We start from the raw sequence: 57,467 nt of genomic DNA, 5'->3' as shown, positions 1-57,467 counted from the left end.
CGGCGACGACCGGCTTCTCGCAATTGATCATGTTGTAGACCAGGTCGCTCATCTCCTGCAGCATGTTCGCCACCCGCTCGTGGTTGCCGGCCATGCGCTCGACCATCGCCAGGTCTCCGCCTGCGGAGAACGCCTTTCCGGCGCCGGTGATCACCGCGACCCGGGTTTCGGGATCGGCGGAGACGTCTGTCCACACCCGGGCCAGCTCGGCGTGCATCTGCTCGTCGGCGGCGTTGTATTTCTCCGGTCGGTCGATGGTGATCAGCAGGATGCCGTCGTCCAGGCGTTTGAACGTGAGCTGGGAGTAGGTCGAGAAATCCATTGCGCTTCCTTCTGCTCCGACGAGTCGGCGAGCGGATCGCCGCCGCGATGAGTGAACTGGCATTTGTTATGAATGAACGTACATTCAACGCATGGGTGTGTCAAGGGCCACAGCCGCCGCCCGGTCCTGGCCGAGGCAGTCCGACGTGCGGATTCACCGGTTACCTGACAGGCCGGGCGCCGGATGCGACGATGATCGGCATGGGCGATTCCGACGATCAGTGGTACTACTGCCTCAAACATCACCGCGCCGAACAGGGCAAGCGGTGCTGGTTCGCCGATCGGATGGGGCCGTATCCGGACCGCGCCACCGCCGAGCGGGCGCTCGAGATCGTGCGCGAGCGCAATGCCCGCGAGGATGCCCGCGACGGGAGAGACTGAGCCGCTCGTGTGCTCTCAGGTGGGTGGGCTACGGTTCTCCAGAGCACGTCGTGCCCGGATCCGGGGGCGCGCAGTCAGGTCGAATCGAGTGGAGGGCGACTTGTGAAGGTGACCGTGGTGGTGCCGACCTACAACGAGCGGGAGAACCTGCCGGTGGCGGTGGAGCGGCTGACCGCACTACCGGTCGCCGATCTGCATGTTCTCGTCGTCGACGACAACTCCCCGGACGGCACCGGCGAGGTCGCCGACAAACTGGCCGCCGAACTACCGTCGGTGGTGGGTGTGCTGCACCGCACCGAGAAGGACGGCCTCGGCCGCGCCTACATCGCAGGCATCACCGCGGCCCTCGACCAGGGCGCCGACGTGGTCATCCAGATGGACGCCGACCTCTCCCACCCGGCCGAGGTGATTCCGGCGATGCTGGAGAAGCTCGAGACCTCCGATGCCGGTGTGGTCCTGGGATCACGCTACGTCGAGGGCGGCTCGACCGCGGCGGAGTGGAAGTGGTACCGCAAGGCGCTGTCGGCGTGGGCGAACTTCTACGTCAACGCCATCCTGCGGCTCGGCGTCAAGGACGCGACCGCGGGATTCAAGGCGTGGAAGGCGGACACGCTGCGCGCCATCGATGTGGCCTCCATCCACAGCAACGGCTACTCGTTCCAGGTCGAGATGAACTACCGCACGATCAAGCAGGGCATCTCGATCGCCGAGGTGCCGATCCGCTTCGAGGAGCGCACCAAGGGCGCGTCGAAGATGAGCCTCAAGGTGCAGCTGGAATCGGCGCTGATGCCGTGGAAGCTGCTGTTCGGCCGCCGCGTCTGACGGCTGAGGCGTCGGAGGCCGGGGCGTCGGGAGGCTGGGCGTCCGAGGTTCAGGGCACCGCCTCCACCGCCGCGTCGACCGGCCAGTCCAGCAGCGTATCGACGAACAGCTGCCGCACGCGCGCGATGTCGGCATCCATGTCCTGCGGATCCCAGCCGCTCACATCGATCGGTGCCAGCACCGCCACGTCCACCGTGCCCTTGCGCACGATCGCCGAATTCCGCCAGGCGATTTCGCCCGCGTTGCGGATGACGAGCGGAATGATCGGCACTCCGGCCTCGATCGCGATGTGGAAGGCGCCCTTCTTGAAGGGGCCGATCCGCGGCGTCATCGAGCGCGTGCCCTCCGGCGCCACCACGAGCGAGAGTCCGCCGCGCAGGGTGTCGACGACCGGTTCCAGCGCCGCCTTCGCGCCGGTGGTGTCGGAGCGATCGATGAAGGTCGCCTCGGCGAACCGCAGCAGCGGGCCGAAAACCGGGTTGGTGGTGACCTCCTTCTTCACCACCGCGGTGAATCCCGAGCGCAGCACCGCGGCCAGCACCACCATGTCGAACTGGCTCTGGTGATTGAACAGGAAGACCGCGGGACGCGGCTGCCGGGCGTGCTCGGCGCCCACCACCCGCACCCGCACGCCGGTGGTGCGCAGGGTGGCGTCGGCGGCGGTGGCGATCATGGCGTCGGCCATCGCGCGGTGACGGCGGGTGGCCGCGCGGGAGGCGACCCCGAAGGCGGCGCCGCTCAGCAATCCGGTGAAACCCACTGCGGTACGGGCGAAGTCGGTGACGCCCGCCGGGTCCCGCGGTTTGAAGGTCAGGGTCGGCCAGTCGCGTTCTCCGGCGGTCATCGACATCCGCGGACCCGGATTCACCGCGACCGGATGGCCGACCGTCTCCAGCAGCGGAACGTCCGGGGCCGCATCGGCATAGGCGTAACTGTCACCGGGATCGATATCGTGTTCGGCGGCGAAGCGGCGCACCGCCGCGGCCTTCTCGGTGCGCCACAGCGGTTTTCCCTCGGTGAAGCCGGTGAGCACACCGTCGGAGGTGGCCATCGCGGTGTAGAGCACATGGTCCACGCCGAGTTCCCGGGCGACGGGCAGCACCTGGAAACGGGTGAGGCTGGTGACGATCACCACCGTGTGCCCGGCCGCCTCGTGCTCCCGGATCAGGTGCCACGCTTCGGGATACACGTGCCCGTGCACGGTGCTGCGGAACAGCTGTTCGCCGAGTTCGGTCAGCTCCTGCTCGGAACGGCCCGCCCATACCCGGGCGACGCGCTGCAGGAAGCGCTCGTACTCGCCCTCGGTCCGCGAACCGCGAATGCTGTACAGCAGCGTGTCGGTCAGCGCCCGGCGCGAATCGCGTCCGCGCAGCAGGCGCAGCGGTGCGGCGGCGGGCGCGAAGCCCGCGACCACCGTTCCGCCGAAGTCGAAGACGGCCGCCACTCGCGGGCCCTGTGGCCCGGTCCGGATGGCGGAAATCGCTTCGGAAAGGTTCACACTGTCCCCTGCGGTGCGCGATTGGACGGGTCGAGGGCGGCGGCGCGGGAGATGCGGGCGCCGATGGTGCGCAGTTCATCGGCCAGCTCGCGGCGACGCCGCGCGAGATCCGGGGTGCCGGGATCGAGCAGGCCGTAGTTCTCCGCGAGTTTCAATGCGCTGGAGAATAATTCCGACGATACCGACTCGGTGCTGTGCAGCCGCTGCTGCAGCAGCATCTGGCGTCCGACGGCCAGGCATTCGTCGATGAACTGTTTGCGGTCCAGCGGTTGGGCCGGATCGGCGGCGGCCAGGCGCTCGGCCACCACGAGCTGCGCGTCGAAGAACGAGCGCACCACGCGGTGCGCCATGATGAATCCCGAATCGGCCAGCGCGCAAACGAGTTCCGCGGCACTTTCGCGCTGCTCCCAATCGCGGTCCAGCAGAAGCATTTCCGCGCTCATCGCGGCCGCGAACTCGATCCGGTCGGGGAAGAAGAACTCGAATTTGAGCAGATCGCGCAGCCGGTAGGCGGCATCCCAGATGACCTCGATCCCGGGTGCGGCGCCGGCCTGCTGGTCGGCGACCTCCAGAATCGCCAATTCCAGAATCGCGCGGTTCACGAACCAGTGCACGGCGCTGTTGCGATAGAACGCGGCTTCCAGATGGGCGCCCGCCTCGATCGAATACACCGGTTCCAGCCCGCCCCGGTACACCGTCACCACCTTGGCCAGCGACAGCTGTTCCAGAACCACCGCCAGACCCTGATCGTCGCTCAGCGTATCCAGCTCGCCGGTCGGCAGCGCGCGGCGTGAGATGTACCCGCAGACCGGCTCCAGCGTCCGACGCACCTCGCCGAGGGTGAGCGCGCGCTCGTGCACACCGAGCAGGGTCAGCGTCACCAGCGCGTTGACCGTGACCGGCGTGACCGCGTTGATACCGACCGCCACCTCGAAGGCCAAGCGCTGCACGGCTTTGCGCTGGCGGTCCGACACTTCCTCCGGGTCCGGGGCCAGGGATTCCGCGATCGGCTGCATCGGATCGCCGTGGGCGGCCAGCCGGTCGCGCGCCGACAGCGGTGCCCCGAAGCGGACGTAGACCCGCCCGGCGGAATGCTGCTGGCTGCGGATGTAGCGGGCCAGCCAGGTCAGCCCCTCGGGTTTCTTGGCACCGCCGACCTGTTCGGTGGCAATGGATCCCAGTTCGTTGAGCCGCTCGTAGGTGATCGACACCGGCACCAGCATCACATCGTCGATCCGCCGCGCACGGATGGCCGAGGCCAGATAGTTCAGCAGTCCGAACCGGGGCGGCCGCAACTTCCCGGTACGGGTGCGCCCACCCTCGAAATACCACTCCAGATTGAAGCGTTTGGCGAGCAGATAGGCGAAGTACTCCTCGACCACGGCCTTGTAGATCTCGTCGTCGCCGAAGCTGCGGCGAATGAAGACGGTGCCGGTGCGGCGCGCGATCGGCCCCATCGGCCAGAAGCTGAGATTGGCGCCGCCGATCACGTGGTTGGGTGGAAAGTCGTTGCGCGCCAACGCGTCGCCGAGGACGAAGGCGTCCACGTAGGAGCGGTGCGAGGGCAGGAACACCAGCGGGTAGTTGCGATTGAGCCGCCGCAGCGCGGCCAGCCCGGACCGGTCGCAGTCGATCTTCCAGGCCGAGGCGTGCACCGGCCGCATCGCCTGGGTGAACAGATCCGAGATCAACCGGCTCTGCGCGGCCACGAGTTCTCGCAGCGCCTTCTCGGCCCGCCGGTACACCTCCCGGGGTTCGGTGCCGGTTTCGGTGGCGATGGCGTCGAGGCGGCGCAGGAAGTCGGGAGAGTCGAGAATCTCCTCGACCACCATCCGGGGGACCTTGTAGCGGTCGCCGATCACCGATCGTTCGGCGCGTTCGAGCGCCACCGTGCCCGCGCGGACGATCGCCCGCGCGAACGGTTCCGAACTCTCCGCGGCCCCGGGGTTGTTCGCGCGCAGATCGCTGAGCCGCGCGGGCTGTCCGGTGAGGATGAGATGCCGGTCGGGCGCCTTGTTCACCAGCCGGCGCTGCAGCAGCCGATGTGGCCGGCGTGGATTGCTCAGCAGCGCCAGATCGGCGAAGGTGGTGCGCCGCACGCCGTCTCGTTCCGGCGGCAGCCACAGCACCCGGATCGGGATCACGATCGGGTCGTCGCGGCGGCCGACGAGCCGGGCGGCAATGGCGGTGGCGTCCAGGTCGATCTGCGTGACGGGCGCGTCGATGCCGAGTTCGGCGGCGATCCCGCCCTCGGCGAGCCAGCCGCCGATCAGCTCGCGTTCCACCGGCGACACCGCGTCGACCAGGGCGACCGCCGAGCGCGGCAGATCCTTCGCGGTACTCGGAGCCGGATTGCCGGCGGCGTGATCGATCATGGCGGGCCCCTCCTCGACGGCGCTCCACCATTCAAGCTCGCGGAAGCGGATTCGCGCAGGAAGTTGGCCACGACGCTCGCAAAGCGAGTCCGATGTGTGCTCCGGCACAATACCGAGAAGGGCAGGTAATGCTAACCTCACCTCTGATAGTTAGGTAAGCATAACCTTGGAGGAACGGTGTCGACCACGGACGAGCGGGTGCGAAACGGTTACGGGGACGGTCCGGGGGCGACGGGGCAGCCGGCACCGGGGACGGAGGTGACGGGCACGGCGTCGGCGATCGCACCCGCCGACGCCATGGCGGCGCTCGCCGCGGCCGACCGCTTCGGCGAGTACGTCGGGTACGAGGGTCCTGACGGCTGGGTGTTCGCCGCCGATCCGATCGGCAGCATCGAATTGGACTCCGGCGAACTGCGTGTCGAGTGGGAGGGCCGGGCCACCGTCGAGCCGTGGCAGGGGCGTCCGGCCGCGGTGATCGACGCGGCGCTGGCCGCGCTCCCGCTGCAGGGGCGCAACGCCTACGGCTGGATCGGGTTCGAATTCTGCGCCTGGGCGCTGGGCGCCGACGCGCACGTACCGGCCCGAACCACCCTGGCGCATCTGATGATTCCGCGCATCGAGGTGCGCATCGACACCTCCGGTGTGCGGGTGTCCGGTGCGACGCCCCGTGAGACCGCGGAGATCCACGAACTGATCGCACAGGCGAGTGCGCGACCTCCGGCCTCGCCGCGGCCGGTGGATGTCACCATCGACCCCACCGACTACCGCGGCCGGGTCGCCGAGGCGGTCGACGAGATCCGGGCCGGGCGGTATCAGAAGGTGATCCTGTCGCGGAAGGTGGATCTGCCCTTCCCCGTGGACGTTCCGCAGACCTATCGGCTCGGGCGTGCCAACAACACGCCCGCCCGCTCGTTCCTGTTGCGGCTGGGCGGCCTGGAGGCGGCCGGATTCAGCCCCGAACTGGTGGCCTCGGTCGACCGGCACCGGGTGGTGACCACCGAACCGCTGGCCGGCACCCGCGCCTTCGGCCGTGGCGAGACGGCCGACGCCGCCGCCCGCGAAGAGCTGGTCGGTGATCCGAAGGAAATCGTCGAGCACGCCATATCGGTGCAGACCTCGTTCGGCGAGATCGCCGCGGTGGCCGCGCCGGGCAGCACCGCCGTCTCCGATTTCATGGCGGTACGTGAACGCGGCAGCGTGCAACATCTGGCCTCCACCGTGCGGGGCACCCTCGCCGAGGACAAGAGTGCCTGGGATGCGCTGGAGATGCTGTTCCCCTCGGTGACCGCCTCCGGCATCCCCAAGCGCACCGGCGTGGACGCGGTCTTCCGCCTCGATCACGACGCCCGCGGCCTGTATTCCGGTGCGGTGGTGACCGTTTCGGCCGGCGGCGCGCTGGAGGCCACGCTGGTGCTGCGGGCGATCTACCAGACCACGGAGGGCGCCTGGCTGCGCGCCGGGGCCGGCATCGTCTCCCAGTCGCGCCCGGAGCGCGAATTCACCGAGACCTGCGAAAAGCTGGGCAGCGTAGCGCCTTACGTCGTCGAAGCCTGAACGTACGGAACGCGGATCGAGCCCGGCGGGAGTTCCCGCCGGGCTTCTTCGTACCGGCCCGTGCGCCGAGTTCGGCTCGGCGGCAAGGCTGTTCGGCGACGAGGCTCAGCGCGATGCGGTCGCGGACTCGGTGTCGTAGCGGGACCGCAGGACCTTCTTGTCGATCTTGCCGACGGCCGTGAACGGCAGCGCGTCGGCCTGCTCGAGGATGTCGGGCAGTTTGTAGGTCGCCAGGCCACGAGCGGTGAGGAACTCCTTGACCTCGACCAGGCTCGGCATCTCGCCGTCGATCACCAGTACGGCACAGACCTTTTCGCCGAGGGCCGCGTCCGGCAGGCCGACCGCGGCCGCATGACGGACCGCGGGGTGGGCCAGCAGGTGTTCCTCGAGTTCGTCGCAGGAGATGTTCTCGCCGCCGCGGTTGATCACATCCTTGATCCGGCCGGAGACGATCAGGTGCCCGCTCGGCAGTCGCCGCACCAGATCGCCGCTGCGGTAGTAGCCGTCGGGGGTGATGGCGCGGGAATTGTGTTCCGGCGCACGGTAATAGCCGCGGATGGTGTAGGGGCCGCGGGTGAGGAGTTCGCCCTCCTCCTCGGGTGCGACGTCGTTGCCTTCGCCGTCGACCACGCGGACCTCGTCGGCGGGGGAGAGCGGGCGCCCTTGGGAGACCGCGATCGTTTCCTCGGGATCGTCGAGGCGGGTGTAGTTGATCAGCCCCTCGGCCATGCCGAACACCTGCTGCAGTGTCGCGCCCAGCGCCGGAGTCACCTCGCGGGCATTGACCTCGGCCAATTTCGCGCCGCCGACCTGCAGCAGCCGCAGGCTGGACAGGTCTGCCTCCTCCCATTCCACTGCCGCACACCACAATTGGGCCAGCGGCGGTACCACCGCCGTCACCGTGACGCCGTGGCGTTCGATGGTCGCGAACGCGTTCTCCGGACTCGGGTCGGCCAGCATGACGATCGACGCGCCGGCCGCGACCGTGCCCAGAATGCCCGGGCACGACAGCGGGAAGTTGTGCGCGGCCGGCAGCGTCGCCATGTACACGTCGTCGGCGGTCAGCGCGCAGACCTCGGCGCTGGCGCGGGCGTTGTAGTGGTAGTCGTCGTGGGTGCGGGCGATGAGTTTCGGCAGGCCGGTGGTGCCGCCGGAAACGAGCATCACCGCGATACCGGACGCGTCGACGTCCGGCAGCGAACCACCGTCGCGCGCAATCGTTCTCAGATCGATGTAGGCGCCGGGATCGCCGAGGACGAAGATCGTGCGCAGCGACGGCACCCGCTCGGCCACCGCGGCCGCCAGTTCGCGGTAGTCGAAGTCGCCGACCTTGTCGGCCACGATGTAGCCGGCCGCGCCCGCGAGCCGGGTCAGATGTTCGATCTCGGCCTGCCGATGCGCCGGCAGTGCCAGCACCGGCACGATTCCGGCGCGCAGCAGCCCGAACAACACCTCCACGAATTCGATCACGTTGGGCAGTTGGACCACGACGCGGTCGCCGGGCTCGAGTCCGGCGGCGAGCAATCCGTAGGCCGTGCGGTCGGCGCGGCGATCGAGTTCGCCGTAGTCGATCGGTCCGGCGTCGGTGTGCAGGGCGGGACGCCCGGGCCGGGTGCGGGCGGCGTCGCGCAGCAGGTCGCCCAGCGGTTCGCCGCGCCAGTAGCCCGCGGCTCGGTAGCGCTCGGCGAGTTCGGCCGGAAACGGTACGAAACCGTCGAGCAGGTCCTGCTGGGCGGGGGATATCGAAGTCACGGGTATCGCCTCACGGGTCGAGCTGCGCAGTATCGACGCTGCATTAGATAGGTTAGGCAACCCTATATTAGAAGGGGTGGCCTCGCGTCCCGGGTGGCCCGAAACGCCGCGGCGCGGCTCCGCGACAACAGCGCGCACCGGCCCGTGCCCGCCTAGACTCGTGCGGGTGAGCGGTTGGAACATCTCCGATATTCCGGACCAGAGTGGGCGCACGATCGTCGTGACCGGCGCGAACAGCGGACTGGGCGCGGCCACCACCAGGGCGTTGGCGCAGGCCGGTGCGCAGGTGATCATGGCCTGCCGCGACGAGGTGAAGGCCCGCGCGGTCGCCGACACCATCGGCGAACGGGTGCAGGTGCGCCGGCTCGACCTGGCCGACCTGTCCTCGATCCGCGAATTCGCGCGCACGATCGAGGGCGCCGACGTGCTGATCAACAACGCCGGCGTGATGGCCCTGCCGCTGCGCCGCACCGCCGACGGCTTCGAAATGCAGTTCGGGACCAACCATCTCGGCCATTTCGCGCTGACCGGGCTGCTGCTCGACAAGATCTCCGATCGCGTCGTCACGGTATCCAGCGGCGCCCATATGATCGGCCGCGTCGATCTCGCCGATCCGAACTACCAGCACCGGCGCTACGAGCGCTGGCGCGCGTACGGGCAGTCGAAACTGGCGAATCTGATGTTCGCCTACGAACTTCAGCGCCGCCTCACCGCGGCCGGTTCGCCGAAGGTCTCGGTGGCGGCCCACCCCGGCTACGCCAGCACCGAACTGCAATCGCACACCGAGTCGTTCCTGGACGCGATCATGGCCCTGGGCAACCGCATTCTCGCCCAGTCGGCCGAAATGGGCGCCCTGCCAAGCCTTTACGCCGCCACCGCGACGGTCGAACCCGGCGCGTTCTACGGCCCGACCCGCCTCGGCGGCCTGCGCGGCTATCCCGAGCGCTGCGGCTCCTCGGCCGCCTCCCGCGACGAGGTCACCGCCCGCCGCCTCTGGGACCTGTCCGAACAACTCACCGACGTGAACTACTCGTTCGCCCGCCGCTGAGCCGAACCAATCGGGTGTGACCGGCATCACTTCCGGTGATGTCACACCCGGTGGGGCCGTTCCGTCATCTCTGTGTAGCGACGCCGCGCAGCGCGGCTCACTTTCCACAGGAGGATGGTCATGGAACCCCGTTTCGCTCTGTTCAACAACGAGATCGCCGCCAAGTTCGTCAAGCGGATCGGTAACGCCGGCCAGGTCGTGGACAACTCGCCGCTGCCCGAGGCCACCCAGGAGTTGGTCAAGCTGCGCGCCAGCCAGATCAACGGGTGTGGCTTCTGCACCGATATGCACTCCAAGGACGCGGCCGCGGCGGGGGAGACCTCGGTGCGGCTCAACCTGGTCGCCGCGTGGCGCGAGGCGATCGTCTTCACCGAGGCCGAGCGGGCCGCGCTCGCGCTGACCGAGGAAGGCACTCGCATCGCCGATGTCCACCGCGGCATCAGCGAGGAGACCTGGCAGCAGGTGCGCAAGCACTACGACGACGAGCAGATCGGCGCGCTGATCTCGCTCATCGCGCTGATCAACGCCTACAACCGCCTCAACGTCATCGCCGGCACCCCGGCCGGCACCTACGAGCCCGGCATGTTCTGACCGCCGCACGCGAATTCGGGCCCGGCGCAGGATCGTCGGATCCCGGCCGGGCCCCGTCGCATCCACGGTGGCTGTGGGAGCCGTCACGTCCGCCCACCCGGCCGGACCCACCCGCCGCCGCGCCCCTGGTACAGTCGCCCTCGTGCAGCGCGCGTATTTCTGGTTTACCAAGCCGGCCCCGGGTGGGTCGGTCGGTGACCCGCGCTGACCTTCTCCCACCCCGAGCCGGACTGCAGACCGGCTCCACGGGATTTCGCTCGGTGGGTCGGCCTGAGAAAAGGAACCCATCATGACCACCGCAGCCGATGTCGATGCCTCACACAGTGACCTCGACGATCAGCGCACGCTGAGTATCAGCCCGCTACTCTCGCCCGCCGAGGTTCGCCGCGAACATCCGATCGACGATGCGCTCGCCGACACCGTGCGGGCCGGTCGCGCCGCCACCGTCGACGTCCTCGACGGCGCCGACGACCGCCTGATGGTCGTCGTCGGCCCGTGTTCGGTGCACGACCCCGAGGCCGCCCTCGACTACGCGCGCCGCCTGGCCGCCAAGAGCGCCGAACTCTCCGACCGGCTGCACATCGTGATGCGCGTCTACTTCGAGAAGCCGCGCACCACGCTCGGGTGGAAGGGCCTGATCAACGATCCGCATCTGGACGGTTCGTTCGACGTCAACACCGGTCTCGGACTGGGGCGGCGGCTGCTGGTCGACATCACGGGCCTCGGCCTGCCGGTGGCCTGCGAATTCCTCGATCCGATCACCCCGCAGTACATCGCGGATCTGGTGTCCTACGGCGCGATCGGCGCGCGCACCGCGGCCAGCCAGGTGCACCGGCAGCTCTCCAGCGCGCTGTCGATGCCGGTCGGGATCAAGAACGGCACCGACGGCGATGTGCAGGTGGCCGTGGACGGGGTGCGGGCGGCCGGTGCCAGCCACGTCTTCCCCGGCACCGATCTCGACGGCCGCTCGGCGCTCATCCGCACCAGCGGCAACCCGGACTGCCACGTGATCCTGCGCGGCGGTAGTGCCGGCACGAACTACGACGCCGCCTCCGTCGCCGAGGCCTGCCTGCGCCTGGAGAAGTCGGGGCTGCCGCAGCGGGTTGTCGTCGACGCCAGCCACGGCAACAGCAACAAGGACCACAACAAGCAGGTCGACGTGGTCACCGATATCGCCGAGCGCATCGCGGCCGGCGACCGCGCGGTGGTGGGTGTGATGATGGAGAGCTTCCTGGTCGCCGGCCGCCAGGACCTCACCCTCGGCCACGCCGACGATCTGACCTACGGCCAGTCCATCACCGACGCCTGCCTGGACTGGGAGACCACGGCGGCGCAGCTGGACCGCCTGGCCGACGCGGTGGCCCGGCGCCGGGGCTGAGACACGGTAGCGGTCACCTTCGGTCGCGGCTCGGGACGAAGGTGACCGCGCGGTCACACATGGGCCGCGTGCAGACGGCGGACCGCCTCGTCGAGTGTGTCGTCCCGCTTGCAGAATGCGAAGCGCACCAAGCGATTCCACGAGTCGCGGTCGTCGGCGAAGACTTCGATCGGGACCGCGACGACACCGAGCCGCTGCGGCAGCTCCCGGCAGAAGACCAGCGCGTCGGCGGAGCTCAGCGGGCTGATATCGGCGCAGACGAAGTAGGTCGCATCGCTGCGCTTGACCAGGAATCCGGCGTCGGCCAATGCCTCGGACAGGCGAATGCGCTTGTCGGACAGGCTGTCGCGAAGATCGGCGACCCACTGCTGCTCGTTCTCGAGGGCGTAGGCGACCGCCGGTTGGAACGGCCCGCCGCCGACGAAGCTCATGAACTGCTTGGCGGCCAGCAATCCGTCGATCAGCGGCGCCGGACCGCACGCCCAGCCGATCTTCCAGCCGGTGACGCTGAAAGTCTTCGCGGCACTGGAGATCACGACGGTGCGCTCGAACATGCCGGGCAGCGTCGAGATGCTGATATGGGTGTTGCCGTCGTAGACGAGATGTTCGTAGACCTCGTCGGAGACCACGATCAGATCGTGCTCGCGGGCCAGCTCCGCGATCGCCTCGAGGTCGGCGCGCGACAGGATCGCCCCGGTGGGGTTGTGCGGCGAATTCAGCAGCAGCATACGAGTTTTCGAAGTGATCGCCGCGCGCAGGCTGTCCAGGTCGAGGACGAATCCGTTGCCGTCGGGCACCAGCCGCGCGGTGCGGCGGGTGGCGCCGGCCAGGGCGACCACCGCGGCGTAGGAGTCGTAGTACGGCTCGATCAGCACCACTTCCTCGTCGGCCTCCACCAGGCCGAGTACCGCCGCCGCGATCGCCTCCGTGGCGCCGACGGTGACCACCACCTGCGAGTCGACGTCGTAGTCCACGCCGTAGCGGCGTTTCCGGTCCGCCGCGATCGCCCGGCGCAGAACCGGCATGCCACGCCCCGGCGGGTACTGATTCAGCCCGTCGGCGATGGCGGTGCGGGCCACCTCCAGCATCGTGGCCGGGCCGTCCGTATCGGGGAATCCCTGACCGAGGTTGACCGCGTCGTGGCGCACGGCCAGTTCGGTCATCTCCGCGAAGATCGTGGCGCGGAACGGGCGCAGGCGGGCGACGGTGGGGATGGCTGACATGGTCCCAACGTAGCGATATCGCCGCCGTGGCCGCGGCGCGCACCCCGGACCGGGGACCGGGCCGATGCTTGCCGTCCGTTCGCTATGGTTGCGGCGCGATAGCGAAAGGCTATGTTTCACATTTCATTCGGGCGTGTGACCTGCATGGTTGTGCGGTTTCCTGGTGGCAGCTAGCCTCCCCGTGTTCTATCTCACAACCACTTCGGTGGTGGCTCGAAAGGGGCGGTGTATGGCCTCCTATCTCGACCTTCTGCTGCATCCGGCGGCGGGAACGGTTCTCGGATACATCAACGACACCCTGCACAACATCTTCAGCAACGACTGGGGCTGGGGTTCCTCGACGCCGAACTGGGGTACCGGATCGTCCACGGGCAACTGGGGACTCGGTTCGAGCACCCCGGACATGTGGACCGGTTCGTCCACTCCGTAGTCCGTCGATACCGCGGTCGAGCCGCCGGGACGCTCGTTGCGTTCCGGCGGCTACGCCGGATCCCGGGGCAGGCGAATGCCACCGAGCTTCGCGGGATTGGCGATATCGTAAGTGCCCCAGATCAATCCGTCGCGGACGGCGAAGCCGACCACGCGCGGTGGTGATCCCGGCGCACCGTTGCGCGGGGCGCGCTCGTGCAGCAGCAGCCCGAGTTGGCCGTTGACGCCGACGAATTCGAATCGATCGGAGTCGGTGGGCGACAGTTCGGCCCGGTCCACCTGATACATCCGGATGAGCCCCAGGACGAACCGCGCGATCTTGTCCGCGCCGACGATCGCCCGCGCGGCCGTCTTCGCGGTGCCACCGGTATCGCCGATGAAGACCGAATCCGGATGCAGGGCCGCGACGACCGCGTCCACATCGCCGGAATACAGTGCCTCGAGCAGTCGCTGCACGGCAGCGAGATGTTCGGTGTCCGCCACCGGTTCCGGGGCCGCGGCCAGTGCTTTCCGGGCCCGGACCGCGAGTTGCCGGGCCGCCTCCGGTGTCACCTCGAGCAGCTGGGCGATCTCGTCGAACGGCACCGAGAACCCGTCGCGCAGGACGAAGGCCACCCGCTGCGCCGGCGTCAGCGTGTCGAGGACCACCAGCGCGGCGAAACGGCAATCCTGTTTGCGCACTACCGTTTCCAGCGGATCCGGCAGATTCGACGGGGTCACTCCGGTGACGATCGGCTCCGGAAGCCATTGCCCCACATAGCTTTCCCGGCGAACGGCGGCGCTGCGCAGCCGATCCAGGCAGATCCGGCTGACCACGGTCGTCAGCCAGGCGCGCAGGTCCTCGATCTCGGACTGATGGGTGGTGGCCAGTCGCAGCCAGCTCTCCTGCACCGCGTCCTCGGCGTCGGCCACGCTGCCGGTCAGCCGGTAACCCACCGACAGCAGATGCGCCCGATGGGACTCGAACAGATCGGCGAGCAACGCGGCAACCATTGGCCCGATTCTACGGTCGCCGGAAATCCGCTGGGCCACCGCAGGGTTGCGTGCCAGCATGAAGCGGTGGAGGACTGTGTACTGACCGACGAGACGGTGTGGTTGTCGCGCCCGGCCGAGGCCGATATCGACGCGATCGTCGCCTGCTGCCGGCAGCCGTCGATTCCGGAGTGGACGACGGTGCCGGTGCCGTACCGGCGGGCCGACGCCGTGGGATTCCTGACCGATATCGTCGCGCCCGGATGGGCCGCCCACAGCCCGGTCTGGGCCGTGCGCACGGCGGCGGACGGGCCGGTGGCCGGCATGGTCGGCCTCGAGGCCGGCCCGCAGCCCGGCGCCGCCGAGATCGGCTTCTGGCTCAGCGACGCGGTGCGCTGTCGCGGGTTGATGACCCGCAGCGTCCGGTTGGTCTGTGATTTCGGTTTCGCCGCCGACGGGCTCGGCCTGAGCCGCATCGAGTGGCGGGCGTTCGTCGGCAACCTCGCCTCCGCCGCGGTGGTGCGGCGGACCGGCTTCCATTACGAAGGTCTGCTGCGCTGGGCCGGTGTGCAGCGCGGCGTGCGCAGGGATTCCTGGATCGCCGGGCGGCTGGCCGGCGACCCGCCGGGGCCGGCCACCGACTGGCCGCCCCTGCGCGGGCCCGGATCGGCGCACTGAGCCGCGTCCGGGTGCGAGTGCGCTCACAGCGAACATCTGCCCAGCTCGCGTAGGGTTGATGAAGGTTTGTCGGGGGGTCCGGCAACAATGTGGGACGTATTCCCCGAGCGCAGGGGGCCGACCCGAGAATCTGGAGGAGGTGCCGTGACGGACGGACCGCTCATCGTGCAGAGCGACAAAACCCTGCTGCTCGAGGTGGACCACGAGCAGGCCGATGCGGCCCGGCAGGCGATCGCGCCGTTCGCCGAACTCGAACGCGCACCCGAGCACGTGCACACCTACCGGGTGACACCGCTGGCGCTGTGGAACGCGCGGGCGGCGGGGCACGACGCCGAACAGGTCGTCGACGCGCTGGTCAACTATTCGCGCTATGCGGTGCCGCAGCCGCTGCTGGTCGACGTGGTCGAGACCATGGCCCGCTACGGCCGGTTGCAGCTGGTCAAACATCCCGCCCATGGCCTGGTGCTGGTCAGCCTGGATCGTGCGGTGCTCGAAGAGGTATTGCGGCACAAGAAGATTCAGCCGATGCTCGGCGCCCGTATCGACGACGACACGGTCGTCGTGCACCCGTCCGAGCGCGGTCGGATCAAACAGATGCTGCTGAAGGTCGGGTGGCCGGCCGAGGACCTCGCCGGGTACGTCGACGGCGAGGCCCATCGCATCGATCTGGACTTCGGCACCCACGAATGGCATCTGCGCGACTATCAGGAACTGGCGGCCGACTCGTTCTGGGCCGGCGGATCCGGGGTGGTGGTGCTGCCCTGTGGCGCGGGCAAGACGATGGTCGGCGCCGCCGCGATGGCCAAGGCCCAGGCGACGACGCTGATCCTGGTCACCAACACCGTGGCCGGCAGGCAGTGGAAGCGGGAACTGCTCGCACGCACCTCGCTGACCGAGGACGAGATCGGGGAGTACTCCGGCGAGCGCAAGGAGATCCGCCCGGTCACCATCGCCACCTATCAGGTGATCACCCGCAAGACCAAGGGCGAATACAAACACCTGGAACTGTTCGACAGCCGCGACTGGGGCCTGGTCATCTACGACGAGGTCCACCTGCTGCCCGCCCCGGTGTTCCGGATGACCGCGGATCTGCAGTCCCGGCGCCGGCTCGGGCTCACCGCGACGCTGGTGCGCGAGGACGGCCGCGAGGGCGACGTGTTCTCGCTGATCGGCCCGAAACGCTACGACGCGCCGTGGAAGGACATCGAGGCGCAGGGCTGGATCGCGCCGGCCGAGTGCATCGAGGTGCGGGTCACGCTCACCGAAGCCGAACGCATGGCCTACGCCACCGCCGAGCCCGAGGAGCGCTACAAGCTCTGCTCCACCGCGCGCACCAAACTCCCCGTCGTCGAATCCATCCTGGCCCGGCACCGCGACGCGCCCAGCCTGGTCATCGGGGCCTATCTCGATCAGCTCGACGAACTCGGCGAACATCTCAACGCGCCGGTCATTCAGGGCTCGACCCGCACCAAGGAGCGCGAGGCGCTGTTCGACGCGTTCCGCAACGGCGAAATTCCGGTTCTCGTGGTCAGCAAGGTGGCGAACTTCTCCATCGACCTGCCGGAAGCGTCCGTGGCCGTGCAGGTTTCGGGCACCTTCGGTTCCCGTCAGGAGGAGGCCCAGCGCCTGGGCCGGCTGCTGCGACCGAAATCCGACGGCGGTCAGGCGCACTTCTACTCGGTGGTGGCACGTGACACGCTGGATGCCGAATACGCGGCCCACCGCCAGCGTTTCCTTGCCGAACAGGGGTATGCCTATCGCATCACCGATGCGGACGACCTGCTGGGCCCGGCGATCGGGTAGGCGCTCCCGATCGGCGGCGGTGGGCGTGCCGTTGGGTTACCGCTGCCGGACAGATGTGAGGATTTGAGACGTGCGACGCTTCGAATTCGCGGTCGACCGCGAACATGCCCGGGCGGTGAACGAAGTCGTCCGCGATATCCGGCGGCTGCGGATACTGGCGTTCACCGCGGCCATCGTGCTCGGCCTCGGCACGGCCGGGCTGATCTGGCTGAATCACCCGTACTCGTTCCTGCTGGCGGTGGCCTTCGCGTTGGCGACCATCAGCGCGCTGTTCGTCGCGCTGTGGACGCCGTACCGCTCGCGCATCGAGAAGTTGTACGCCGAGGGCGAGCTGGTTCCGGCCGTCGTGTCGGGGCAGCATCCGAAAGGGATCACCCTGCTCGCGCTGGTGAACCTCGCCAAACCCGGCGCGGTGCCGCGCTACGCGCTGATCACCCGGGTGGTGCGCGCCCTGCCCGGACACGACACCGACGCCGGGGAACAGGTGCCGGCGGTGACCGTGCGAGCCGATCGCGCGCCGCGATCGGTCGGCGACCTGCGCCAGCCGGTGAGCGCCATGCCGATCGCCTGGGGCACCCGCGACCTCGGCGTGATCGAGCGCGCCCGCGCCGCGATCAGCGATGTGGAATGGAAGTTGCTGGCCGACAACCTCGGCCTCGCCGAGAAGGTGGGCCGGGTCGACTCGCAACGGCTGCTGCTGGATCCGCAACAGCTGCCCGAGGAACTGCGCGGTTGACGCGTGTGGCGGCTCCCGCGCGCAGCGAGGCCGACTAGCATCGTCGGTTGGTCGGCACGCCGTGCCGCGAAAGGGGTGGAGGGTCGATGAAGTCGCATGCCTGGGCACGGTGTCTCACGGCGGGAGCGTTGTGCGGGGTGGCGCTGGTGCTCCCCGCCCAGGTGCAACCGGTGCCGGCGCAGGCCCAGCCCGCCGCCGATCCGTTCACCGGATCGCCCGGCCTCGGCGACCCCTACTATCCCGATGACGGCAACGGCGGCTACGACGTGCAGCACTACGACGTCGCCATCGATTACGACCCGCCGAGCAGGCATCTCACCGGTAGGGCGCGGATCGACGCGGTGTCGACGCAGCCGCTGCGCGCGTTCAACCTCGACTACGCCGGACCCGCGGTGGCGAAGGTGTCGGTGAACAATCTGCCGGCGGGCTTCACCACCGGCGGTGAACACGAACTGACCGTCACCCCGGCGCTGCCGGTGCTGCCCGGGCTGCCGTTCACGGTGACGGTCGACTACGCGGGCACCGAATCCGACGATCCCGATTCCGGCTGGACCATCTCGCCGAGCGGTGGCGCCTTCGCGGCCGGCGAACCGCATTCGGCGACCACCTGGTACCCCCTCAACGACACCCCGGTGGACAAGGCGACGTTCGATCTGCAGGTGACGATTCCGCAAGAGTGGCAAGCGGTGTCGAACGGCCTGCGGGTCGGCGATACCGTCGCCGGGGACAAGCGCACGGTGAAGTGGAGTTCGAGCCATCCGTCGATCGGCTATCTCACCACCGTCGCGATCGACCACTTCGATTTCCTCGAACAGCGCCGCGCGAACGGCACTCCGCTGATCAGCGCCTTCGCGCCGGGTGCGGACAAGGGCCGGGCGCTCGAGCAGCGGCTGCCGGAGGTGCTCGACTTTCTCGAATCCCTCTACGGCCCCTATCCCTTCGAGAGCGGCGGCGGAATCTACGTCGATACCGACCTGCATTTCTCGCTGGAGACCCAGACCCGGCCGATCTACGCGCCGTGGACCGATCTCGACACCGTCGTCCACGAGAACACCCATCAGTGGTGGGGTGATTCGATGTCGGTGCGGAACTGGTCGGATATCTGCCTGAACGAATGCTTCGCCAGCTATACCGCCGATTATCTGTGGCCGGAGCGGAAAGAGGGCAAGGATGTGGACGCCCTCTACCGCAGCACCATCGCCAAAACCCACGACAATCCGGGGTATTGGGACATTCCGCTGCAAAATCCCGGGGCCGGAAACGAATTCACCACGGTGTATTCCCGGGGGCCGCTGTTCCTGCACGCCCTGCGCCACGAACTCGGTGACGACGTGTTCTTTCCCGCCGTGGCGCAATTCGTGCGGTCACATGCCTACGGCAACGCATCCATGCCGGAATTCCGCAGCTTCATCCAAACGAAGACCGCGACGGATCTGAGCGGATTCTTCACCGCCTGGCTCGATACCACCACGCCGCCGCCGGACCAGTACCTGTACCCGGGTTCGCTGCGCGGCTGAACGCTCTCGGCGCCAACACTTTTCGTGGTTATCAGCGCAACTCGTCCACGCGCCGCTGCGTCTGCTCGAGGTCCGCGTCGGCTCGTCGCAACGCCGCTTCGGCGGATTGAACCCCCGCCGCGGCGAATCGGCGGGATTCCTCGGCCTGCGCGAGTTCGTCGCGTAACGCGGTGATCCGCTCGTCCAGCGCGGCCACGTCGGAGCGTTGCCGCTCGAGGTCTGCCGCCGCCGAATCTCGTTCTGCACGAGCGGCTTCCAGCGCCTCCCGGGCGGTGGCCGCCTCGTCGGCGCCGGTGTCGGCAGGTTTCTCGGTCTCCTCGTCGGGGACGGCCGCCAAGGCGGGCCCGGCCGGGCCGAAACCGGCGTAGTCGACCGCGGCGGCCAGCACGCCGGCACGGACCTGGTCGGCCACCTCCGGATCCGCCAGTGCCGCATTGAGAGTCTGCGCGACCGCGCGCAACGCCGGTTCGGTGAGATTCTTCCCGGCGTCGGAGGCGAGACGAGCGGCCTTGTCCGTCAACGCGTTCACCGCTTTGCGGCGTTGTTCGGCGAGGGTGCGCATCCGGTCGGCCGACAGGGTGCGCTGCGCCTCGCGCAACGCCTCGCCGAGATCCAGCAGTGCCCCCAATTCCTGGGTTGCCTTGTGCGCCAGCAGATTCACCGCCCACGCCGCGACGGTCGGGCGTCGCAGCCGCGATATCGCCGTGGCCAGCTGTTTAGAGCCGTCGGCGCGCGCGGTGCGGGCCGCTTCGTCGCGAGCGGCGACGAATTCGGTGGGGTCGAGGGCGTAGAGCTCTGCGGTTGTCTGCTCGAGCTTCATGCTGCAGAGCGTAACGATTCGGGCGAGGATATCGACTACAGATCGCGCGTGTGCGGCTGCACCCGCGGATTGTCGAAAGGTGTATCGGATCGTGAATTCCTTCGGGCTTCTGCTACTCAACCACCTGCTGCCCAGCATCGTGAACTATTCGCTGATGGGTTTGTACGGCCTGCACTCGCTGCACATGTGAGGCAGGACCCGCCCGGCAGGGCGGGCGGGTATCCTCCCCACCACGTTCGCCATAGGTGAGCGGCTCGGCGAGAAAGGTTTTCGTAGGTGAAGTTCGCAGGACCGAGACCGATCAAGGGTCTCGTGCTGGCGCTCATGGCGGTCGCCGCCCTGACTGTGACCGGCTGTTCGATGTTTTCCGATGCGGCAAAATCCGATACCGCCCGCGCGAAGGTCGGTGACTGCATCAATGTGCTGGAGGGATCGCCCGCAGATTCCAGGACCGAGCCGGTGGATTGCTCCTCGGCCAAGGCCGTCTACACGGTGAAATCGACCTCCGACAAGAAGCAGGACTGCGGGACCGAATACTCCTCGTACGAGGAGACCTTCAACGGCGGTACCACCGCGTTCCTGTGCCTGGCGCCCAATCTCAAACAGGGCAACTGCTATCACGAGGACAAGACGACCGGATACTCCTATGCCGAATGCGACTCGGCGGAGGCGACGGTCAAGGTCGTGAAGCGGGTCGACGGTCAGAACGACGAATTCCTGTGCGACGCGAATTCGACCTTCCTGACGCTCTCGGAGCCCAAGACCACGTTCTGTCTGGCCAACCCCAAGAGCTGAGCCCGCGGTCGGAGGCGCGCCCGCTTTCAGCCGCGGGTCACGACTCGACCAGGGCCACCGACGCGATCCGGTGCAAAGTGAAGTGCCGGATCGCGCCGGTGTCCGGATCGGTCGCATCCAGCTGACCGCCGGCCACCCGCACCGGTTCCACGATGCGCTGGGTGGCCACGCCCTGGGCGTCCACGTAGCCGATGTGCACCGGGCGGCGCACCCGCGCCGCCAGTTGCAGCAGCGCCAGCGTGGCCGCGGTACTCGTGCGGGTGCCGTCGCTGCGGACGCGCTGCCCGGACCGGCTGCGGGCGGCCTTCTCCCCGGCGCGTAGTTCGCCCACCAGCAGCCGCAGCTGTTCGGCACTGGGCGGAGTGGGGCGCCAGGCGTGGCGTTCGTTCGGCCGGGTGGACAGCCGCGCCCCGCGCGGGCGCAGATCCACGATCGCCCCCGACGAATCCTCGCCGGCCGGGCTGAAACCAGCCGCACGCAGCCGCTCCAGCACCTCGCCCAGCGGCGCCTGCGAAATCGCCACCGTCGGCGCGACGGCCCGCAGCGCCAGCTGCGCTGCCACGGGAGCGGCCAGCACCTCGGCCAGCAGCGCCGGATCCTCACTGCGCACGAACGATTGCGCCATCCCGGCACGCAAGCGCCCGTGCCGGCGTGCCACATCGTCGATCAGGTACGTCAGCGATTGCGGGACCGGGGTGCGCGAATGGGCGGTGAACAGCTGATGCAGTTCGGCGGCGGTCATGCCGGCGTCGAGCGCGCGCCGCACCGATCCTTCGCCGATGCGGTAGACGGTGGCCGCGCCCGCGGATTCGATATCGGCGACCAGGGCGATGCGCTCACGCAGTTCCGGTACGAGCGGTCCCGGGGCGACCACGGTCAGATCGGCTTGGACGAGTACGTGATCGACCGGTTCCGGCAGTGCCGCGTCCATTTCGGCCTCGGCGTCGGCGACGGTACCGTGCAGCAGCGCCCGGCCCGCGGAGGTCAGCGCGCCGCGGCCGACGACGCCCAGCGCCGCCGCCTCCGACAGCGTGCGCTCGACCGCCTCGATGCGGAAATGTCTGCGCCGCCGCGGCATTCGCCAGCTCAGCACGCGCGCCACATCGGCGGCCGTGATCGCCGTACCCGGGGGAAACTCCGCGGTCACCGCCAGAATCGCACGTCGATCGGGGACGGCGTGTGCGGTGCGCAGCTCCGCCGAGAGGGCGGCCAGCGGTTTGTCGTTCACATCGCGCAGGCCGATCATCCAGGGGAATCGGTCCAGCTCCAGCCAGGCGTGGGCGAGCACCGCCCATCGGCGCGCCGCCGGGGCCTCCAGCCAGCCGTCCGAGGCGATGGTGGGCGCCCAGTAGTCCTCACCGGCGTCGTTGTCCGGGGGAGGTTCGGGAATTCCCTTGTCCAGCAACCGGGCCGCCGCCAGCACCTCCACGAGCAGCCCTACCCGGGCCTCGTCGAGTCCGGTCTGTTTGGCGATGCGCCGCAGTTCCCGCACCCCCAGGCCGCCCGCGCGCAGCACCGGCGCCGGCAACTGGGAGAGAACCTCGAGGATGTCGCCGGCGTGGCGCAGCAACTCGCCGACCTCACCGGCGGCCGCGGCGTTGACATCGGCGGCGGAGTGCTCGCGAGTCTGCGGCTGCGGGGGTTCGAGTACATGGGGATCGGTGACCGGCTCGCGCCGCAGCACCTGGCCGACGGCAGACGGGAGTTCGACCGTCTCGTCGTCGATCCAGATCAGGAGCCGGCGGGCCAGCAGCCGTTGGATGGGCCGCTCCGGATCGGTGCCGGGCGCGGCGTCTCGGGTGCGGCCGCGGGGGCCGGTGGTCGCCAGTTTGTCGAGCAGCGCGCGTTCCGCGCCGCCGATCTCGCGCAGCGCCGCCTCGATCTCGGGTTCGGTCAGTGCGTCGGGGAGTTCCGTGGTGGCGCCCATCTGCCACGGCAGCGCCTCGGGCGCGGCGGCCACGACGAACAGATCGTCGGTGCCCCACACCAGCGCGCGCTCGATCAGGCGCGCGAGCGCGGTGTCGACGGCCGCGGCGGATACCCGATCGGCGAGCAGTTCGTGCAGGCGTCCGCGGGGCAGCGGTCGCTCCTGGCGGCCGCTGCCGAATGCGTTGTGCGCGGCGAGGGTTTCGATCACGGCGAACTCGAGTGTGTTCAGATCGTCGGCGGCGCGCAGTACCGACGCCCGCTGTTCCGCGCGAGCGGCCAGCACGGTCATCGAACCGGGCAACGGCACGGCGAGATCGGGGCGCAAACCCAGCAGCCGGACGAGATCGTCGTCGCTGCGGGAGCTCAGCCAGTCGGTGAGTGTGCCGAGCTCGGCGGGTCCGGCGTCGGCCCCGGAATGCGTCCCGGCGCCGTCGTCGGAGGCTCGGGCATCGGTCGTGGTCATCCAATCCAGACTACGGCGAGCGAACATGCCAGAATGAGGCCGTGGTGAACAAATCGAAGAAACCCTACGTCGACAACGGCTGGCCCCAGGTGGACCACGGTGACCATGCGGTCACCGAATTGTCGTCGACCCGTTCCGGTGGCCTGTCGCCCTACGGTGAGGACACCGAGTTTCCGGTGCCGGCTGACACCCTGCCCTACGTGCATCCGCACACGGTGGTCAACCGCTGACGCGAACACGAAGAAGGCCCGCGTTCCGGTAGGAGTGCGGGCCTTCTTCGTATCCGGGGTCGCATCGGGAACGTGGAGTTCGCCGCCCGGGTACGCAGAGAAGGCCCGCATCGCGAGATGCGGGCCTTCTCTGCAGGGGGAAACTATGTGAGTGGTCTAGTTGGGCAGCAGGCCCTTGTTCGCCTCGTAGAAGTTCACGATCGACGGATCCAGCTTGGCGCCACTGGCTTTGAAGGCGTTGTACGCGTCGAGCGCCGGCTGCGGCAGCTGCACGCCCTGCGCCTGTGCGACGGTGACGGCCTTGTCGACGGCGGAGAACACCTGCTGGTTGCCGTCGGCCGGGGCCTGGGTCGAGGCCTCGCTCTCGGGGGCAACCGGCTGCCAGCGCGGAGTCTGGGCGGGAGAGGCGGGCAGATCGCGCTGAGTCGCGCTGCCGTGCAGGCCGAGGCTGGAGGAGCAGGAAGGCCACGCGCCCCAACCCTGGGTCGCGAGCACCTTCTCGGCGACCGCGATCTGCTGGTCGCGGCTGGCCTGGTTGGCCGACGGAGCGTACTGCGTGCCGCCGTGAGCGGCCCACGTCGACTGCGAGAACTGCAAACCGCCCTGGTAGCCGTTGCCGGTGTTGATGCCCCAGTTACCACCGGATTCACACTGTGCGAGGCGGTCCCACTCCGAATCGGGAGCCGCGGCGGCGTGTCCAGCGAGAGCCACACCCGCGCCACCCATGATCGCGGTGGAAACAGCGACCTTGGCGACGGTGCGACCGGTGTTGGTCTGCTTACGATGGCGTCCACTCATGTCGGGTCGTCTTCCTCTCGTACGCGCCTGCGAGGTGAGCTGTCGGGTTCGGACTGAGAGGCCGTCCGGTCCCGGCTCGCCGGGACTTCACCCCAAGGGAGCGGTCGTTGCCGGCCGTTCCCGCTTCCCTGCGGAGGCTTCGAAACCCGGTTGAGCTCCGAAAACCTCTGTGGGAACGTGGGTTCCCCGCCCTCGCCCCTGCTTCCGTCGGGGTCCGTACCCGCGGGGCGAGGCTCGGTGCGGCGGGCCGGTGGTGCCGGGATGTCCCGGCTGCGATAGACGGTACGACGATCCGGCGGAAAAATCACTATTTGGTAACCGGCGTGTATGACCGGTCGTGCTGTGCCGCAAGACCTTCCGAATCCGCGTCTGTGCAGGTGAGTGCGGCGTGTCACCTCCGAGTGCGGGTTGTGACCGTGGCGTTACCGCGCCGTTATGTGACGAAGGTCACACGTGTAATTGCCCGGCGTGTTGGGGATACGGTCAACGAGCGCGTCGGCCCGACCAGAGCGCGAACGCGATCGCGAGCAGCAGGCCGAGCGGAGTCGCCGCCATCGCCACCAGATACAGCCACAGCGGCGGGTCCCCGTCGGTCAGGATCGGCGTGAGGAAAATGGCGACGATCGCGAGCAGGCCGATCGCGAACAGGCCCACGGCCACCCGCAACAGCACGTCACTGTAGCCCCGGGGTGCGCGGGGCGAGGAGGAGTCCGGCATGGGTGCACGGTAAAACGGATGTGCTTGCCCTATCCCCACCGGGGTAGACTCGAACCAATCGCGTCCTGCATAGCTGTGTGGGGCGCGTTCTTTTCGCACAGAGATAGGTTCCGGCGTTCTGCCGGGACCTACGTCCGTGTCCGGGGTCGTTCGCCGTCCCGCGGGATTCGGACGGACCGGACAACGATGACGAACGGGTGAGCGCAGTGCCGACCGGCAAGGTGAAGTGGTACGACGTCGACAAGGGCTTCGGCTTCCTTTCCCAGGATGAGGGCGAGGACGTCTATGTTCGGTCGTCCGCCTTGCCCAAGGGTGTCGACGCGCTCAAGCCCGGCCAGCGCGTGGAGTTCGGGATGGCCGCCGGTCGCCGCGGCCCGCAGGCGCTGAGCCTGAAGCTGCTGGACCCGCTGCCCTCGGTGCGCAACGCGCAGGGCCGCAACGACCGCGTCCGCAAGGAAGCTCCGGCCCATCCGCGCAAGGCGCCCGACGACCTGCACGGCATGATCGAGGACATGATCACCCTGCTGGAGGCGACGGTGCAGCCGGAGCTCCGCAAGGGCAAGTACCCCGATCGCAAGACCGCGCAGCGCATCGCCGAAGTGGTGCGCGGGGTGGCCCGCGAACTCGATCACTGAGTTCGCGAGCACCGCATTCGCGAGCGGGCCGCGCTCACGCGGCCTTGATCGACCACGCCTGATACGGCGAGAAGGCCTCGTTGCCGGCCTCGTCGCGCACGAGCAGCAGCAGCTGCACCTCGACGCCGATCAGGCGCAGGTTCGGTTCGGGATGGCTGTCCACCGTCACGGCCAGGGTGCCCTGCGGGTAGTCCCGGTACGACGCCAGGTGCTGCACGGTCTTACCCGGATTGTCGATCTGCTGGTACTCCAGCACCATGACCCAGGGCGCGTCGGCGATGTGCCGGGGTAGCGACAGCTGCACCGGGTAGCCCAGCGGCGGATTCAGTTCCGCGGTGATCTCGGTGCGCTTGCAGTCGGGCGAGACGCGGCCGTGCGGATCCGGTTCGCCGATCGTGCAGTACAGATAGGGCGGAACCGTGACGGTTCTGCCGTGCGCGTAGGCGGTGACCGTGGGATCGGCCTCGTGCGCGTTGTGCACCGCCACCGCCACGATGCCGGCGACGGCCGCGGCGACGACCAGAACTGCCGCCAGGGCCAGCGCGAGGATCGTGCGGGTGCTGGGCTTGGTCACTGTGGCTGTTTTCCTGTCGCTAGGGGGACTTCCTGTTTGACGTGCTGCGGACGGTTACCGCCCAATCCGGGGAGCAGCGAATGCCCACGGTAGCTCACGAAGGTTTGCGCCAAACCGAGCGCCAGGACCGCCGTGACCACCGCGAAACCCTCCCAGTACACGGTCGGCAGCAGTACGCCGCCGGCGCCGCCGACCACCCAGGACAACTGCAGCACCGTTTCCGAGCGCCCGAATCCGGAGGCGATCGATTCCGGCGGCAGATCGTCCTGGATCGAGGCGTCCAGCGAGACCTTGGCCAGTGCGCTGGCACAGGCCGCCACCAGCGCGGCGACCGCTGCGCCGATCAGATTGTCGAGCAGCATCGCGACGACGGCGACGGCGGTGCACGCCGCGGTGCACTCCACCACGATCAGCGACGGCCGGCCCAGTTTCAGCCGGGCGCCGGTCGCGTTGCCGGCGAAGTTGCCGATCGCCGCGGCCGCGCCGACCAGTCCGAGCATCGCGGCCTGCTGCACCGGGCGGTGTTCGGTCGATTTCGCGACGAAGGCCACGTAGAAGGTGAGAAAGCCGGTCAGCACCCGGATCGCGCTGTTGCCCCACAGTCCGGTGACCACCGACCGGCCCAGCGGCTGCCGGCGCCGGCTCGGTTTCACCGTCGATTTCTCGCCGCGGTCCAGCACTTCGGTGCCGCCGTCGCGGCTGTGGTAGCCGAGGGTCGCCGGCACCTCGCCCTCGGTGACCTCGACCCAGGACGGAATGCGCAGGCTCAGATAGGCCCCGGCCGCCGCGATCAGCGCCGCGAACACCAGGGCGCCGACGGACCCGGCCACCGCGGCGACCGCTCCGGCCACCGCGCCCGCACCGAGCGTCCCGCCGACCAGGCCGAATACGGTGAGCCGGGAATTGGTGCGGACCAGATCGATCCCGGGCGGCAGCACCCGTGGCGTCACCGCGCTCTTGAGGACCGCGAACGATTTGCTCGAGATCATCATGCACAGCGCCAGCGGGTACAGCGCCCAGCTGTCGAAATTGAAGATCAGCAGGATCGCGAAGACCACCCGGATCGCGAACGAGGCCGACAGCGCGAGTCTGCGCCCGCGTTGCAGCCGGTCCAGCAGCGGGCCGATCAGCGGCGCGATCACCGCGAACGGCGCGATGGTGATCAGCAGATACAGCGCCACCTTGGTCTTGGATTCGGCGGTGGCACTGGCGAAGAACAGCGTATTGGCCAGCGCCACCGCGATCGCGGCGTCGAGGGCGAAGTTGGCCATCGTCGCGTAAACGAGTGCGGTGAGCCCGGATTCGCCCGCGCCGTCGGCCCGCGCCGCGCGCTGGAAGGTGTGGAAACCCTTCTCGGTGAGGTGCCTGGTGCGCATCGCCATCACCCGCGTCACCGTCATCTTGCGAGGGACGCGTTGGCGTTCGGCGATTTTCGCGTCCTTGGGCCGGGGCCGATCGGCCGCGTTCGAGGTCTGGGAGCTCGGCGCCTCGGACGACTCGCCGGCACGGTCGTCGCCGTGCGAGCCGCGCGGAGGGAGCGCTCGCGGCGGTTCGCCCGACGCCATCCGCCGGGTCACGAATTCGGGCACGTCCGGTTCACCGTTGCGGCGCGGGAGCGGAGGCAGTGGTGCGGACGACGGGGCGTTCGGCGGCGGGTACCGGTCGTAGCCGGGATGCCGCCGGGTAGCGGGATACTCCTCGCCGTCCCACGGACCGGGTTCGGTGCCGGAGGGTTCGCGGGAGGCAGTCACGATTCGATTCTCTCGCACTCGGCCGACGCGTGGACATCGGCCGGGCTGTGATCCGATGCGTGTCGGCCGCCGTCGGGGCGACCGTCGCGCTCACATCGGGACGAATCGGACCTCGAACATGGTGGGCCAGTACTTTCCGGTGATCAGGAAGCGGTCGGTGCCGGGGATCTGGGCGATGCCGTTGAGGACGTCGGCTCCCGTGCGCTCGGTGGGGCGCAGCAGGCCGCCGGCCTCGATCTCGGCCAGTACCGCGCCGCTGACGGGATCGATGTGCAGGATCTGATCGGTCGGCCACACGTTGGCGTAGATCGAACCGTCTGCGGCGCAATCGAGTTCGTTGAGCCGGGCGTCGTGATGGCTGGTGAGCCGGATCGTTCCGGTCGTCGCGAAGGTGGCGGGGTCGCGGAAGGTGAGGGTGTCGCTGCCGTTGCTCATCACCACGCGGTCGCCCCGGGTGCACAGGCCCCAGCCTTCGCCGTCGTAGTGGACACGGCGGCGTTCGGCGAGTGTGCGCGGATCGCGGGCGAAGGCGGTCTCGTCCTTCCAGGTGAGTTGCCAGACGGTGTCCCCGGCGCGGGTGACGCCTTCGCCGAAGTAGTCGCCGGAGAGTGTGGCGGCGGCGATCGGCGCGCCGGTGGCGAGATCGGTGGCCCGCACTCCGGAGTCGCCTTCCATCCCGGTGCTCTCGTAGAGAACCGGGCCGTCGACCTCGAGTCCCTCGGTGAATGCGGCCCGGTCGTGCGGCCGGGTGGCGACCACCTCGACCCGCAGGCGCGGGGTGTTGTCGTCGCGCTCACAGGCCGTGGCGGACAGCATTGTGGCCGCCGCGATCAGCACTGCTGCGGCCGCCGCACGGCGTTGGCATTTCATACGGCAAAATGTAGGGCGTGAGCGCAGTGTCTGTTTCGGAGTCCGGCGTGCGACCGATCCTGGCGGAGGCGGTCGACCTGGCTCGCCGTGCGCTCCTGGAGTTGCAGCCCACGGGTGTGGGCGAACATCTGGGCGTCACCGGCGAGAACGAGTGTGCGGCCACCCATCACTTCGCCGCGACCCTGCCGGGGTACCGCGGCTGGCAGTGGGAGGTCGTGGTCGCGGCCGCGCCCGATGCCGAGTACGCGACGGTCAGCGAGTCCGCCCTGCTGCCCGGGCCCGACGCGCTGGTGGCGCCGGACTTCGTGCCGTGGGATCAGCGCATCCGCCCCGGCGATCTGGCCCCTGGCGATCTGCTCGCCCCGCGCGTCGACGATCCGCGCCTGGTGCCCGGATATCTGGAGACCGGCGACCCGGTGGTCGACGAGGTCTGTGAGGAGATCGGTCTCGGCCGCCGCCAGGTCCTCAGCCGCGAGGGCCGCGTGGAGGCCGCCGAGCGCTGGTACTCCGAATTCGGTCCCGACACCGAGATGGCGCGTTCGGCCCCCGGCACGTGCGGAGTCTGCGGCTTCTTCGTGCCTCTCGCCGGCGCCCTGCGCGCCGCCTTCGGCGTCTGCGCCAACGCGATGGGCGCCGACGGCCGGGTGGTCCACGTCGAATACGGCTGCGGCGCCCACTCCGACACCGAAATGCCCACCGGAGCCGGCTCCCCGCTCTACGAGGCCTACGACGATGCGGCGATCGAGGTCGTCCCGGCGGAGGAATTGACCGCGCGGGACGGATCCGCCGATGCGGAACAGTCTCCCGCCGCCACCGAGGGAGCGAGTGCGGAGGACACACCCGCCGGCGACAACACAGCCGCAGCGTCGACCGCGGCCGTGGCACCCGGCGGCGAAGGTGCTGCCGAGGCCGAATCGCCGTCGACCACCGTGGACGACGTCTCCGCGACCGGTGGCAGCGGAGCCGACGCGACAGCTGCGCGCGAGCCGTCCGATTCGGCTGCTGCTTCGCCCGAAATCGCCTCGAACCCTTCGGCTTCTGTCGTCGAGCCGCAGGAACCGAGCGCCGCGGCAGCCGGTGGCGATGCCGATGGAGCTGCGGCGCGTGTCGAAGCCCCCTCTGCCACCGCGGGTGCCGCAGCCGCCGATGCGGACGACGAGCCCCCTGCGGCTGCCGAGCCCGCCGCGGCCGAGGCGGATCACTCCACCGCCGAGCGCGCGGCCGGGGTCGAACCGGTTCGCTACAGCGATGCCTGGGCGGTATCCGCGGTGCGGGTGCAGCCGGGTGAATCCGGGGCGGCGGAGGAGAACTGACGAGCGCGAGCGGGGGAGCCGTAAGGGTGACACAGGATCCGTTCGGCACCGCGGACTTGCGTGCGGGAGTACTCACCGCATGGCGGAATTCGCCGACTCGCCTGCGCGAGGACGCCGCCACCGAGGCGGATCTGGTCCGGGCCGGGTACCGCGATCGGTTGCTCACCGAGCTGGCGCAGAACGCCGCCGACGCCGCGGTCAAGGCGGGGGTCTCCGGCCGGGTCTCCGTGTGGCTGCGGGGCCGGGCTCTGCATATCGCCAATACGGGTGCGCCGCTGGATCTTTCCGGCGTGCACGCACTGACGGCGTTGCGCGCGTCGGGCAAGACGGGCACGGCGGTCGGCCGGTTCGGTGTCGGGTTCACGGCGGTGCTCTCCGCCGGTGACGAAGTGGAATTTCGTTCCACCACAGGATCTTTGCGCTTCTCCCGGGCACAGACTCTGACCGAACTGCGCGACAACGGCATCGACCTCCCCGTCGGCGCGGACGGCCCCGCCGTCCCGGTGCTGCGCTTGGCCTGGTCGGTGGCGGTCGCCCCGGAGCCCGGTTTCGACAGCGAGATCGTGGTCTGGCTGCGCGAGGACGTCGACGCCGCGGACCTGCTCGCGACCATGCGGGCCGAGGCGGTGGATCTGCTACTGGAACTGCCGGGCCTGCATACGATCCGGATCGGGGACGACGAATCCTGGCGCGCGGTCGAGGATCTCGGCAACGGCCTGCAGCGGGTCTGCATCACCGCACCCTCCGGTGAGGACTTCCGGTGGTGGCAGTACACCACCGAGCGGGCGCGCTGGCTGCTCCTGGTGCGTGACGGCCGGGCCGTGGCGGCGTGCGCCGATGTGCTGCGCGCACCGACCCGCACCGACGAGGAATTGTCCCTGCCCGCCCTGCTGATCGCCGATATCGCCCTGCAACCGGATCGGCGCCGACTGATGCCCGGCGCCCGGGTGGCCGAATTGGCCGAGGGCTATGCGGATTTCGCCCGTGCCCTGCCGCCGGGGGATCGGCTGGTCCTCGTTCCGGCGCCCGGCTTCGCGCGCAGCGAGGCCGACGGCCTGTTGCGTGAGGCATTGGTGAAGCAACTGCGCGAAAATCCGTGGTTGCCGGTACTGGCCCCGGCTGCCGGTGCGAGCGACGGCCCGGCCGATGCCGGGTTCGCGCTGCCCGATTTCGGCGGCACCGCGAGTACGTCCGGAGACGACGTGGCGGCCCCGGTGCGGACCGATGCGGCGCCGTCGCGTGCGAGTGTATTTCCGGGCGTCACCACCGAACTCGCCGATCTGCTGGCGACTCTGCTGGGGCCGCTGGTGGTTCCGGAGTTGTCGGGCCGAGCCACCGCCGAACTGCTGGGCGTGCTCGACGTCCACCGCATCGGCCTGGCCCGCGTCGCCGAACTGACCGGAAGTGTGCAGCGCCCGCCGCAATGGTGGTATTCGCTCTACGACGCGCTGGAACCGTTCGTCACCGACCCGCTCGCCGCCGAGGAGTTGGGGGCGCTGGCCGTTCTGCTCTCCGACGGCCGCCTGGTCACCGGCCCCCGCACGGTGGTGCTCGACGATCAGCTCGAGGACGCCGTGGCGGTGCCGTGGGCGCGGCTGGCCCACCCGGAGGCCGCGCACGAGCTGCTCGGCCGCCTCGGCGCACAACAGGCCGGTGTGGAGGATCTGCTGACCGACACCGCGCTGCGCGCCGAACTGGATTACCGCCCCGACGACGAGGATCTGCGCGAGGCCGTGCTCGGTCTCGCCGCCCACCTGCCGGCCGGCGTCACGTTGCCGACGTGGCTCGGCGCGCTCGAATTGCCCGACAGCACCGGCGAATTGCGCCCCGCCGACGAACTGCTGCTCCCGGGGGCCCCGCTGGCCGGGGTGCTGGTCGGCGATTCCCCGTTCGGCACCCTCGACCCGGAGGTCGCGCAACACCATCCGGCCACGGCGTTGCGTGCGATCGGCGTCGGCTGGGGGTTCACCGTCGTCACCGAAACCGATCCCACCGGCCCCGACCACGACCTCGACGACGAGGACCGCTGGTGGCAGGGTTTGCCGGAAGATCCGCCGGAGTTCGCGGCGGTGCGGGATCTGGATCTGGTCGCCGACGACGCGTGGCCGCAGGCGCTGCGGCTGCTGTTGTCCGAACCGGCCACCCGCGGCCTGCTCGCCGACCGCGACGGCTACACCGCGTGGTGGTTGCGCCGGCACGCACGGGTCGACGGCCGCCCGCTCGGCGTGTATCGGGCCGGCGCGGATCCGGTGTTCATCGATCTGCTGCCCGAGCTGCCGGGTTTCTCCACGGCCGATCTGGCGGCGCTCGACGCGGTGCTCGCCGACCCGGCGAACATCACCGCGGACCTGGCCGTGGCTCTGCTCGAGGCACTGGCCGATCCGGCGAAAAGGCCCACACCGGAAGCGGTTTCGCAGACCCACCGCCGACTCGCCGCCGCCGTGCCGCAGCTGGATCTCGACGCGATCGGCGTGCCGGAGCGGGTGCGTGCCTTGTCGGGAGCGGTGATCGATCCCGATCGGGCGCTGGTCCTGGACCGGCCATGGCTCGGCTTGGCGTTGCCGCCGGATCGCCTGGTGGCCGGCGATATCGAGCATGCGGGCGAGCTGGCGACGCTGCTCGACGTGGCCGCCGCCTCGGAGGCCGTCCACGCCGAGGTGCTCGGCGCCGGAAAACGCACGACCTGGGCGGACGAGCCGCTGGGCGTGCTGTTGCGACTGCAGTTCGGATTGCCGGCACCGGCCGGTGAGCTGGTGCTGCACGATCGTCTGGAGGTCCGGCTCACCGGCGCCTACGAGGCGACGGTGGCCGTGCCGTGGTGGCGTTCGGGCGACACCACCCACGTGCAGCGGCAGCCGAGTTCGTGATACGCGACGCGGCTATTTCGCGTAGGTGGTGATCATTTCCGCCAGCACGTCGAGCTGGGTGCGCACCGCCGCGCTGTCGTCGTCGACGAGCCAGCGCAAAACGATTCCGTCGATGACATTCAGGGTGAATCGGCTCAACGTCTGAACCGGAATTCGCCATTCGGTTCCGGTGGCCACGCGCCCGTGCTCGAGGACGTCGGCGACGGTGGCGTCGTTGAACAGATACTGTTCGCGCGCGATCGCGAGTTTCGCTGGGGTCTGCTCACTTTCACGCAAAGCGTAGGTGGTGGTTTCGTAGGTGAGCAGTTGTCGTTGCGGTGTGGATTCGATGTTCAGCCAGAGCAGTTCCAGGCTGGCGCGCACCAAATTTTGAAGGGATTCTTTTCCACTTCCGACTTCCTGCCAGACCGTTTCATTGGTCTCGACGGAATCGCGCAATTCCATCGACAATGCTTTGACCAGCTCGGTCATCAGCGCATCTTTGTTTTCGAAACAGTAATGCACCACACCGAGCGATACCCCGGCCGCCTGCGCGACATCGCGTGTAGTTACCCCGGCGACGCCCTTTTTCTCCGCGAGGCCGATGGCGGCCTCGATGAGGTGGGCTCGTCGTTCTTCGACGCTCAATCGGGAGGACACGGAAGCGAGTTAAGCCGCCAGGACGCGATGAGTCAATTCGCACACTGTAAAGTCGGCGCGCTCGGGCGTGGCGCGTGCCGGCCGGTGTCACAGCCCTTTCTGCGCGCCTTTGTCACCTCTGCGGGCGCCGCGGCGCTGAATCACGAAAATGCTGTAGCCGAGCAGTCCCACGCCGAGCCCCATCAGACAGATCGGCCGCGCGTCGGCCCAGCTGTCGTTGCACCAGACCACGATCGTGGCCACCAGCCACACCAGCGAGCCGACGGCCAGCACGGGACGTGGATCGGTCAGCCGCGGCGGGATCTCGGGCACCTCGGGGGTCACGAAGTCAACGATAGCGGCGGGAACGGCGAACCACATATGTGGTGTCACGTATCGTTTGCCTCTGTGACAACGCCTTCCGATATCCGCGCGCTCGCCGGTGAACTGTCCCTGGCGGTCGTGCGGCTGACGCGCCATCTGCGCGGCCGGCGCGCCGACGCGCAGATTTCGCTCACTCAACTGTCGGCTCTGGCGACCCTGGCCAGGGACGGGGCGATGACTCCCGGTGTGCTCGCCGCCAAGGAGCGGGTGCAACCTCCGTCGATGACGCGAGTGATCGCCTCGCTCTCGGAACTGCAGCTGGTCAAGCGCGATCCGCATCCCACCGACGGCCGTCAGGTCATCGTGTCGCTGTCGGACGCCGGCAAGGCGCTGATCCAGGACGAGAACAACGCCCGCGAGGCGTGGATGTTCGATCAGCTGTCCGGTCTGACCCCCGATCAGCTGCGGGTGCTCGACGACGCGGTCTCGATCATGAAGCAGCTGGTCGCCGACTCGGAGTAGGGCCCGTCCGGCGTCCGGATGCGGGCGCTCAGGCCACGAAAGCGTGGTCGCTGGAGACGATTTCACGTCCCAGCGGCATCAGCGAGACCGGGATGAGTTTCAGGTTCGCCCAGCCGAACGGAATCCCGATGATCGAGACGAACAGCGGAATGCTGGTGACCAGGTGCCCGATCGCCAGCCAGAATCCCGCGAGGATCACCCAGATGATGTTGCCGATCAGCGAGGGAGCCCCCGCTCCGGGCTTGGCCACCACCTCCCGGCCGAACGGCCACAGCACGTAGGCGCCGATCCGGAACGACGCGATCCCGAACGGGATGGTGATGATCAGGATGCAGCAGACGATTCCGGCCAGGAAATAGCCCACCGCCAGCCAGAACCCGGCGAAAATCAACCAGAGCACATTCAGTACGAACCGGATGAGGGTCACCTCCCCAGCATGCCAGGGCGGTGCCCTCCTCACCAGAGACGACGGAACTTCCCCTCGAGCGTGCCCTGCTGCCCGGCACCGGCGCGAGCGGTCCACCGATGCGTGACCGGCGGCTCCGTCCGTCGATGAATCGGGCGGTGTCGAAGGTCGCGACGGCCGCACCGGATCGAGCCGGTCGAGTGTCGGCCCACAGTGGTGGACGACAGTGGTGGACGACAGCTCAGAAGAACCAGCCGAGGACCGGTTCGCGTTCGGCCCGGAAAGCGCGGTCCACATCCGCGACGATCCGGGAGTCCTTCGCCCACAATCGGTTCGCGCCGGCGAAGGTGCGGGCGGAGTACGCGCCGAGGTAGAGGCTGCCCAGCACGTCGATGCCGAGCTCGAGGTCGGGGGTGCGGCTGGTGGGTTCGCATTCGGCTCGCCCGTCACGCACGCGCAGGGCGAAGGTACCCCCGGCGTGCCGGAACGGATCGTCCACGGCGACAACGACATCCAGATCCGTCTCGTAGGCGCGCGCGGACAGGGCGGCGGGGACGTCCATCGGCCGGGCCCACAGCCCGTCGTGACGGCTGACGGTGCGGACCAGGCGGGAGTCGGTGAGCAGGTGGGGCAGCGGGTCGTCGTCACCGATGGTGGCGGTGACGGTGTCCACCAGGTCCAGACCGAGCAGGGCACGCCACAGGGCGGCATGCGCCTCGACGGTGACCGCGCGCAGTTCCACCACCTCGGCGGTGAGCTCGCGGGGCTCGGGGTTGTCGTAGCGGTAGAGCGCGTACCCGTCGGGATGGGTGAGGGCGTACAGGGCGGCCTGGCCCCCGCTGCCGACCAACTGGATCAGCCACGCCGAATGCGGGCGGGCCTGGGCGCCAGGGACCAGTCGCCGCCAGCGGTCGTAGATGCCGGGAGCCACGGTGATCGCGTCGTCGAGCGAGCTCAGGGTCACGCCGCCGGGATCCGGCGCGGTGGGCCGGAACTCGGCGAACCGCCGGTCGATGGTGACGCGGTTCTCCACCACACACGGCCCGTATCCGAACCGTCCGTAGATGGTGGCCCGGCTGGCGGTGAAGATGGTCAGCGGCAGCCCCGCGGCCTCGATGCGCTCGTGCAATTCGGTGTACATCGCGCGCAGAATCCCGCGCCGGCGATGGGTCGGCGCCACCGCGACACCGGCCACCCCGCAGACCTCGACGGGATGGGGACCGGGCACCGTGAGCGTCATCGTGGTGTCCCGGGTATGCCCGACGATCCGGTCGCCGTCCACGGCCACGAGCGCACGTTCGATCGGGAACAGTTTCAACCGCTGCGCGGTGACGACCGGGTCCTCGCGGGGCGAAGCGCCGAAAGCGTTCGACAACAGCAAGCCGATACCGGGAATGTCCTCCTCGGTAGCGGGCCTGAGCGTGACCTCCGATGCGATCGCCATACCTCGACCATCGCACGCCGGCACGACCCGGCGCACCAGGATTTTCACGAGGTGCCATGCATGGAGACAAAAGACATCTCCGAGACGGCGCCGAAGCGAAGCGGAGGCCAAAAATACAGATCCGGGCCTGCCGTCCCCTCCGAGGCAGGCCCGGATCCGGCGCCCGGCGTCATTTCCGGGCTGCGAGAACAATGGTGCCGGGCAGCGCCGGCGAGCCGCTTAACGTGCGCTTGTAATCGTGCGCGAATCCGCTTGCGGCGCAGCGTCCACCGATGCGGGCCAGCGAAAAGCCGTGCGCGGCAACCGCCCTCGACATGCACGAAGCCCGCCTTCCGAATGGAAGGCGGGCTTCGGGTCAGGTGATTCAGCGACCGGCGATATCGCCGTAGTCGCGCGCACCGTAGCCGGTGTAGATCTGGCGCGGGCGGCCGATCTTCAAAGGCTCGCTGTGCATTTCGCGCCAGTGCGCGATCCAGCCGGGGAGCCGGCCCATCGCGAACAGCACGGTGAACATGCGGGTCGGGAAGCCCATGGCCCGGTAGATGACGCCGGTGTAGAAGTCGACGTTCGGGTACAGGCGGCGATCGACGAAGTAGCTGTCGGTCAGGGCGGCCTCTTCCAGCGCCTTGGCGATGTCCAGCAGCGGGTCCTGCACGCCCAGCTTGCCGAGGATCTGGTCGGCGGTCTTCTTGACGATCGTCGCGCGCGGGTCGTAGTTGCGGTAGACGCGGTGTCCGAAGCCCATGAGCTTCACGCCGTCTTCCTTGTTCTTGACCTTGCGGATGAAGTCCTTGACCGCGGCGTCGACGGTGCCGCCGTTGATGTTCGCCTTGATGCCGTCCAGCATCTCCAGCACGGCCTGGTTGGCGCCGCCGTGCAGCGGGCCCCACAGCGCGTTGATGCCGCCGGATACCGAGGTGAACAGGTTGGCGTCCGAGGAGCCGACCAGGCGCACGGTCGAGGTGGAGCAGTTCTGCTCGTGGTCGGCGTGCAGGATGAGCAGCATGTCCAGCGCGGCGGCGACCTCGGGGTCGACCTCGTAGGGTTCGGCCGGGAAGCCGAAGGTCATGCGCAGGAAGTTCTCCACCAGGCTCAGCGAGTTGTCCGGGTAGAGGAACGGCTGGCCGACCGACTTCTTGTAGGAGTAGGCCGCGATGGTGGGCAGCTTGGCCAGCAGGCGGATGGTGGACAGCTCGACCTGCTCGGGGTCGCGCGGGTCCAGCGAGTCCTGGTAGTAGGCCGACAGCGCGTTGACCGCCGAGGACAGCACCGGCATCGGGTGCGCGTTGCGCGGGAAGCCGTCGAAGAAGCGCTTGAGGTCCTCGTGCAGCAGTGTGTGGCGGCGGATCCGGTCGGTGAAGTCTTCCAGCTGTGCCTGGGTCGGCAGCTCGCCGTAGATGAGCAGGTAGCTGACCTCGATGAAGTTCGAGCTCGCGGCCAGCTGCTCGATCGGGTAGCCGCGGTAGCGCAGGATGCCGGCCTCACCGTCGATGTAGGTGATCGCCGACTTGGTGGGCGCGGTGTTGGTGAAGCCCGGGTCGTACGTGACGTACCCGGTGCTGGCCAGCAGCTTGCCCAGATCGATTCCGTCGTTGCCTTCGACGGCCTGGGCGACAGTCATGGCGTATTCGCCGCCAGGGTAGGAAAGTACCGGCTTGGCGTCGCCTGCGCCGTCGGCGTCCGAAGGCGTTTGCGCGACTTTGATGTTCTCAGCGGGCACGGAAGGATCCCTCTCAGGCTAGAACCGTAGGCGTCGGGCGCGGTCGGCGTCCGGCGCACTTACCTCAACGCTAGCCGCTCACCGGTAGCGCCGATCCGTGAGGGTCGTCATCTGCTACCTCACGGTCACATGTGTGCGATGTGAGCTCGCGGGCCCGCTCGTGCTAATGGCCCGCGCGGTACTCACGAGTGCTGATCGGCCGGAATCTCGGCGTGGACGCGGGGAACGCGGTAGCGGACGAAGGCGGGGAAGACGGCCGCGGCGATCAGCACGCCGATCACCACCAGGACCCCACCACCGGCCGCCGCGACGGCAGTACCCATGGCCGCCGCGGTGAAACCGTGGGCAACATCACCGATCCGGGGCCCACCTGCGACGACCACGGTGAACACACCCTGCAGCCGCCCGCGCATCTCGTCGGTCGCCACCTCCTGCAACATGCTGGTCCGCAGCGCCGCGGAGAACATGTCGACCGCACCGCCGAAGGCCAAGCAGGCCAGGGCGATCCACAGTCCGACCCCCACGCTCAGCTGATGGCCGGTGGCGCCGACGGCGAGTCCGAAGCCGATCATCGCCACACCCCACAGCGCGATGCACACGACCACGGCCATGCCCTGGCGCCGCACGTGTCCGAGCCATCCGGAGAACACGCCACCGGCGACCGCACCCGCCGACATCGCGGCGAAGAGCAGGCCCAATGCCACACCGCCGGTCACCGGATCGCCGAAGGTGTCGTGCGCCATCTGCGGGAACAGTGCCCGCGGCATGCCGAACACCATCGCGATGATGTCGACGGCGAAGGAGGCCAGCAGGATGGGCTGGGTGGCCAGATAGCTGAAACCCTCGACGACCGTGCTCAATCCGGCCTTGCGGGCCACCCCGGTCGGCGGGACGGCGGGCAGCCGCCACACCGCCCACAGTGTGGCCAGCAGGGCGATGGAGTCGAGCAGATACAACATCGACAGTCCGGTCACCGGAATCAGCGCGCCCGCGAGAACGGGCCCGGCGATGGCGCCGAACTGCATCACGGTCATGTTCAGCGAGTTGGCGGCCGGGAGCAGATCACCCGGCAGCAGGCGCGGAATGATGGCCGCGCGGGTCGGCTGGTTCATCGCGAAAAACGCCTGCTGCACCGCGAAGAGTCCGAGCACCAGCCAGACGTTGTTCACCCCGGCCGCGGCCTGCAGCCAGAACGCCACCGAGGTCAGCCCGGTGCCGGTGCTGGTGATCAGCAGCAGGGTGCGCCGGTCCATGACGTCGGCGACCGCGCCGCCCCACAGGCCGAAGACGATCAGCGGCACCAGGCCGAAGATCCCGGCCAGGCCGACATATCCGGAGCTGCCGGTGATTTGGTAGATCTGCTGTGGAACCGCGACCACCGAGAGCTGGGCTCCGATGACGGTGACGATATTGGTGACCCACAGCCGCCGGAAATCGATGTCGCGCAGCGGTGCGACATCGGCGAGCACCTTCACCACGGCCGGGCTTTCACCATGGCGCGGTGTCTTCGAGAAATCATCCCATGAATATAGCCGGTGCCGGCCGATCCGCGACTCGGGCATATCGCCCGTCGCGGCGGGGATTCCGGGTCAGGGTTGCAGGCGTTCGATGCGGGCGGAGCCGATCGCGGCCGGTCCGTCCGGAAGCGTGATCCGGATGCGGTTGTGCAGCCGGCTGCGCCGGCCCTGCCAGAACTCGATCTGCTCCGGACGCAGGATGTAGCCGCCCCAATTGGCCGGGACCGGAATCTGTTCCACGCCGTCGAAACGGGCCGTGACGTCGGCCAATGCCCGATCCAGATCCTCCCGCGAGGCCACCGTGCGCGATTGGTGCGAGGCCCACGCGCCGAGTTGCGAATTGCGCGGGCGTGAGCGCCAGTACGCCGTGGTGACCTCCGTGGAGACCTGGTCCACCGGGCCTCGTAGCGTCACCTGCCGGCCCACCTTGGGCCAGGCGAAGGTGGCCGACGCATACGGCACCGCGTGGAGTTGATCACCCTTCGCGGAGTCGTAATTCGTGTAGAAAGTCACACCCTCCGCGGACACTCCCTTGCACAGGACCGTGCGTGAGGCGGGGCGCGGTCCGGCGTCGGTGAGCTCGACGGTAGCCAGCACCATGGCGTTGGGTTCGGTGATACCGGCGTTGGTGGCGAGCTCGATCCAGTTGCGCAGCAACGGTTCCCAGCCGTCGACCGGCCAGCTCTCGGTCAGGTCCGGATCGCCGCCGTATTCGGCCCGCATCGCGGCGATGTCGACATCGACGCGGGGTACGGCCCCGAAGCGGTCCGGCAAAGTCGATGAATTCGCGGTCGGAAGACCCGATTCGCCCCCCGCTGAGCCCGGTGAATTCTCCTCCTCGCGCATGGTCCAAACGTTACTCCCCAGTACTGGGGGGATAAGGTTGCAGGTGATCGGCCGGAGTGGCATACGGCCGCACCCGGCCGAGCCGGGAAAGCACCATCGCGTGGCCGCCCACAGATCGTGCGGCCCGATTTGCAAGGAGAGTCACAACATGACTACCAGCGCTGCGGCTCCTACTGGTCCGGCCGTACCCCCCGATTTCGTCAGTGGTCTGGAAGGCGTGGTGGCGTTCACCACCGATATCGCCGAGCCCGACAAGGACGGCGGCGCGCTGCGCTACCGCGGTGTCGACATCGAGGATCTGGTCGGTAACCACGTCACCTTCGGTGACGTCTGGGCGCTGCTGGTCGACGGCCGCTTCGGGCAGGGACTGCCCCCCGCCGAGCCGTTCCCGCTGCCGGTGCACACCGGCGACGTGCGCGTCGACGTGCAGGCCGGTCTGGCGATGCTCGCCCCGATCTGGGGCTACCAGCCGCTGCTGGACATCGACGACGCCACCGCGCGCGAGAACCTCGCGCGCGCGTCGGTGATGGCCCTGTCCTATGTCGCGCAGTCCGCCCGCGGCATCTATCAGCCGGCCGTGCCGCAGAAGGACATCGACGAGGCGAGCACGATCACCGAACGCTTCATGCGGCGGTGGAAGGGTGACCCGGATCCGCGCCACGTCGAGGCCATCGACGCCTACTGGGTGTCGGCCGCCGAACACGGTATGAACGCCTCCACGTTCACCGCGCGCGTGATCGCCTCGACCGGCGCCGATGTGGCCGCCAGCCTCTCCGGCGCGATCGGCGCCATGTCCGGTCCGCTGCACGGCGGTGCGCCCGCGCGCGTGCTGCCGATGATCGAAGAGGTCGAAAAGACCGGCGACGCACGCGGTCTGGTGAAGGGCATCCTCGATCGCAAGGAGAAGCTGATGGGCTTCGGCCACCGGGTCTACCGGGCCGAGGACCCGCGTGCCCGGGTGCTGCGCGCCACCGCGAAGCGGCTGGACGCCCCGCGCTACGAGGTTGCCGCCGCGCTCGAGCAGGCCGCGCTCGCCGAACTGCGTGAACGTCGCCCCGATCGCGCCATCGAGACCAACGTCGAGTTCTGGGCGGCCGTGATCCTGGACTTCGCCGAGGTGCCGGCGCACATGATGCCGGCCATGTTCACCTGTGGCCGCACCGCGGGCTGGTGTGCGCACATCCTCGAGCAGAAGCAGCTGGGCAAGCTGGTACGCCCCGCCGCGATCTACACCGGACCGGCGCCGCGCACCGCGGAATCCGTGCCGGGTTGGGACACCATCGTCCGGTAGCTCCGGCCCACCACCGATCGAGCGCCTTCGCGGTTTCTGCGGAGGCGCTCGTCGCTTCTCTGCCGTAGCATCTGCTCGCGTGGGTGGTGCAGAACTGTCGCGACGTCGGCTTCTGGCAGCGGGCGCGGCGGTAGCCGCGGGTTTCGCCGCAGCGGGATGCGCTACGGCCGAAGGGAATTCGTCGGTCAAGACGATCATCTCCACGGCGCCGCCCGCGCCGGTGCACCCCTCGGTTCCGCCGGCGGCGAGTCCGGTGACGGCGGCGCTGTCCGCACAGCCCGATCCGGTGGCCGTGGCCGCGCGCTATGCCGGACGGCAGCCCACCGGATGGGGGATGGACCTGCCCGGAATCATCACCTCGATCCCGGCGCAGGGTAAGCAGATGGCGTTGACGTTCGACGCCTGCGGCGGACCGGACAACGACGAGATCAACACCGAGCTGATGAATTACCTCGTCGCCCATGACATTCCGGCGACGCTGTTTCTCAACAAGCGCTGGATCGACGCCGACCCGCGCCGGGCCGAGCAGCTGGCCGCCAATCCGTTGTTCGAACTCGCCAACCACGGCACCCGGCACTGTCCGCTCTCGGTCACCGGCCACACCGCCTACGGCATCGCCGGCACCGCGTCCCCGCAGCAGGCGATCGACGAGGTGTGGGGCAATCACGAGCGGCTCACCCGGCTGCTCGGGCATCCGCCGCGGTTCTTCCGCGCGGGCACCGCGCATTACGACGATGTGGCGGTCGCCATCGTGCGGGATCTGGGGGAGACACCGGTCGGCTTCAGCATCAACGGTGACGCCGGCGCGACCTTCTCGGCCGCGCAGGTGCGCACCGCCATGTCGGCGGCGCAGCCCGGCGCGATCTCGATCGCCCATATGCACCGCCCGAAATCCGGTACCGCCGAGGGCATGTCGGTGGTGCTGCCGGTATTGCGTTCGCGCGGTTTCGAATTCGTCAAACTGCCCTGAGCCGCACGTTGCGCGCCTCAGAGTTCGGCCGAGGCCTCCCAGTCCACGGCTACCGACTCGCCGCGGTCCACGGCGAAGAACGCGACCTCGAGATGCCGGCCCAGATCGACCAGTTCGATCGCCGGTAGCGGCACCGGCTGCACGATCCGAACTCGCCACGGCTGCGGTTCGTCCCAGGCGCGCAGTTCCAGATCCAGCCGCAGCACCGGATCGTCGCGGCCCGAATAGTCGGCGGCGATCGGCGTGGCGGCCAGCACGGTCGCGTCGGCGCGTCGGCCCGCGGACAGGATCTTCGAAATGCTGACCCGCGTCGCCTCCGTGACGCCGGGCACGTACAGCACCAGCCGCTCCCGATCACCCGGATCGACGCGGCAGCCGACCACATCGCCGGGTTGCATGGACTCCCGGTCGGCGTCGCTCACTCGTTGCCGCACCCGGGTCTCGTACGGCGGTGCGCCGTCGAGCTGGATCCGGACCCAGAAGCGATAGCCGGTATCGATCCGGCCCGCGGCCGCCGTCCGTTTCCGCGCGCCGTCGACGGGGAGGGCCGAGGTCGGGGTCCGGCAGGGCCGGACCCCGAGAATCGTGGCCTTCCCGGGCAGGCCGCGCAACAGCAATTCGTGGCGCGCTCCATCGGAGAGCATGCCCGTACGCAGCATGAATCCGGCCCCCTCGAGCCGCTTGACCAGGCGCGCGCGCAGGCCGGGCCCCCCGCTACCGGACCGGGTCGATCCGTCCGCGTCATCCTGGGGAACCGCGGTGGGCCCCGATGCCGCGGATGCGGCGGAGATGCCCGTGGAGTCCGGTCGCTCCCGCCCTGTCATGCTCATTGCCCAACGGTAACGGGCGGCCGTGCGCCGACACGGCGTTACGGACATCTGCGCGGTTCCGGCGAGCCCGTCGCACCCGTGTGCACAACCTCGACCCACCCACGCGCGAGACCTACATCACGCTCTAGGCTTGAGCCCATGACCGCTGCCTTTCCGAGCATTCCCGACGATCTGAAGCCCGCCGACGGACGGTTCGGCTGCGGCCCGTCCAAGGTCCGTCCCGAACAGCTGCGCTCCCTCGTCGAGGTCGGCGCGTCCGTGATGGGTACCAGCCACCGTCAGAAGCCGGTCAAGGACGTCGTCGCGCGCGTCCGTTCGGGCCTGCGCGACCTGTTCTCGCTGCCCGAGGGCTACGAGGTCGTGCTCGGCAACGGCGGCACCACCGCGTTCTGGGACGCCGCGGCCTTCGGCCTGATCCGGGACCGTTCGCTGCACCTCACCTACGGCGAGTTCTCCTCGAAGTTCGCCGCGGTGGCCAAGCGCAACCCGTTCATCGGCGATCCGATCGTGGTCTCCTCGGACCCGGGCACCGCGCCCGAGCCGGTCTCCGACCCGGTCGCCGACGTGATCGCGTGGGCGCACAACGAGACCTCCACCGGTGTGTCGGTTCCCGTGCAGCGGCCCGCCGGCTCGGACAACGCGCTGATCGCCATCGACGCCACCTCCGGTGCGGGCGGTCTGCCGGTGAATATCGCCGATGCCGACGTGTACTACTTCGCGCCGCAGAAATGCTTCGCCTCCGACGGTGGCCTGTGGGTCGCGCTGATGAGCCCGAAGGCGCTGGAGCGAGTCTCCGAAATCAAGGATTCGGGTCGCTACACCCCCGAATTCCTCTCGCTGCCGATCGCGATCGACAACAGCACCAAGGACCAGACCTACAACACCCCGGCGCTGGCCACCCTGCTGTTGTTCGCCGATCAGATCGAGTGGATGAACAACAACGGCGGTCTGGACTGGACTGTGAAGCGGACCCTCGATTCCTCGTCGCGGCTGTATTCCTGGGCCGAGTCCAGCGAATTCGCCACCCCGTTCGTCGCGGAGCCGGCGCACCGCTCGCAGGTGGTCGGCACCGTCGACTTCGACCCGTCGGTGGATGCGGCGCAGGTCGCAAAGGTGTTGCGCGCCAACGGCATCGTCGACACCGAGCCCTACCGCAAGCTGGGCCGCAACCAGCTGCGCGTCGGCATGTTCCCGGCGATCGACCCCGAGGACGTGTCGCAGCTGACCCGCTCCATCGACTGGGTGGTGCAGCAGATCAGCGCCTGATCGCCACGGCCCTCGGATAAAAAGCTCGCGAAAGTCGCGGAATTTCGTCACCGAAATCCGCGGCTTTCGCGTTTACGCTGTGTTGGTGTGCGCCAACCGAAATCGTGCCGGAAGTTTGCCGGGGCGCGGGCCGGTGAGCGTGGAAACAGAGCAGATTAGTCGTCCCCAGCACCGCGGCGGTAGATTTCAGGCCGCGTGTCTTGCCACACGAATCTCAGAAGTGCACTACTGTTCCAGAACGTGGGCGGTGTCGCGAGCTAGTCGGTGCTCGGCGCAGCTGTGATCGACGCAGCGATAAGGAGGTAACGGTGCGTGAACTTCGAGTGATCGGATTGACGCCCGATTCCGCGCACATCGTGTGCGTCGATGCCGAGACCGGTCAGAAGTACCGGCTCGCCGCCGACGAGAAGCTGCGTGCCGCCGCGCGTGGAGACCTTGCCCGATTCGGCCAGATCGAGATCGAAACGGAGGCGACCATGCGTCCTCGCGATATTCAGGCTCGGATCCGTGCCGGTGCGTCGGTGGAGCAGGTCACCGAAGAGTCCGGTATGCCGGCCAGCCGGGTGGAGCGTTTCGCCTACCCCGTGCTGCTCGAGCGTGCCCGCGCGGCCGAGCTGGCGCAGAAGGCGCATCCGGTGCGCAAGGACGGTCCCGCCGTGGAGACGTTGATCGAGATCGTCTCGGCCGCCTTCGCCGAGCGCGGCCACAATATCGATATCGCCGAATGGGACGCCTGGAAGGACGAGAAGAACTACTGGGTGGCCCAATTGCAGTGGCAGGCGGGCCGTTCGGTGATCGCCGCGCACTGGCGCTACCAGCCGGACGCGCACGGCGGCTCGGTGGTGCCGCTCGACGATCCGGCCTCGGACCTCATCGATCCCGATTTCGGCCGCGCGCTGCGCGGGCTGGCCACCATCCTGCCGGAGCCGGCGCCCGAGCCCGCCCCGGTGGTGGAACCGGTGTCGGCGGGGCCCGTTCAGACCACCGCGGTGGCCGAGACGGGCGAGGCCGGTTTCGACGAGTACTTCGAGCAGCGGGCCGCCGTGGGCGGCACGGCGGTTCCGGTCAGCGCCAAGAGCACCGTGGCGGCGAATCCGCCGAGCACGACGGCGCCGACGGCTCCCGCGACCCCGGCGCTCCCGGCCGCGCCGGCCGCCGCGGCGCCCACGGCTCCGGCCGAGCCGTCCGAACCGGCCGCTCCCGCCGCTCCGGCAGCGGATCCCGAGCCCGCCGTCGCGGCGGAGCCGGAGACGGTCCCGGCCGCGAAGTCCACCGCCGCGGCAGCGAACACCAAGCCCGAGACCAAGCCCGCACCGCAGAAGACGGCCCGGGCCAAGCGGGGTAAGGCGCCGATGCCGTCCTGGGAGGATGTGCTGCTCGGCGTGCGTAGCTCCGGACACTGAGTCCCCCGCCGGGTACGAAATCCCGGCCGGTCACATCGAATTCGCGGCGGAGGCCATCGGTCTCCGCCGCGAAGTCCGTTCGGCGTATTCACCCTCGTTCGGGCGCGTTGTCGCCGGAATGTTGGGAAACGGGGGTTGACACGCGCGGCAGAAGTCAGAAGCGTCGGTGTTTCCGCTGTTGGGGGAGTAGATTTTTCGTATGCGTCCGATTCTCGTCGGGCGCACAGCGAGCAGGCCGCGGCGGCGGATGTGGTTCGGCTCCCGCGATTGCTCGGGAGTAACCACGCTTACCCGTTCGAGCTCGGGAGGTGTCGCAGGTGCCATCCACAGCCTCGTCGATCTGGTACGTCGACGACCCGGACCCGGCTGCGGTCCTGCGCTCCCACCCCGATCCCGACCCGGAGGCCGCGCTCGCACTGGCCAAACAGCTCAATCCCGACCACGACGTCGTGCCCGCCGCCTCCGGCACCCTGAAGGTCTGGGCCGGCCCCGATCCCGGCTCGATGTACATCGGCTGCTTCCCGGGCGTCACCGTGGTCTGTACCGTGCAGGCGGCGCGCAGCCACCCGACCCGGCTGCCGGAACTGCTCATCCGGCCGCTGGCCTCCGAGCACACCTATCTGGTGTCTTATGACGTCGCACTGGGCTGGGGTGCGTTCGCGCATTGGGAGCGCGGGGAATTCCGCCGCGCCTTCAGCGCCACCCGGGTCGACATCGTCGAGGACGAAGGGCTGCCGCTGGTGTGGGAGCGCCAGTACTGGGCCGGCGACCATCCGGTCCGGCTGCGGCCCGGTGATTTTCCCGATCCGCAGATCCTGCCGTTCGACCCGCCGGAATTCGCCGACGCCGCGAACGAGGAGTGGCTCGGATTCCGTTATCGGGCCGGCGCTTGCGGCGACGCACTGCTTCCGGACCGGATCGAGGTGTGCGGATTCAGCCTCTATCCCGCCGGGCAGGCGCCCGCACCGGCGACCCGGGAGACGTCGGTGACGATTCCGGCGAGTAAGCGCTGGTTCGGCTGGCTGCGCGGCCGCGACCGCGTGTTGTGATCGCGAAACCTCGAGCGCGAAATCTAGTGGGCCGCAGCGTCGATCAGCAGCACGACCCAGCCGATCAGCACCCCGGCGCCGAGTCCGGCGAGCACCCAGCGGGTGACCGGGGTGTGGCGCCAGCGCCACGCGGTCGGTGCGGTACCGGCGACGGCAATCACGTTCACCGCCACCGCGAGCGTCCAATGGACATGGGCCAGTGCGACACCGAACGAGTACACCCCGGCGGCGGTCAGCGCGGCGACGAAGACGGCCACGGCGATGCCCGCCGCCCACGGTGTCGGTTCGCCGGGAGTGGCTTCCGGGCGGCCCAGCGGTCGATTCACGAGGTCCGCACCCTTTCGTAGAAAGCCATCGCGGCCGCGGTCGCGACATTGAGCGAATCGGTGCCGGGGGTCATCGGAATCCGGGCGCGGATATCGGTGGCGCGCATGGCCGCCTCGGTCAGCCCGGGGCCTTCCGCGCCGAGCAGCAGCGCCACCCGGTCGCCGGTCATCGCGGTCGCCAGATTCACCGCCGCCGGATTCGGCGTCAGCGCGATGATCCGGAAACCGAGCTCGCGCAGCGTATGCAGGCCGTCGGGCCAGGTCGGCAGCGACGCGAACGGTACGCGCAGCACGTGCCCCATCGACACCCGCACCGCGCGGCGATACAGCGGATCGGCGCAGCGGTCGCCGAACAACACCGCGTCCGCGCCGAGTCCGGCCGCGTTCCGGAAGATCGAGCCGATGTTCTCGTGATCGTTGACGCCCTCGAGCACGGCGACCGTGCGAGCGGTCTCCAGGATTTCCTCGGGCAGCAGTTCCGGTGGTCGGCAGGCGGCGGCGAGGACGCCGCGATTGAGGTGAAATCCGACGATTTCGGCCATCACCTCGGCGCCGACCCGGTAATAGGGGACGTCCACACCGGCGAGGTCGGGGGCGAGCTGATCGAATCGGCGACCCACCCCGAGCAGGGCGAACGGCTGGAAACGCGAGGCCAGCATGCGCTGCACGACCACCACGCCCTCGGCCACGACCAGGCCTTTCCCGCCCGGAAGGTCGGGCCGCCGGTCGGCCGAGTTGAGGTCGCGGAAGTCGGCGACCCGAGGGTCGCCGGGGTCGACGATATCGATCACGTGGGCCACGGCAACCTATCCTGCACCCTGGCCGCGAATTCGGCCGAGCCAACTGTCGTGTGAAACACGGTTTGGCGGGCAACGCTATGGTGAACTCTTTATTGGTTTATCCACAGAACGATTTATCCATCGCAACGGAAGAGGACGCATGACCAAGCCGGAAGTCGAGTTCCAGGAAGGCCCCGCGCCCACCACGCTGGAAGTGCAGGATCTGGTCGTGGGCGACGGAGCCGAAGCCGTGCCCGGCGGCACCGTGGAGGTGCACTACGTGGGCGTCACCTACGACACCGGCGAGGAATTCGATTCGTCCTGGAACCGTGGCGAATCCATCACGTTCCCGCTGCGCGGCCTGATCCAGGGCTGGCAGGACGGTATTCCCGGCATGAAGGTCGGCGGCCGCCGCCAGCTGACCATCCCGCCGGAGCTGGCCTACGGTCCCGAGGGCTCGGGCCACCCGCTGTCGGGCAAGACGCTGATCTTCGTCATCGATCTGCTGAACGTCGTCGAATAAGGACGTTCACTGCCGGACGATCTCGACCGGATCCGACAGATTCGTCGCCAGGACGGACTGCTGGGATGTGCTGTGTGCCGGTAACGCGGTGAGGGCCTTGCCGGTTTGATCGGTCAGATTCGTCGAAATCTGCTGCATCTGGGTGACCCCGCCGGTCACCGCCCGCAGCGCACCCTGCAGTTGCGTGCTCGCCTGATCGGCGAGCTGCGGAATCTGCCCGGCCAGGGCGGCGCCCTGGTCCAGCTGGGCGGTGGCCGCGGTCAGCCGGTTCGCGGCATCGCGCAGAATGGTGCCGAGGCCGGTGTTCGGATCGGTACTGCTCCCGGTCAGCCGGGCCACGCCCGCCAGTTGGGTGTCGGCCTGGCCGGCGATCGAGCGCAGCGCCTCCAGCTTGCCGATGATGTCGGTGAGCTGAGGATCCGCCGCGAACGGCAGCGCTCGCAGCAGCGGCAGGACCTGGTCGAGCCCGGTACTCATCGTGTTCGCACCGGCACTGATCTGCCCGATGGTCAGTCCGGTGGCATCGACGGCGCCGGCCATGTTCTCGGCCTGATTCGTCGCCTGTCCCAGAGTGCTGTGTACCTGGCCGAGCTGCGAAGTCAGCGTCGCCGCACCGGATTTCGCGGAATCCAGGAAACCCAGCATCTGCTGGGCGCCGCCGGTGAACTGTCCGGCGGCGTCGGAGGCCGTCCGTACGCCCGCGTCGAGCAGTTGGGATGTGAAGGCGGCCTGCTGCATCGAACCGCGCGCGTTCGCGACCGCGCCCAGGGTCTGATCCACGCCGGCGGCCGCGATTCGCCGTGTCACCGCCGCGACCGCATCGTCGACCGCGGCGGTGTCGGCGTGTTCGTTGGTGGCCACGGTCAGCTGGGCCCGATGCGGTTGCGCCGTGGCGAGGGTGGCCAACGACGAACTGAGGTCGGCGGGCAGGGTGATCACCGCGGCATGATCGGTGGTGCGGGCACCGGGTTCGGCCACGATCCAGGTGTCGTCCTCGGATTGCAGCGCCTTCACGATGCGGGCACCGGCGGGGCCGGTATCCGCGTTGACGATCGCGATATCGGTCGGCGCGGCGCCACCGCGGGTGGCGGCGATCACCCCGCCCGTCACCGCGCCGGCGACCACCAGGGTCACCACACCGAGCACTGTCCAGCGAAAACGTCTATCTGCCACGCCGTTCGACGGTAGCGACGATGAATGCGCGAGTACTGGCCGATATCTGAGGGTTCTGTGAGGGAACTCGGGCGAATCAGGATTCCGGCGGTGGCGGCGCGGACATCCGACGGTCCGGCAATTCCAGCACCAAGCGCACCCCGCCCAGGGTGCCGTCGTCGAAATAGGCTCGCCCACCGTGTAATTGGGCCTGCTGCGCGACCAGGGCCAGGCCCAGACCGGAGCCGCCCTTGGTGGCGTTGGCGCCGCGGATGAAGCGGTCGAAGACGGTCCGTCGTTCCTCGGCCGGGATGCCCGCGCCGTTGTCGTCGACCGAGATCACGATCCAGCCGTCGGGGCGGCGATGGGCCGACACCAGCGCCTGCGTGGCGCCGCCGTGGCGGGCGGAATTGGTGAGCGCGTTGTCGACCGCCAGCCGCAGTCCGGTCGGCAGGCCGCGGGTGATCAGTTCGGGATCGGTCTCGATGCGGACGCTGAGTTCCGGGAAGTGGCGCATCGCATCGTGGGCGGCGTGATCGACCAGATCGCCGACATCGGTTTCGACATGGTCGCGTTCGTCGGTCAGCTCGCCGGCGGCGAGCCGTTCCAGCGCGGCCAGCGTGGCCTCCACCCGGCCCTGACTGCGCTGCAGATCGTCGAGGATCTCCGCCCGCTGCTGCTCGTCGAGGTGCAGGGTGCGCAGCACCTCGAGGTCGGTGCGCATCGCGGTGAGCGGAGTACGCAGTTCGTGCGCGGAGACGGCGGCGAAATCGCGGGCCGTCTCGAGTGCCGCCGCGGTTTCGGCCTGGGCGAACTGCACGCGCTCCAGCAGCGAATTCACTGCCTCGGAGAGCTTTTCGGCCTCCCAGACGCCGGATCCGTCCACCCGGACCTCGGCCGTGCTGGTGCCGCTGCGCGCACTCACCTGCCGGGTGAGATCGCGGATCGGGCGCACCGCGCCACCACCGAACACCCAGCCCAGCCCGGCCGCCGCGGCCACCGCCAGCCCGGCCGCGAACAGCACCCAGCGCCGCTGCTCGGACATGGTGTGATAGGCGTCGGTCAGCGGGATCGCGATCGATACGGTCCGTCCCTCGGGCTGATTCTCGGTCGTGGTCAGCACCCGGAACGGAGTGCCGCCCAGCGTGACCGTATGCGAACCCGGGTCCTCGGCCGGGAGGCGCACGCTGGTGGAGGCGATGATCTCCCCGTGGTCGCGCACCGTCACCGCCATATCCTTGTTCGGCGTCACCAGCGACAGCACTCCGACCGCGATGAGCGGCTGCATCAGCACGATGCGCGAGGCGATGTTCAATTCCTGGTCGGCCTGGGCGAGATTGTTGCGGCCCAGCGCCACCACCGACACCCAGCTCAACACCGCGGTGATGATGATCGCGCCCAATGCCGCCGCCCCGGCGACCCTGGTGCGCAGCGAATAGGAGTGTCGCAGCCCGAAGCGCCGCCGTCCCGGTGCGGTCATCCCGCACCCGCACAGGTCGTTTCGGCGGGCGCACCGGTCATTTCGGCATCCGCAGCACGAAACCGACGCCGCGGATGGTGTGCAGCAGCCGGGGCGTGCCGTCGGCCTCCAGTTTGCGGCGCAGATAGCCGACGAAGACGTCCACCACATTGGTGTCCGCGGCGAAGTCGTACCCCCACACCAGCTCCAGCAGTCGTTCCCGGCTCAACACCACCCCGGCATTGCGGGCCAGAGTGGACAGCAGTTCGAATTCCCTTTTGGTGAGCTCGATTTCGTTACCGTGCAACAGGGCGCGATAGCCGGCCACATCGATTTCCAAGGGGCCCACGGTGATCGAGCCCGGCGCCGCGGCGGGGGCGGTATCGGTGCGGCGGCGCAGCAGCGCCCGGATTCGCGCCACCAATTCGGCGAGGACGAACGGTTTCACCAGATAGTCGTCCGCGCCGGATTCCAGTCCGGCGATCCGGTCGCCGACCGAACTGCGCGCCGAGAGCACGCAGATCGGCACCTCGTTGCCCATCGCACGCAGCGCGGTCACCACGCCGGCGCCGTCGAGCACCGGCATGTTCATATCGAGCACGATGGCGTCGGGCGACTGTTCGGCCACGCTGCGCAGGGCCGCGGCGCCGTCGCGGGCGATGACCACCCGGAATCCGGACAGTCGCAAACCGCGTTCCACCGAGGACAGCACATCCTCGTCGTCGTCGACCACCAGCACCGTCGGATTCTCGCTGCTCGCCACGGTGTGCAGTGTAATTTGACCGCGCGGCCCCGGGGGGTGGCCCGAGGCCCGCGCGAGTTGCCCGGTGCCCGGGTCAGTAGTTGTGGCAGGAATCGGCGACTTCCTGAATCGTCCGGCTCAGGCCGGCGGCCCGCGGGTCCTGCTGGGCGCGCTGCGCCTCGTCCGGATGCTGGGCCAGATACTGCTGGAATTCGGCCCGGCGCTGTTCCACGGGCTGATCGAATTTCGCCTTCAGCTCGGCCTTCTGGTCCGGGTTGTTGTCCAGGATCGAGGCCAGCTGCGGCGCCTTGTCGTGCAGGGCGGCGTCGACCTGAGCGAAGCTGCAGGTCGAATTCAGCAGCGGCGCAACCAGTTCGGTCGGACCCGCCGATGCGGTGGCGGGGACCAGCAGGGCGGCCCCGGCGGCCAGGCCCGCGGCGGTGAGGGTGGTTGCGGCAAATCCGCGAATGCGCATGTTTCTTTCTCCCTGTGCGTCGGCACGTACGTGTCCGGCACGGTATCGCCGGAGTCTGGGGCGTGCGTGAACCGATTCTGAGAAGACTCTGAACCGGGCCGGGCGCGCGCCCTGCACTCGGATGCCCCGATCAGGAACCGATACTCGAGCCGTTCGTGCTCGCCGCCGGGTCGGCCGTGGTCTCCGCCGCCGGGTCGGCGGTCGGATCGGTCCCGGCGAGCAGTTGATCCTCCAGCGCGATGAGCACCGCGGGATCCTCGATGGTCGCGGGCATCTCCCAGGTCTCGCCCGAGGCGATCTGGCGGATGGTGCGGCGCAGGATCTTTCCGGATCGAGTCTTCGGCAACGCCCGGACCACCGTCACGTCGTGCAGGGTCGCGATCGCGCCGATCTGCTCGCGCACCCGGGCGATGATCTCGGCACGCAGCTGCGCCAGTTCGATGTCGACGCCGTTCTTGAGCACCACGTAGGCGATCGGCAGCTGTCCCTTCAGTTCGTCGGGCACTCCGATCACCGCGGTTTCCGCGACCGCCGAATGTCCCGAGATCGCGGCCTCGATGCCGCCGGCCGAGAGCCGATGCCCGGCCATGTTGATCACATCGTCGCTGCGGCCGAGGACGTACAGATACCCGTCCTCGTCGAAATAGCCGGAGTCGCCGGTCAGATAGTGCCCGGGATAGGCCGAGAGATAGGAGCGGCCGAAGCGCTCGTCGTCGCGCCACAGGCCGGTCAGCGAGCCGGGCGGGAGCGGGAGCCCGATCACGATATTGCCCTCGGCGCCGGTGGCCACCGCATCGCCTTCGTAGTCGAGGACGCGCAGCCGGTAGCCGGGGACCGGAACCGAGGCCGAGCCGGGTTTGATCGGCAGCTCCTGTAGACCGAGCGGGTTGGCACATACCGGCCAGCCGGTTTCGGTCTGCCACCAGTGGTCGACCACCGGGCAGTCGGGCAGGTCGGCCAGCACCGTCTCCCGGGTCCACTCGTAGGTGGCCGGGTCGAGCCGTTCGCCGGCGCAGAACAACGCGCGCAGTGAGGACAGATCGTGGCGGCGGGCCAGCGCGGCATCCGGATCGGCGCGGCGGATCGCGCGCAATGCGGTGGGGGCGGTGAACATCACGTGCACCCCGTACTGCTCGACCAGCCGCCAGTAGGTGCCGGAGTCGGGCGTACCGATCGGTTTGCCCTCGAACAGTATGGTCGTCGCGCCGACCAGCAGCGGGGCGTAGACGATATAGGAATGGCCGACCACCCAGCCGATATCGGAGGTGGTCAGCATCACCTGCCCCGGGGAGACGTCGTAGATATTGCGCATCGACCAGGCCAGCGCCACCGCGTGGCCGCCGTTGTCGCGCACCACGCCCTTGGGTTTTCCGGTCGTGCCCGAGGTGTAGAGGATGTAGAGCGGATCGGTCGCGGCCACCGGCACCGGGTCGGCCGGTTCCGCGTCGCGGACCATGTCCTCCCAATCCAGCCAGCGGGCCGCGATGGTGGCGGTGGAATCCGGCAGCGTGTCGGTGGCCGGCTGCGGGGCGGCGAACCGGATGGTCGGAAAGCCTTCGCGCTGCTTCACGACCACATTCCGCGGCGCGGTGGTCTGCACCTGGTCGAGTGCCTGCAGCACGATCGGCGGGTACTCGAGGCGCTTGTTCGGTTCCAGGCCGCCGGAGGCGGTGACGATCAGGACGGGTTCGGCGTCGTCGATGCGGGCGGCCAGTTCGTGCGCGGCGAATCCGCCGAAGACCACCGAATGCACCGCGCCGATCCGCGCGCAGGCCAGCATCGCGATGACGGCCTCGGGGATCATCGGCATGTAGATCACCACGCGGTCGCCGGTACGCACCCCGAGCCGCAGCATGGCGCCGGCGAACCGGGCGACCTCGGCCAGCAGTTCGGCGTAGGTGTAGACGACTGTGGCGCCCGTCATAGCGGAGTCATATATTAAGGCGGGCTGATCCGCGCGACCGCCCGTTTTTTCGGAAATGCCCGTTTCGGCGGCGGTATCGGTATCGTCGTTCGTCGAGGCGGGTTCCGCTGTGAGATCGCGCACATGCCGATCGAGGGCATTGTAGGAGGTGTTGAGGCGAGCATCGGGAAACCACCGAGCCGTCGGTCGTGCCGTGGTATCGAGAATCTGTTCGGGCGCAACGTCCCAGCTGATCGCCTCGGCCGCGCTACGCCAGAAGTCCGACGGGTCGACCAGGCTGGTCTGGTAGGTGGGCCGGTACTCCTGCTTCGCGTTCAACCGTATGACTCCCTGCCTCGCATCGATGCCCGCCTCGATAGATCAGCCTGATTGTGGCAGACTTCACGCGACGTCCGGGCGGCCGCCGCGACCTTTGATTTTGGCTGGAACAGCCAGGTCAACGGCTGGTGGTTGCCAAGAGGTCACACAAGAAGTTATTGATCCGTTAGAATCGCATGTCACCTATTTCGGCCGTCATGGACGCAATTTCTCGGCCAGCCGCAGTTCCCGGCCCGTTCTGCTTATCGAGCCGCGCGTGCGATCGTGGAGGCTCGCCGATGGCGCGTGGCTGGGGCCAGTTTGGAAAGTGAGTTGGAGATGCGTGACGCCGCTAGGCCCGTTGGGAAGCGCTGGGCGCTCGGCAACTGGGACCTGCGCTGGAAGGTTACGGCCGTGCTGGCCGTGCCGCTGCTCGTCGCGGTGGTACTCGGTGCTTCCAGGATCGCGTCCGAGTTCAGTGACTCGAGCCACCTGGATCGGGCGGTCGAGCACGTCGAGGCGATTCCGGCCGTCACCGGCCTGAGTGGTGCCGCGGCCACGGTCGCCGGTGGTCAGATGGCCGCGATCAGCCCGACCCAGTCGCTGGTGCAGGACGCGGACCTGACCCGACTGGACGGCGCCATCCAGACCGCGCAGAAGGCCACGGCCAAGCTGGACGGCGTTCCGGGTGCGCGCGATGCGATCGAGCAGATGATCAAGGGCGCCCAGGCGGTGCGCGATCAGGGCACCAAACCCTCGCCGGTCCTCGCCGACGCGATCGCCCAGGAAGAGGCGATCCGTCAGAACAGCGTCCGCACGGTCGAGGAGATCGTCTCGACCATCTCCGACCCCGGCGTCGACGCGGCGAAGCTGCGCCTGGTCGACTCGCTGAACACCCGCGCGGTGATGGTCCAGGAGATCGCGGCCTCGGCCAAGACCCTGACCGGTGACGCCAAGGGCGGTCTGCACGACTTCCAGGTCGCCGGCAACACCGAGAAGTACATGCTCGACCTGCTGGCCAAGCGCCTGCCCGAGAACGATCCGACGATCGCCGAGCTGAACGGCTTGCTGCAGAACCGGATCACCATGACCAGCGGGCCGAACGTCGACGTCGGTCAGCTGCCGCTGATGGATATCAAGCAGTCGCTGGTCGACAGCCTGAACGGCTACACCAAGATCGTCGGTTCCTCGACCCAGGACATCACCTCGCGAGTGAACGACCTGGCCGGTAACGCCCGGGCCGGCGCCATTCAGTACGCCGTCATCGTCGTCCTGACGATTCTGGCCGCGCTGATCTTCGCCGTGCTGGTCGCGCGGGCCATGATCGTGCCGCTGCGCAAGCTGCGCCTGGCCGCGCTGCGCGTCGCCGAGCACGACCTCGGCTACGAGGTCTCGCGCCTGCGTGACGGTGCCAGCCCCGAGGATGTGCCGCTCGAGCCGATGCCGGTGCACACCGAGGAAGAGGTCGGCCAGCTCGCTCGCGCGGTCGACGACATCCACGGTCAGGCCCTGCGCCTGGCGGCCGACCAGGCCTCCATGCGTACCCAGGTCAACGATATGTTCGAAACCCTGGCGCGCCGGTCGAAGTCGCTGGTCGACCATCAGCTCTCGCTGATCGAGGCGATGGAGTACGACGAGAAGGACCCGCGCCTGCTGGAGAACCTCTTCCGGCTCGACCACCTCGCCGCCCGTATGCGCCGAAACGGCGACAACCTGCTGATTCTGGCCGGTACCCGGCAGCGGCGCAGCAAGTCCGCGCCGGTCGAGATCGCGGACGTGCTGCGTGCCGCCATCTCCGAGGTCGAGGACTACGAGCGCGTGAAGCTGGGCGCCACCCCGCGCGGCGCCATCACCGAACCGGCCGCCTCCGACCTGGCGCACCTCTTCGCCGAGCTGCTCGACAACGCGCTGCGGGCCTCGCCGCCGGAGACCGACGTCAAGTTCACCTTCGCCCAGGCCCACGACCAGGGTCTGCTGATCGAGGTCGCCGACCGCGGTATCGGTATGCCGCCCGCGGAGATGGCATCGATCAACCGGCGCCTGGAAACGACCGCCGAGGTCGGTGCGGACACCGCACGTCACATGGGCCTGTTCGTCGTCAGCCGGCTGGCCGAGCGGCACGGCCTCAACGTGCGCCTGCGCCCGACCTTCGACACCGCCCGCGACCCGGGCGTCACCGTCACCGTGCACGTGCCCAAGGCGATCATCGTGGCGCCGGCGGGCGGCACGGTCTCGCTGCCGGATCAGTCCGGTGAGCAGATGTCGGTGCCGACCCAGCGGCCGTCCGCGGCGTCGTCGATGCAGATGCGCGGCGTCACCCGGACTCCGAGCGGCAACATGATGGTCACCGTGGATCCGGGCGTGAGCGGGCCGATTCCGATCACGCCGTCCGCGGATGCCGGCGACGACCGCACGGTGCGCACCAACGGTGCCGCCGCCGCGGCGAACGGTTCGGCCGCGGGCGGACTTCCGCAGCGCCAGCCGGGCGGTGCGGTTCCGGGCGGGCTGCCGCAGCGGCAGCCGGGGGCCAACGGACCGACCGCGCGTCATCCGCTCGCCGACGCCGAGCCGGGCACGGGCTTGCCGCAGCGTGAGCCGGGTGCCAACGGACCGCAGGCGCCCAAGGCGCAGCCGAACGCGAATCTGCCCCAGCGCGGCGGCTCCCCTACGGCGCAGCCGACCTCGGGTCTGGCCGCCAATATGCTCAAGCGTCAGCCGGGTGCGGCGGGTCAGCCGCCGCGGCC

52 protein-coding genes and 1 riboswitch (1 of these 53 running past the window's edge) are annotated in these 57,467 nt (G+C 69.0%); of the genes, 24 read left to right on the top strand and 28 right to left on the bottom strand.

Annotated features, from left to right (window positions below; all coding sequences use genetic code 11):
- Positions 1 to 322, bottom strand: the start of a protein-coding gene (locus tag AC5592_RS31405) for an enoyl-CoA hydratase/isomerase family protein (protein ID WP_036497898.1). Its footprint begins 491 nt before the window's first position; the window shows 322 of its 813 coding nt (coding positions 1–322); it begins with the start codon at positions 320 to 322; its stop codon lies beyond the left edge, outside the window.
- Positions 323 to 522: 200 nt separating this feature from the next.
- Here AC5592_RS31405 and AC5592_RS31400 point away from each other — a divergent pair, with 200 nt between their 5' ends.
- On the top strand, positions 523 to 702 hold the full coding sequence (locus AC5592_RS31400; RefSeq protein WP_036497946.1) for a hypothetical protein: 180 nt from the start codon (positions 523 to 525) through the stop codon (positions 700 to 702).
- 120 nt (positions 703 to 822) lie between these two features.
- Entirely contained in the window at positions 823 to 1,524 is a 702-nt protein-coding gene (locus tag AC5592_RS31395; RefSeq protein WP_036497947.1) for a polyprenol monophosphomannose synthase, read from the top strand.
- Between the two features lie 49 nt (positions 1,525 to 1,573).
- Here AC5592_RS31395 and AC5592_RS31390 read toward each other — a convergent pair whose 3' ends face one another.
- Together AC5592_RS31390 and AC5592_RS31385 are read right to left on the bottom strand one after the other, a co-directional pair.
- Complete coding sequence (locus tag AC5592_RS31390) at positions 1,574 to 3,022, bottom strand: HAD-IB family hydrolase (protein ID WP_036497901.1); 1,449 nt, start codon at positions 3,020 to 3,022, stop codon at positions 1,574 to 1,576.
- Positions 3,019 to 5,397 carry a glycerol-3-phosphate 1-O-acyltransferase gene (locus AC5592_RS31385; protein WP_083870571.1) on the bottom strand — a complete coding sequence of 793 codons (2,379 nt, stop codon included), beginning with the start codon at positions 5,395 to 5,397 and terminating at the stop codon, positions 3,019 to 3,021. The genes AC5592_RS31390 and AC5592_RS31385 overlap by 4 nt, the downstream gene beginning before the upstream one ends.
- Before the next feature lie 297 nt (positions 5,398 to 5,694).
- Here AC5592_RS31385 and AC5592_RS31380 point away from each other — a divergent pair, with 297 nt between their 5' ends.
- Positions 5,695 to 6,951: a salicylate synthase gene (locus tag AC5592_RS31380; protein ID WP_083870574.1), complete on the top strand. Its 1,257-nt coding sequence runs from the start codon at positions 5,695 to 5,697 to the stop codon at positions 6,949 to 6,951.
- Positions 6,952 to 7,056: 105 nt separating this feature from the next.
- Here the strand turns inward: AC5592_RS31380 and AC5592_RS31375 are convergent, their stop codons facing one another.
- Positions 7,057 to 8,703 (bottom strand): (2,3-dihydroxybenzoyl)adenylate synthase, encoded by a 1,647-nt coding sequence (locus tag AC5592_RS31375; protein WP_063066264.1) that lies wholly within the window; start codon positions 8,701 to 8,703, stop codon positions 7,057 to 7,059.
- A 166-nt stretch (positions 8,704 to 8,869) separates the two neighbouring features.
- On the opposite strand from AC5592_RS31375, the gene AC5592_RS31370 reads away from it, so the two are divergent.
- The 3 genes from AC5592_RS31370 to AC5592_RS31360 all read left to right on the top strand — a co-directional run bounded on the left by AC5592_RS31370 (position 8,870) and on the right by AC5592_RS31360 (position 11,720).
- Positions 8,870 to 9,751: an oxidoreductase gene (locus AC5592_RS31370; RefSeq protein WP_063066277.1), complete on the top strand. Its 882-nt coding sequence runs from the start codon at positions 8,870 to 8,872 to the stop codon at positions 9,749 to 9,751.
- 120 nt (positions 9,752 to 9,871) lie between these two features.
- On the top strand, positions 9,872 to 10,342 hold the full coding sequence (locus AC5592_RS31365) for a carboxymuconolactone decarboxylase family protein (protein WP_036497954.1): 471 nt from the start codon (positions 9,872 to 9,874) through the stop codon (positions 10,340 to 10,342).
- A 289-nt stretch (positions 10,343 to 10,631) separates the two neighbouring features.
- Positions 10,632 to 11,720, top strand: a complete 1,089-nt coding sequence (locus AC5592_RS31360) for a 3-deoxy-7-phosphoheptulonate synthase (RefSeq protein WP_036497907.1) — start codon at positions 10,632 to 10,634, stop codon at positions 11,718 to 11,720.
- 53 nt (positions 11,721 to 11,773) lie between these two features.
- On the opposite strand, the gene AC5592_RS31355 is transcribed toward AC5592_RS31360, so the two are convergent.
- Positions 11,774 to 12,943, bottom strand: coding sequence for a pyridoxal phosphate-dependent aminotransferase (locus tag AC5592_RS31355; RefSeq protein ID WP_063066263.1), 1,170 nt, complete (start codon positions 12,941 to 12,943; stop codon positions 11,774 to 11,776).
- 229 nt (positions 12,944 to 13,172) lie between these two features.
- Between AC5592_RS31355 and AC5592_RS31350 the strand changes: the two genes are divergently transcribed.
- Positions 13,173 to 13,373 carry a hypothetical protein gene (locus AC5592_RS31350; protein WP_030513254.1) on the top strand — a complete coding sequence of 67 codons (201 nt, stop codon included), beginning with the start codon at positions 13,173 to 13,175 and terminating at the stop codon, positions 13,371 to 13,373.
- Positions 13,374 to 13,423: 50 nt separating this feature from the next.
- Here AC5592_RS31350 and AC5592_RS31345 read toward each other — a convergent pair whose 3' ends face one another.
- Positions 13,424 to 14,365: a sigma-70 family RNA polymerase sigma factor gene (locus tag AC5592_RS31345; protein ID WP_063066262.1), complete on the bottom strand. Its 942-nt coding sequence runs from the start codon at positions 14,363 to 14,365 to the stop codon at positions 13,424 to 13,426.
- A gap of 66 nt (positions 14,366 to 14,431) precedes the next feature.
- Between AC5592_RS31345 and AC5592_RS31340 the strand changes: the two genes are divergently transcribed.
- From AC5592_RS31340 to AC5592_RS31325, 4 genes are all read left to right on the top strand, one after another.
- Entirely contained in the window at positions 14,432 to 15,022 is a 591-nt protein-coding gene (locus AC5592_RS31340) for a GNAT family N-acetyltransferase (RefSeq protein WP_036497958.1), read from the top strand.
- 144 nt (positions 15,023 to 15,166) lie between these two features.
- Positions 15,167 to 16,825, top strand: coding sequence for a DNA repair helicase XPB (locus AC5592_RS31335; RefSeq protein ID WP_036497915.1), 1,659 nt, complete (start codon positions 15,167 to 15,169; stop codon positions 16,823 to 16,825).
- Between the two features lie 70 nt (positions 16,826 to 16,895).
- Positions 16,896 to 17,561, top strand: a complete 666-nt coding sequence (locus AC5592_RS31330) for a DUF3239 domain-containing protein (RefSeq protein WP_051024217.1) — start codon at positions 16,896 to 16,898, stop codon at positions 17,559 to 17,561.
- A gap of 86 nt (positions 17,562 to 17,647) precedes the next feature.
- Complete coding sequence (locus tag AC5592_RS31325; RefSeq protein ID WP_084507466.1) at positions 17,648 to 19,078, top strand: M1 family metallopeptidase; 1,431 nt, start codon at positions 17,648 to 17,650, stop codon at positions 19,076 to 19,078.
- 31 nt (positions 19,079 to 19,109) lie between these two features.
- Here the strand turns inward: AC5592_RS31325 and AC5592_RS31320 are convergent, their stop codons facing one another.
- The gene (locus tag AC5592_RS31320) at positions 19,110 to 19,898 is read right to left on the bottom strand and encodes a prolipoprotein diacylglyceryl transferase (protein ID WP_063066261.1); all 789 of its coding nucleotides are present in this window, start codon (positions 19,896 to 19,898) and stop codon (positions 19,110 to 19,112) included.
- 276 nt (positions 19,899 to 20,174) lie between these two features.
- Between AC5592_RS31320 and AC5592_RS31315 the strand changes: the two genes are divergently transcribed.
- Positions 20,175 to 20,693 carry an LppU/SCO3897 family protein gene (locus AC5592_RS31315; protein WP_036497921.1) on the top strand — a complete coding sequence of 173 codons (519 nt, stop codon included), beginning with the start codon at positions 20,175 to 20,177 and terminating at the stop codon, positions 20,691 to 20,693.
- A gap of 37 nt (positions 20,694 to 20,730) precedes the next feature.
- Here AC5592_RS31315 and AC5592_RS31310 read toward each other — a convergent pair whose 3' ends face one another.
- A complete protein-coding gene (locus tag AC5592_RS31310) occupies positions 20,731 to 23,085 on the bottom strand; it encodes a helicase-associated domain-containing protein (protein ID WP_063066275.1) in 2,355 nt (784 codons plus the stop codon).
- 41 nt (positions 23,086 to 23,126) lie between these two features.
- Here AC5592_RS31310 and AC5592_RS31305 point away from each other — a divergent pair, with 41 nt between their 5' ends.
- A complete protein-coding gene (locus AC5592_RS31305) occupies positions 23,127 to 23,315 on the top strand; it encodes a hypothetical protein (protein ID WP_030513263.1) in 189 nt (62 codons plus the stop codon).
- A gap of 156 nt (positions 23,316 to 23,471) precedes the next feature.
- On the opposite strand, the gene AC5592_RS31300 is transcribed toward AC5592_RS31305, so the two are convergent.
- On the bottom strand, positions 23,472 to 24,113 hold the full coding sequence (locus AC5592_RS31300; protein ID WP_036497926.1) for a resuscitation-promoting factor Rpf1 domain-containing protein: 642 nt from the start codon (positions 24,111 to 24,113) through the stop codon (positions 23,472 to 23,474).
- Positions 24,114 to 24,122: 9 nt separating this feature from the next.
- Positions 24,123 to 24,280, bottom strand: a riboswitch (cyclic di-AMP (ydaO/yuaA leader).
- Between the two features lie 316 nt (positions 24,281 to 24,596).
- Positions 24,597 to 24,830 (bottom strand): hypothetical protein, encoded by a 234-nt coding sequence (locus AC5592_RS31295; RefSeq protein ID WP_063066260.1) that lies wholly within the window; start codon positions 24,828 to 24,830, stop codon positions 24,597 to 24,599.
- Between the two features lie 206 nt (positions 24,831 to 25,036).
- Here AC5592_RS31295 and AC5592_RS31290 point away from each other — a divergent pair, with 206 nt between their 5' ends.
- Complete coding sequence (locus AC5592_RS31290; RefSeq protein WP_174372251.1) at positions 25,037 to 25,465, top strand: cold-shock protein; 429 nt, start codon at positions 25,037 to 25,039, stop codon at positions 25,463 to 25,465.
- Between the two features lie 34 nt (positions 25,466 to 25,499).
- Here AC5592_RS31290 and AC5592_RS31285 read toward each other — a convergent pair whose 3' ends face one another.
- The 3 genes from AC5592_RS31285 to AC5592_RS31275 form a co-directional block, all read right to left on the bottom strand.
- Positions 25,500 to 26,039, bottom strand: coding sequence for a DUF2771 domain-containing protein (locus AC5592_RS31285; RefSeq protein WP_036497932.1), 540 nt, complete (start codon positions 26,037 to 26,039; stop codon positions 25,500 to 25,502).
- Complete coding sequence (locus AC5592_RS31280) at positions 26,036 to 27,790, bottom strand: MFS transporter (RefSeq protein ID WP_051024223.1); 1,755 nt, start codon at positions 27,788 to 27,790, stop codon at positions 26,036 to 26,038. Before AC5592_RS31280 ends, AC5592_RS31285 begins: the two co-directional genes overlap by 4 nt.
- Before the next feature lie 90 nt (positions 27,791 to 27,880).
- Positions 27,881 to 28,660, bottom strand: coding sequence for a glutaminyl-peptide cyclotransferase (locus tag AC5592_RS31275; RefSeq protein WP_036497935.1), 780 nt, complete (start codon positions 28,658 to 28,660; stop codon positions 27,881 to 27,883).
- A 17-nt stretch (positions 28,661 to 28,677) separates the two neighbouring features.
- On the opposite strand from AC5592_RS31275, the gene AC5592_RS31270 reads away from it, so the two are divergent.
- Positions 28,678 to 29,973 carry a DUF3027 domain-containing protein gene (locus tag AC5592_RS31270; RefSeq protein ID WP_371507555.1) on the top strand — a complete coding sequence of 432 codons (1,296 nt, stop codon included), beginning with the start codon at positions 28,678 to 28,680 and terminating at the stop codon, positions 29,971 to 29,973.
- 26 nt (positions 29,974 to 29,999) lie between these two features.
- Entirely contained in the window at positions 30,000 to 32,840 is a 2,841-nt protein-coding gene (locus AC5592_RS31265; protein ID WP_232329634.1) for a sacsin N-terminal ATP-binding-like domain-containing protein, read from the top strand.
- A gap of 12 nt (positions 32,841 to 32,852) precedes the next feature.
- Here the strand turns inward: AC5592_RS31265 and AC5592_RS31260 are convergent, their stop codons facing one another.
- Both AC5592_RS31260 and AC5592_RS31255 read right to left on the bottom strand, forming a co-directional pair.
- On the bottom strand, positions 32,853 to 33,479 hold the full coding sequence (locus AC5592_RS31260; protein ID WP_036497939.1) for a TetR/AcrR family transcriptional regulator: 627 nt from the start codon (positions 33,477 to 33,479) through the stop codon (positions 32,853 to 32,855).
- 87 nt (positions 33,480 to 33,566) lie between these two features.
- The gene (locus tag AC5592_RS31255) at positions 33,567 to 33,803 is read right to left on the bottom strand and encodes a DUF2530 domain-containing protein (RefSeq protein ID WP_036497965.1); all 237 of its coding nucleotides are present in this window, start codon (positions 33,801 to 33,803) and stop codon (positions 33,567 to 33,569) included.
- Positions 33,804 to 33,839: 36 nt separating this feature from the next.
- Here AC5592_RS31255 and AC5592_RS31250 point away from each other — a divergent pair, with 36 nt between their 5' ends.
- Entirely contained in the window at positions 33,840 to 34,304 is a 465-nt protein-coding gene (locus tag AC5592_RS31250) for a MarR family winged helix-turn-helix transcriptional regulator (RefSeq protein WP_051024228.1), read from the top strand.
- Between the two features lie 28 nt (positions 34,305 to 34,332).
- On the opposite strand, the gene AC5592_RS31245 is transcribed toward AC5592_RS31250, so the two are convergent.
- The 5 genes from AC5592_RS31245 to pdxH form a co-directional block, all read right to left on the bottom strand.
- Positions 34,333 to 34,722 (bottom strand): YccF domain-containing protein, encoded by a 390-nt coding sequence (locus tag AC5592_RS31245; protein WP_198163982.1) that lies wholly within the window; start codon positions 34,720 to 34,722, stop codon positions 34,333 to 34,335.
- Between the two features lie 229 nt (positions 34,723 to 34,951).
- On the bottom strand, positions 34,952 to 36,154 hold the full coding sequence (locus AC5592_RS31240; protein WP_036497967.1) for a GNAT family N-acetyltransferase: 1,203 nt from the start codon (positions 36,152 to 36,154) through the stop codon (positions 34,952 to 34,954).
- A 364-nt stretch (positions 36,155 to 36,518) separates the two neighbouring features.
- Complete coding sequence (locus AC5592_RS31235) at positions 36,519 to 37,874, bottom strand: citrate synthase (protein WP_084507460.1); 1,356 nt, start codon at positions 37,872 to 37,874, stop codon at positions 36,519 to 36,521.
- A 182-nt stretch (positions 37,875 to 38,056) separates the two neighbouring features.
- A complete protein-coding gene (locus tag AC5592_RS31230) occupies positions 38,057 to 39,349 on the bottom strand; it encodes an MFS transporter (protein WP_232329637.1) in 1,293 nt (430 codons plus the stop codon).
- A gap of 114 nt (positions 39,350 to 39,463) precedes the next feature.
- A complete protein-coding gene (gene pdxH, locus AC5592_RS31225) occupies positions 39,464 to 40,237 on the bottom strand; it encodes a pyridoxamine 5'-phosphate oxidase (protein WP_084507457.1) in 774 nt (257 codons plus the stop codon).
- Positions 40,238 to 40,385: 148 nt separating this feature from the next.
- On the opposite strand from pdxH, the gene AC5592_RS31220 reads away from it, so the two are divergent.
- Both AC5592_RS31220 and AC5592_RS31215 read left to right on the top strand, forming a co-directional pair.
- Positions 40,386 to 41,528 (top strand): citrate synthase 2, encoded by a 1,143-nt coding sequence (locus tag AC5592_RS31220; protein WP_036497980.1) that lies wholly within the window; start codon positions 40,386 to 40,388, stop codon positions 41,526 to 41,528.
- Between the two features lie 79 nt (positions 41,529 to 41,607).
- Positions 41,608 to 42,498 carry a polysaccharide deacetylase family protein gene (locus AC5592_RS31215; protein WP_232329633.1) on the top strand — a complete coding sequence of 297 codons (891 nt, stop codon included), beginning with the start codon at positions 41,608 to 41,610 and terminating at the stop codon, positions 42,496 to 42,498.
- 17 nt (positions 42,499 to 42,515) lie between these two features.
- Here AC5592_RS31215 and AC5592_RS31210 read toward each other — a convergent pair whose 3' ends face one another.
- Complete coding sequence (locus AC5592_RS31210; protein ID WP_232329632.1) at positions 42,516 to 43,328, bottom strand: hypothetical protein; 813 nt, start codon at positions 43,326 to 43,328, stop codon at positions 42,516 to 42,518.
- Positions 43,329 to 43,466: 138 nt separating this feature from the next.
- Between AC5592_RS31210 and serC the strand changes: the two genes are divergently transcribed.
- The 3 genes from serC (at position 43,467) to AC5592_RS31195 (ending at position 47,046) form a co-directional block, all read left to right on the top strand.
- Positions 43,467 to 44,594 carry a phosphoserine transaminase gene (gene serC, locus AC5592_RS31205; RefSeq protein WP_063066259.1) on the top strand — a complete coding sequence of 376 codons (1,128 nt, stop codon included), beginning with the start codon at positions 43,467 to 43,469 and terminating at the stop codon, positions 44,592 to 44,594.
- 308 nt (positions 44,595 to 44,902) lie between these two features.
- Positions 44,903 to 45,997 carry a septation protein SepH gene (gene sepH / locus AC5592_RS31200; RefSeq protein ID WP_063066258.1) on the top strand — a complete coding sequence of 365 codons (1,095 nt, stop codon included), beginning with the start codon at positions 44,903 to 44,905 and terminating at the stop codon, positions 45,995 to 45,997.
- Positions 45,998 to 46,314: 317 nt separating this feature from the next.
- The gene (locus AC5592_RS31195; RefSeq protein ID WP_036498014.1) at positions 46,315 to 47,046 is read left to right on the top strand and encodes a DUF6928 family protein; all 732 of its coding nucleotides are present in this window, start codon (positions 46,315 to 46,317) and stop codon (positions 47,044 to 47,046) included.
- A gap of 23 nt (positions 47,047 to 47,069) precedes the next feature.
- Here the strand turns inward: AC5592_RS31195 and AC5592_RS31190 are convergent, their stop codons facing one another.
- Together AC5592_RS31190 and AC5592_RS31185 are read right to left on the bottom strand one after the other, a co-directional pair.
- Positions 47,070 to 47,372 (bottom strand): DUF2537 domain-containing protein, encoded by a 303-nt coding sequence (locus tag AC5592_RS31190; RefSeq protein WP_232329631.1) that lies wholly within the window; start codon positions 47,370 to 47,372, stop codon positions 47,070 to 47,072.
- On the bottom strand, positions 47,369 to 48,172 hold the full coding sequence (locus AC5592_RS31185) for a TrmH family RNA methyltransferase (RefSeq protein WP_036498007.1): 804 nt from the start codon (positions 48,170 to 48,172) through the stop codon (positions 47,369 to 47,371). Before AC5592_RS31185 ends, AC5592_RS31190 begins: the two co-directional genes overlap by 4 nt.
- A gap of 139 nt (positions 48,173 to 48,311) precedes the next feature.
- On the opposite strand from AC5592_RS31185, the gene AC5592_RS31180 reads away from it, so the two are divergent.
- Positions 48,312 to 48,674, top strand: coding sequence for an FKBP-type peptidyl-prolyl cis-trans isomerase (locus AC5592_RS31180; protein WP_036498008.1), 363 nt, complete (start codon positions 48,312 to 48,314; stop codon positions 48,672 to 48,674).
- A gap of 6 nt (positions 48,675 to 48,680) precedes the next feature.
- Here the strand turns inward: AC5592_RS31180 and AC5592_RS31175 are convergent, their stop codons facing one another.
- From AC5592_RS31175 to AC5592_RS31155, 5 genes are all read right to left on the bottom strand, one after another.
- On the bottom strand, positions 48,681 to 49,847 hold the full coding sequence (locus AC5592_RS31175) for a YhgE/Pip domain-containing protein (protein WP_036498010.1): 1,167 nt from the start codon (positions 49,845 to 49,847) through the stop codon (positions 48,681 to 48,683).
- Between the two features lie 76 nt (positions 49,848 to 49,923).
- Positions 49,924 to 51,306 carry a sensor histidine kinase gene (locus tag AC5592_RS31170; RefSeq protein WP_063066257.1) on the bottom strand — a complete coding sequence of 461 codons (1,383 nt, stop codon included), beginning with the start codon at positions 51,304 to 51,306 and terminating at the stop codon, positions 49,924 to 49,926.
- A 37-nt stretch (positions 51,307 to 51,343) separates the two neighbouring features.
- Entirely contained in the window at positions 51,344 to 52,048 is a 705-nt protein-coding gene (locus tag AC5592_RS31165; RefSeq protein ID WP_036498012.1) for a response regulator transcription factor, read from the bottom strand.
- 73 nt (positions 52,049 to 52,121) lie between these two features.
- On the bottom strand, positions 52,122 to 52,502 hold the full coding sequence (locus AC5592_RS31160; RefSeq protein WP_051024243.1) for a hemophore-related protein: 381 nt from the start codon (positions 52,500 to 52,502) through the stop codon (positions 52,122 to 52,124).
- Between the two features lie 130 nt (positions 52,503 to 52,632).
- A complete protein-coding gene (locus tag AC5592_RS31155) occupies positions 52,633 to 54,744 on the bottom strand; it encodes an AMP-binding protein (RefSeq protein ID WP_063066256.1) in 2,112 nt (703 codons plus the stop codon).
- Positions 54,745 to 55,062: 318 nt separating this feature from the next.
- Between AC5592_RS31155 and AC5592_RS31150 the strand changes: the two genes are divergently transcribed.
- Positions 55,063 to 57,467: HAMP domain-containing sensor histidine kinase (locus AC5592_RS31150; protein WP_157122350.1), on the top strand; the 2,405-nt coding region annotated here is incomplete at its 3' end.

The organism is Nocardia violaceofusca NBRC 14427 (genome assembly GCF_963869435.1).
GTDB lineage: Bacteria > Actinomycetota > Actinomycetes > Mycobacteriales > Mycobacteriaceae > Nocardia > Nocardia aobensis.
Note: the sequence above shows the minus strand (reverse complement) of the source record. Positions and strands in the feature narration are given on the sequence as shown.

Excerpts from the sequence above, each read along its gene's own strand:
- AC5592_RS31180 (WP_036498008.1), top strand. The coding sequence starts at position 48,312 with ATGACCAAGCCGGAAGTCGAGTTCCAGGAAGGCCCCGCGCCCACCACG.
- AC5592_RS31350 (WP_030513254.1), top strand. The coding sequence starts at position 13,173 with ATGGCCTCCTATCTCGACCTTCTGCTGCATCCGGCGGCGGGAACGGTT.
- AC5592_RS31365 (WP_036497954.1), top strand. The coding sequence starts at position 9,872 with ATGGAACCCCGTTTCGCTCTGTTCAACAACGAGATCGCCGCCAAGTTC.
- AC5592_RS31210 (WP_232329632.1), bottom strand. The coding sequence starts at position 43,328 with ATGAGCATGACAGGGCGGGAGCGACCGGACTCCACGGGCATCTCCGCC.
- AC5592_RS31170 (WP_063066257.1), bottom strand. The coding sequence starts at position 51,306 with ATGACCGCACCGGGACGGCGGCGCTTCGGGCTGCGACACTCCTATTCG.
- AC5592_RS31360 (WP_036497907.1), top strand. The coding sequence starts at position 10,632 with ATGACCACCGCAGCCGATGTCGATGCCTCACACAGTGACCTCGACGAT.
- serC (WP_063066259.1), top strand. The coding sequence starts at position 43,467 with ATGACCGCTGCCTTTCCGAGCATTCCCGACGATCTGAAGCCCGCCGAC.
- AC5592_RS31295 (WP_063066260.1), bottom strand. The coding sequence starts at position 24,830 with ATGCCGGACTCCTCCTCGCCCCGCGCACCCCGGGGCTACAGTGACGTG.
- AC5592_RS31345 (WP_063066262.1), bottom strand. The coding sequence starts at position 14,365 with ATGGTTGCCGCGTTGCTCGCCGATCTGTTCGAGTCCCATCGGGCGCAT.
- AC5592_RS31355 (WP_063066263.1), bottom strand. The coding sequence starts at position 12,943 with ATGTCAGCCATCCCCACCGTCGCCCGCCTGCGCCCGTTCCGCGCCACG.
- pdxH (WP_084507457.1), bottom strand. The coding sequence starts at position 40,237 with ATGCGCGAGGAGGAGAATTCACCGGGCTCAGCGGGGGGCGAATCGGGT.
- AC5592_RS31385 (WP_083870571.1), bottom strand. The coding sequence starts at position 5,397 with ATGATCGATCACGCCGCCGGCAATCCGGCTCCGAGTACCGCGAAGGAT.
- AC5592_RS31275 (WP_036497935.1), bottom strand. The coding sequence starts at position 28,660 with ATGAAATGCCAACGCCGTGCGGCGGCCGCAGCAGTGCTGATCGCGGCG.
- AC5592_RS31220 (WP_036497980.1), top strand. The coding sequence starts at position 40,386 with ATGACTACCAGCGCTGCGGCTCCTACTGGTCCGGCCGTACCCCCCGAT.
- AC5592_RS31160 (WP_051024243.1), bottom strand. The coding sequence starts at position 52,502 with ATGCGCATTCGCGGATTTGCCGCAACCACCCTCACCGCCGCGGGCCTG.
- AC5592_RS31320 (WP_063066261.1), bottom strand. The coding sequence starts at position 19,898 with ATGAAGCTCGAGCAGACAACCGCAGAGCTCTACGCCCTCGACCCCACC.
- AC5592_RS31310 (WP_063066275.1), bottom strand. The coding sequence starts at position 23,085 with ATGACCACGACCGATGCCCGAGCCTCCGACGACGGCGCCGGGACGCAT.
- AC5592_RS31250 (WP_051024228.1), top strand. The coding sequence starts at position 33,840 with ATGTGGTGTCACGTATCGTTTGCCTCTGTGACAACGCCTTCCGATATC.
- AC5592_RS31380 (WP_083870574.1), top strand. The coding sequence starts at position 5,695 with ATGGCGGCGCTCGCCGCGGCCGACCGCTTCGGCGAGTACGTCGGGTAC.
- AC5592_RS31400 (WP_036497946.1), top strand. The coding sequence starts at position 523 with ATGGGCGATTCCGACGATCAGTGGTACTACTGCCTCAAACATCACCGC.
- AC5592_RS31325 (WP_084507466.1), top strand. The coding sequence starts at position 17,648 with ATGAAGTCGCATGCCTGGGCACGGTGTCTCACGGCGGGAGCGTTGTGC.
- AC5592_RS31240 (WP_036497967.1), bottom strand. The coding sequence starts at position 36,154 with ATGGCGATCGCATCGGAGGTCACGCTCAGGCCCGCTACCGAGGAGGAC.
- AC5592_RS31300 (WP_036497926.1), bottom strand. The coding sequence starts at position 24,113 with ATGAGTGGACGCCATCGTAAGCAGACCAACACCGGTCGCACCGTCGCC.